The organism is Rhodococcus sp. DMF-1 (assembly GCF_021441945.1).
Lineage (GTDB): Bacteria > Actinomycetota > Actinomycetes > Mycobacteriales > Mycobacteriaceae > Rhodococcus > Rhodococcus ruber.
In genome coordinates this window covers 1-55,528 of sequence record NZ_CP090442.1, presented here as the reverse complement: position 1 = coordinate 55,528, position 55,528 = coordinate 1, and the positions used below count along the sequence as shown (strand labels likewise).

The following is a 55,528-nucleotide window of genomic DNA, read 5'->3' as shown; positions in this document are numbered from 1 at the left end:
CGTCCGGCGGCGGGGGCGCTGCGCCGATCGCCGGCGACAGGCACAGGGGGGCGACCGGGTGGCAGAGTGGTCTGACGGACGCCGCCGACGCGCGCGGAGAACACCAGGGAACCTGCCGGAACAGGAGTCGGACGCATGACCATGCCGCCCAGGATCGACACGGTCGAGGAATCGGAACGCAAGTACACGGTCGGGCACGGGCAGCAGCTGCCGGACCTGTCGGGCCTGCCCGGCGTCGACGCTCACCCCGAACCCGAACTGCAGCAGCTGTCCGCGCGGTACTACGACACCGACGACCTGCGGTTGCTGCGCGCCGGGATCACCCTGCGCCGCCGTGAGGGAGGGCACGACGCCGGCTGGCACACGAAGCTCCCCGCCGGCACCGACACCCGGACGGAGGTGCGCTTCCCGCTGGGCGACGACACCGACCGGCCCCCGGCCGAACTGCTCGCCCTGTTGCGCGGGGTGCGCCGTGCGCGTCCCGTCACGCTCGCGGCGGCGCTGAACACGCAGCGGTGGCGCCATCGCCTGATCGACGAGGAGGGCCGGGTCCTCGCGGAAGTCGTCGTCGACGACGTCTCGGCGACGCGGGAGGAGGGCAGCGAACCGCAGCAATGGCGCGAGATCGAGGTCGAGCTCGCGTCGGGCGGCACCGAGCTGCTCGACGCCGTCGAGGAGCGGCTGACCGAAGCCGGAATCACGCGGGCACCGAGTCCTTCCAAGTTGCATCGGGCGCTGGCCGATCTGCTGCCGGCCGAGGAGCAGGTGCCCGGTCCGGCCGGACACCTGCGCGATTACCTGCGCGGCGAGCTGCGCACCCTCGAACTCGCCGAGATCGGCGTGCGCCGGGACGCTCCGGACTCCGTCCACAGCATGCGCAAGGCCCTGCGCCGGATCCGCAGCGCGCTGCAGACGTATGCGGGAACGTTCGCGATCGACGACGGCCTGGTCGAAGAACTGCGTTGGACGGGAAGGAAACTCAGCCCCTCGCGGGACCTGGAGGTGCAGTGGGAACGCCTCGTGGGCCGCATCGCGGAGGTGCCCGTGGAGGCGCAGCGTGAGGCCATCCGCGCCCGCGTCGACGAGTACTTCTCCGCCCGGTCGGACGCGGCGCGACTCGAGGCCGTCGCCGCCCTCGACTCGGACCGTTACGCGGCTCTGCTCGAGGCGCTCGACACACTGATCGACGGGCTCGCGGCGGGGACGGTCGGGTCCGGCGCCGGCCGGGAGGCACGGCAGGTCCGCCCGAAGGATCTCGACCGCGCGCTCGCGCGTCTCGCGAAGAAGGTCTCGCGCCGGGTGCGTCACGCCGGGGAGGCCGCGACGCACGCCGAGCGGGACGAAATCGTCCATCGGGCCCGCAAGGGCGCCAAGCGGATGCGCTACGCCATCGAGGTGCTGCGGCCGCTGCACCGCAAGCGCGCCGAACGCGCCCTCGATCACTTCGACGACTTCCAGGATCTGCTCGGCGAGTTCCAGGACTCGGTGGTCGCGCGCGAGCACCTGCTCGAGATGGTGTCCGAGCAGGAGCACACCGCCGAGTCGAGCTTCGGTCTCGGGATCGTCTACCAGCGCGAACTCGAGGTCGGCGAGGAGCAGGTCGCGCACCTCGAACGTGCCTGGAAACGGGCGCGGCGAGCATCGAAACCCCTGTGGAGGTGAACCACCCGCGTCCGGGTCCTTCTCCCCTGGCCGACCACCGCCGCGAGGGGGCATGCTGAGCCCGGACGACGGAAGGAGACGCCCGTGAGCACCCACGGAGAGATGCGGGCATGGCGGGTCGACCGGCCGCGGCCCGCGGCGGAACACCCGCTGCGGCCGGTTCGGGAACCGATCCCCGAACCCGCTTCCGGGGAACTGCTGGTGCGAGTCCTCGCGTGCGGGGTGTGCCGGACCGACCTGCACGTGAGCGAGGGTGACCTGCCGGTGCACCGGCCGCACGTCGTCCCCGGCCACGAGATCGTCGGCGAGGTGGTCGGCGGCGACGTCGGCACACACCGGGTCGGCGACCGGGTGGGCATCCCGTGGCTGCGCAGTACGTGCGGCCGGTGCCGGTACTGCCTGCGCGGGGACGAGAACCTGTGTCCGAACTCCACCTACACGGGCTGGGACGCGGACGGCGGATACGCCGAATATGCCACCGTTCCTGCCGCTTTCGCCCTCCCCCTACCGTCCGGGTACTCGGACGCCGAACTCGCCCCGCTGCTGTGCGCCGGCATCATCGGCTATCGGGCTCTGGAGCGTGCCGACGTTCCGGAAGGCGGCGTGCTCGGTCTGTACGGCTTCGGCGGCAGCGCCCACCTCGCCGCGCAGGTCGCTCTGGCCCGGGGTGCGCGCGTGCACGTCATGACCCGCGGCGAGACCGCCCGGCGGCTCGCTCTGGACCTCGGTGCGGCCTCGGCTCAGGGCGCATACGACGCGCCGCCCGAGCCGTTGAACTCGGCGATCCTGTTCGCCCCCGCCGGGGAACTGGTGCCCACCGCGCTCGCCGCACTGGACGCCGGCGGCACCCTCGCGGTCGCCGGCATCCACCTCAGCGACGTGCCGCCGCTGAACTATCAGCAGCATCTGTTCCGCGAACGGCAGGTGCGCAGCGTCACGGCCAACACCCGCTCCGACGCACGCGAATTCCTCGGCTTCGCGAACGAACACCACCTGCACGTCACCACCACCGCGTACGGGCTCGACCGGGCCGACCGCGCGCTCGAGGACCTGTCCGCGGGCCGTTTCGGCGGCGCGGCGGTCCTGGTTCCGTGAAACACTCGTCCTGCGCCCCGAGCGCGGAAGAACGCACCGAGAAGGAGAACGAATGAGCACACTTGCCAACCGGAATGCCGTCGTAGCGGGCGTGGACGGTTCCGCCGTCGCCACGAGTGCGGCCCGGTGGGCGGCCGCCCTCGCCGCGCGGCTGGGAGCGCCCCTGCACCTGGTGCACTCGCTGCCCAGTGAAGGGATCTTCTACAGCGAGGCCGCGGTGCTCATCCAGTCGCAGATGGTCGACCAGCTCCGGGAGGACGGCGAAGCGATCCTGGCGAGCGTCACCGACGTGATCCGCTCCGACCATCCGGATCTCGAGGTGCAGGGCTTCATGGGGCCGGGCCCCGCCGCCAACTCCCTGCTCGAGGCCGCCGAGGACGCCCGGCTCGTGGTGATGGGCGCCACCGGCGCCAACGCCGTGGAGAACTTCCTGCTCGGCTCGACCGTGCTGCGCGTGGCCAACCACGCCCCGTGCCCGGTGGTGGTGTGGCGCGGCGACACCGAACGTCCGCTGCCGGACACCCGTCCCATCGTCGTCGGCGTCGACGGCAGTGAGCTGTCGACGGCGGCGGTCGGGCACGCCTTCGAGTACGCAGCCCTGTTCGGTGTACCGCTGGTCGCGGTGCACTCGTGGATCGGCGACGCGGCACTCGGCGTCGGCACGGTCGCGACGCTCGTGGACTGGGAGGCGGTGGGCGAGTCCGAATCCGCGGTCCTGGCCGAGACTCTCGCCGGCTGGCACGAGAAGTTCCCCGACGTGGAGGTCCGCCGCGTCGTGGACCGGGGTCCCGTCGCCAAGGTGATCCTGCGGCAGCTCGAGGACGCGCAGCTCGTCGTGGTGGGCAGTCACGGTCGCAGCCAGTTCACCGGGGCGCTGCTCGGGTCGGTGAGCCAGAATCTTCTGCACAACGCGCCCTGCCCGATCATGATCAGCCGCAAGAAGTGACGACCGTCCGGTGCCGCCCGTCCCGGGGCGGCGCCGGGCTCAGGCCGTCGCGGTCCCGAATGCCAGACCCACCGCGTACGTCACGATCATCGCGAGCGCACCGCCGATCACGACGCGGGACATCGCCCGCCCGCGCCGCGCCCCACCGAGCCACGCGCTGACCGAGCCCGTCAGGGCCAGCGCCACGAGCACCGACACGAAGGTGACGGGAACCCGCAGGTCCGCCGGCGGCAGCACGATCACGAGCAGCGGCACGAGTGCGCCGACGGTGAACGCGACCGCCGACGAGAGCGCCGCGGCCCACGGATTCGCCAGCGCCCCGGGGTCGATACCGAGTTCGACCTCGGCGTGTGCAGACAGCGCGTCGCGCTCGGTCATCTCCTTCGCCGCGGTGCGCGCCGTCACCCTCGACATCCCCTTGCCTTCGAGCAGCGCGGTCAGCTCCTCGAGCTCGGCGTCCGGCATCTCCTCGAGCTCGCGGCGTTCCTTGTGCAGCAGCGCCCGCTCGGTGTCCCGCTGCGCGCTGACCGACACGTACTCCCCCAGGGCCATCGACACCGCACCCGCCGCGAGGCCGGCGAAACCCGCTGTGAGAATGGTCGATTCGTCGGTGGTGGCGGCAGCGACACCGACGACGAGACCGGCCGTGGAGACGATGCCGTCGTTCGCGCCCATGACGCCGGCGCGCAGCCAGTTCAGTTTCGCCGAGATGCCGCCGGAATGCGGTTCGACGTCGGCGTGGCTGAGCGAGGGATCGGTCGACATGCCCTCAGGCTAGGGCGATTCCACCCGTCGCGGTAGCAATGCGAGCCTGTCCTTACCACGGCCGGGGGCCGAGTTCCCGTTCGAGCCACGCGCCGTCGGGAAGGCTGTCGCCGCTCGTGTCCACGACGCGCGCCGTGGGCCATTCGTCGCGCACGTGGAGCTGGTCGTCCAGGACCGCGGGCGTGGCATCCGACGCGTCGCCGCCCCGCTCACGCCGGGCCACGATGCGGCGGACCAGCACTGCCGGGTCCGCCCGGCACTCGATCTCGACGAGGTCGGCGGTCGCGGCGGCGGCGACCGCCCGCGCCGCCTCCCGCCGGGGCTCGGTGAGCCACGTCGCGTCCAGGACGACCGACTCGCCGTGACCGAGGGCGACGGCGGCGCGGCGCAGCAGCTCGTCGTAGGTCTCGTCGGTGTGGGCGGCGCTGTAGAGCCCGGCACCGACGGCGGCGGTGGCATCGGCGGTCGGGGCGAGACCGGCCAGTTCCTTTCGGACCACATCGCTGCGCAGCACGGTCGCGCCCAGGTGCTGCCCCGCCAGGTGCGCCACGGTCGTCTTGCCGGTGGCGGACAGACCCCCGACGACGACGAGCCGGACGCGGCCCCGATCGAGGTTGCGCCGGGTCTGGTCCAGCAGCGCGAGCGCGCTGCCCCGGGAGTGCTCGTCGCCCTGCTCGTGCCGCAGCGCGGCGACCTTCGCCCGGACCACGGCCCGGTACGCGATGTAGTGGTGCATCAGCGACGACGGGAACGCGTCGGCAGAGAACTCGGCGTAGGCGGGCAGCAGTTGCCGCGCCGCCGCCTCACCGCCGAGCCGTTCGAGGTCCATCGCGAGGAAGGCGATGTCGAGAGCGGCGTCGCCGTAGCGCAACCGGTCGTCGAACTCGAGACAGTCGATGATCCGGGGGCCGTCGTCGAGGCAGAAGATGTCGTCGGCGAGCAGATCCCCGTGCCCGTCGACGGCGCGCCCCGCGGCGATCCGCTCGTCGAGCAACCGCTCGCGGCCCGCGAGATAGCGGCCGGCCATGTCCCGGATCGCGGTGAGCAGGTCCGTCGCCTCCGCCCCGACGGGCAGCCGGTCGAGGTGATCCAGGCTCTCCCGCCACAGTCCGCCGAGGAACTGCGCCGTGGCACACTGGTCGATCGCCGGCTCGTGCGGCGACGCGGCGTGCAGGGCGGCGACCTGCCGCGCGACGGCGGTGACGACCGCGGCGACGGGCTCGCCGCGCTGCACCAGGGCGGCGAGGCGACGGTCGTCGGGCAACCGGCGCATCTCGACGAGGTGCTCGCACACCAGACCGTCGGGCCCGTGCACGTCGGCGACGCCGAGGTAGACGTCGGGGGCGAGACGCCGGTTGAGTTCGACCTCACGGTGGCAGGCCCGCTCCCGCGCCTGCCGGGTCCGGTTGTCGAGGAACCCGAGGTCGAGCGGCTTCTTGAGCTTGTGCACGCGGCCCCCGACGAAGAACACCACGGAGGTGTGGGTCTCCCGGATCGCCGCGTACGCCGGTTCGGATCGGTCGGTGCCGGTCACGGAGTTCCTCCCCGATGAAGCCTGTCGAACTTCGGTACGTTGCCCACCTTGCCTCAGCGTGGACCGGATCGCGCGCCGGCAGAAGTGCCGAAGGTCTCTCGTGTGGTTGCGCCGGAGCGGGCGGCCGATCCGCGGTACGTTTCATTCGGACTATCCGGGAATGGGGAGACATGAGCACGAACGGGCGGGACTCGGACATCGGCGGGCACCCGACGGTGGTTCTCACCGAGACGACGACACCGATCGAGCGCAGGTTGATCTCGCACTGGCTGCGGTCGGACGAGGTGCCGGCAGAGTACCGCGCGGACGGGCCGGTCGAGGAGATGGACCTCGACCCACGTCGTCTCGCGCAGGATCTCGTCGGCCGGGACGACGATCCCCTGGTGCTGCCCGTGGGAGTGGTGTGGTTGCCGGAGGCCCGCGACGGCGAGCGGCGGGTCCGGTTCTCCGACATCGTGGCGCTGACCAACCCGCGCAATCCGAACCGGTTCCTGCAGAAGTGGCTGGTCGGGCGTTCCCCCGACCGATTCCGGATCGTCCTCGCCGAGCCGGCACGGCTGAGCGAGTTGCGGTCCCGGCACCTCGCCGAGGACGGCGATCCGGCACCCGAGTCGTTCGCCCGGTTCGTGACCCACCGCGCGGTGGTGGGTCTCGATCGCGCCGAGCGGGCCGTCATCGGCGACCGGTACAAGGTGCCGAAGCTGGTGGCGGAGCAGATCATGGATTCGGCGTCGTTCCGGCGCCGGCTCGACGCGATCGGCACCGAGCACAACATCGCGCCCGAGGAGGTGCGGGCACGCGCGACCTCCGCGCTCGGGGAACTCGTCGCCGTCCAGTCCCGGCTGGTGACGGACCTGTTCACCGAGATGATGCGGCCGCTGCACTCCGCGGCGTGGACCGTGCACGCCGATGAAACGGGGCTGCGGAGTCTGCGCGACCTCAACCGCCGCTACCCGCTGGTGTTCCTGCCGTCGCACCGGTCCTACGCGGACGCCTTCGTGCTCGGCGACGTGCTGGCCCGGAACGACTTCCCGCGGAACCACCTCATGGGTGGCGCCAATCTGACGTTCTGGCCGATCGGTCCGATCGCCCGGCGCACCGGCACCGTGTTCATCCGTCGCAGCTTCGGTGACGACGCCGTGTACAAGGCGGCGCTGGAGGAGTACTTCGCATATCTGCTGACGAAGCGGTTCAACCTGGAGTGGTACTTCGAGGGGGGCCGCACCCGCACCGGCAAACTCCGCTCGCCCCGCTACGGCCTGCTCAACTACGTCGCGAACGCGATCCGGGGCGGCCGGGTGGAGGACGCGATGCTCGTGCCGGTCTCCATCACCTACGAGGGGCTCGCCGAGGTCGCGGCCGTCGCGGCCGAACAGACCGGCGCCCAGAAGAAGCCCGAGGGTCTGGCCTGGCTGGCGAGGTACGCGCGCAACCAGCGACGCCGCGCAGGCAACGTGTACGTGCGGTTCGGGGAACCGCTGTCGATGCGCTCGCAGCTCGCCGCGAGCGGGGACCCGGAGCTGTCCGGCGAACCCGCCGCGGACGAGACCGAATACACCGAGCGCAGCCGCAAGGCGCTGCAGAAGGTCGCGTTCGAGGTGGCCGTGGGCATCAACTGCCACACCCCGGTCACCGTGAACTGCCTGGTCACGCTCGCCCTGCTCGGTGTCCGGGACCGGGCGCTGACCCTCGACGAGGTGCGGGCGGTCATCGCACCGGTCCGCCGGTACATCGACGCCCGCGGGATACCGCAGGGCGAACTCGACGTCCTCGACGTCGAGGGCGGCCTGGAGAACGTCCTGTCCGCGCTGAGCGATGCCGGCGTCGTCACCACCTACGCCGGTGGGGACGAGCCGGTCTACTCGATCCAGCCCGGGCAGCACCTGGTCGCCGCGTTCTATCGCAACAGCGGCGTGCACTGGTTCGTCAACCGCGCCCTGATGGAGCTGGCGGTCCTCCACGCGCACGCCAATCCCGACCTCGACCCGGTGCGGGCGGCGTGGGAGGAGGCCAAGGCGGTGCGCGACCTGCTCAAGTTCGAGTTCTTCTTCCCCGACCGGGACCGGTTCGAGGCCGACATGCGCGACGAGATCGCCCTGCTGATGCCGTCCTGGCGTGACGCCCTGCCGGATGTGGAGCTGGCGCTGACCGCGCTGCTCGAAACCGGGTTCTTCATGGCGCACCGCGCGCTGCGGTCCTTCTTGGACGCGCAGCTCGTCGTCGCCGAACGCCTTGCCCGGCGTGACCCGGCCCTGCAGGTCGACCGCAAGACGTTCCTGGACGAGTGCGTCGCCGTCGGCCGGCAGATGCTGCTGCAGGGCCGGCTGTTCGGGCCCGAGTCGGTCTCGTCGGAACTGTTCGCGACGGCGCTGCAGCTTGCCGCCAACCGCGGGCTGCTGGAACGTGGAGGCGACGAGATCCGGCAGCGACGGGAGGAGTTCGCGGCGCAGCTGCTCGCGGTGGGTGAGCGGGTCCGGCTCGCCGAATCTCTCGACGTATCCAACAGAAAGGCGGAGCGGTGATCCTCGAGGAAGCGCTCGAGCGGGTGCGAACCGGGCCGAAGGGTCCGGAGATCGCGGCGTTCTTCGATTTCGACGGCACGATCGTCCACGGCTTCTCCGGCCTGCACTTCTTCCGCGACCGGTTGCTCGCCGGGAAGGTCGGCGCCGCCGAACTCGCCGCCACCATGCTCAACGGTTTGCGTGGCCACGACACCGAGGCGGACTTCGAGCGGTTCGTCGCGGTGGCGTTCAAGGCGTGGGGCGGGCACACCGAGGACGAGCTGTACGAGATCGGGCGCCGGTTGTTCGCGTCCACGATCGCCGGCCACATCTATCCCGAGGCGTGGCAGCTCATCCGGGCGCACCAGGCGGCGGGGCACACGGTGGTGATCGCGTCCTCGGCGTCGCGCTACCAGATCCAGGCGACGGCGGATGCGCTCGGCGTCGAGCACGTCCTGTTCAGCCCGCTCGAGGTGCGCGACGGGGTGCTCACGGGTCGGGTGGACGGAAAGTCGTTGTGGCGCAGCGGCAAAGCGCAGGCCGTGGCGGCGTTCGCCGAGGCGAACAACATCGATCGCGAGCAGAGCTACACGTATTCCAACGGGGGCGAGGACGCCGACTTCCTCGCCACGATGGGCAATCCGACGCCGACCAACCCGGACCGGAACCTCGAGCGCACCGCCGCCGCGCAAGGCTGGCCGATCCTGCGATTCAGGCCGCGCGGAACGCCGGGCACCAAAGAGGTGGTCCGCACCCTCGCCGCGTACGGCGGCCTGTTCGGCTCGGTGTGGACCGGTGTCGGCCTCGGCCTGCTCAACCGCAACAAGAAGGTGGCGCTGGACTCGATCGCCACCCTGGCGGGCGAGGTCCCGCTGGCCCTCGCCGGCATCGATGTCGACATCCGGAACGAGGCCAACGCCTGGTCACAGCGTCCCGCGGTCTTCATCTTCAACCACCAGAGCCAGCTCGATCCGGTGATCATGGCGCGGGTGCTGCGGCACAGCTTCACCGGGGTCACGAAGAAGGAGATGGCGAGCGACCCGCTGTTCGGGCTGGTGCTCCGCTTCGTCGGGGCCGCGTTCGTGGACCGGGCCAACACCGAGCAGGCGAAGGCGGCACTCGGTCCCGTGGTCGACACACTGCGCGAGGGCACCTCGGTGATCATCGCGCCGGAGGGCACCCGCTCCCTGACCCCGGAGATCGGCCGGTTCAAGAAGGGCGCGTTCCACATCGCCATGCAGGCGGGCGTCCCGATCGTGCCGGTGGTGATCCGCAACGCCGGGGAGGTGCTGTGGAAGCACTCCACGGTACTGCGGCCGGGAACCGTCGACGTGGTGGTTCTCGACCCCATCGACGTGAGCGACTGGACGCTCGACGAGCTCGGCGCGCGGGTCGCGGAGGTGGAGGACCTGTACCGGAAGACGCTCGCGAATTGGCCCGCATGACCGATGCGGGTGAGAACGGGGACGCGGCCGTGGGAGAACACGACCGCACCCCGGGCAACGGCAACGGCAACGGCAACGGCAACGGCGGAATGTCGCCGACCCGGCGCCGGCGCCTCAAGTGGCTGCTCGGACTCGTGCTCGTCGTCGTCCTCACCGTCGAGGTCGTCCTCGTCTGGCCGGAGCTGAAGACCAGCGTCAGCAACCTCTCCGACCTGCGCTGGTGGTGGGTGGGCGCGGCAATCCTGGCCGCACTGACCGAGATGTCGAGCTTCGCGCGCGTGCAGCGCACCCTGCTGTCCGCGGCCGGGGTCACGGTGACGCAGCGCCAGTCCCTGTCGGTGGCGTACGCCGCGAACTCGATGAGCGTGACCCTGCCGGGCGGCCCGGTGGTGGCCACCACCTTCACGTACCGGCAGATGCGCAAGTGGGGGGCGAGCCCCGTCGTCTCCACCTGGCAGCTCGTGATGGCCGGTCTGCTGCAGGCGGCAGGACTGGCACTGCTCGGCATCGTGGGCGCGCTGCTCGTGGGCGCCACCACCAACCCGTTCTCGCTCATCTTCTCCCTCGGCGGGTTCGCGGCGTTCGTCGTGCTCGTGCAGTACGCGGCCAGCCGGCCCGATGCATTCGAATCGATCGGCATCATCGCGCTGCGCGGCGTCAACCGCCTGCGCAAGAAGCCGGCACAGGCCGGTGCCCGGGCCTGGAAACGCATCGTGGCTCAGCTGCGGGCGGTCCAACTCGACCGCACCCACGCCGCCCGGGCGTTCGGCTGGTCGCTGTTCAACTGGCTGTGCGACGGCGCGTGCCTCGCCTTCGCCGCGTACGCGATCGGCGGCAAGCCCAGCCTGGCCGGCATCGCCGTCGCATACGCCGCGGGGACCGCCGCCAGCCGCGCGATCCCCCTCCTGCCGGCCGGGCTCGGCGTGATGGACGCCGTGCTCGTGCCCGCGCTGACGGCCAGCGGAATGACCGGCGCGCAGGCCCTGTCCGCGGTCGTCGTGTACCGGCTGGTGAGCTTCCTGATGATCGCGGCCATCGGCTGGGTGATCTTCGCCCTGCGCTACCGCGGGGCCCCGCCGGACGAGGAACCGGGCCCCGAACTCGACAAGCTGTGGCAGGACTGAGCCCCGCTCCGACACGCCGTGCCCGTCCGCCCGGATCACCCACGGAGCAGGCCCGCGGGCGCTAGCGTCGACAGTCTGAAACCGAGGAAAGGTACGTCAGTGACTGAGGACGCAGCGGTGCGCACGAGAGAGGTCTGGTCCGGCCGGTCGGTGTTCATTCTCGCCGCCATCGGCTCGGCGGTCGGACTGGGCAACATCTGGCGCTTCCCGTACATCGCGTACGAGAACGGCGGCGGCGCATTCATCGTGCCGTATCTGGTGGCCCTGCTGACCGCGGGCATTCCCTTGCTGTTCGTCGACTACGCGATCGGGCACAAGTTCCGCGGGTCGCCGCCGCTGGCGTTCCACCGCCTCAAGCGCGCGACCGAGAGCCTCGGCTGGTGGCAGGTGGGCATCTGCTTCGTCATCGGCGTCTACTACGCGGTGATCATCGCGTGGGCGCTGCGCTACACGTTCTTCTCGGCGACCCGGGCGTGGGGTGACGACGCGGAAGCCTTCTTCCTGCAGGACTTCCTGCAGATGGATGCCGACGCCACGTTCGGCCTCGACTTCGTGCCGGGTGTGGCGTGGCCGCTGCTCGGGATCTGGGTCGTGGTGCTCGTCATCCTGGCGCTGGGGGTGCAGCGCGGCATCGGGGCCGCGAACCGGTTCTTCGTGCCGCTGCTGCTGCTGTTGTTCGCCGGCATGGTGGTGCGGGCGCTGACCCTCGACGGCGCCGCGACCGGTCTCGACGCGTTCTTCCGGCCCAACTGGTCGGCGCTCACGGACACCGGCGTGTGGATCGCCGCCTACGGCCAGATCTTCTTCTCGCTGTCCGTCGCCTTCGGCATCATGGTCACCTACTCGTCGTACCTCAAGCACCGGACCAACCTCACGGGCTCCGGTCTCGTCGTCGGCTTCTCCAACTCGAGCTTCGAGATCCTCGCCGGCATCGGGGTGTTCTCGGCGCTGGGCTTCATGGCGCAGGCGCAGGGCGTGGGTGTGGACGAGGTGGTGAGCGGCGGGATCGGCCTTGCGTTCATCGCGTTCCCGACGATCGTCTCGCAGATGCCCGGCGGTGCATTGTTCGGCCTGCTGTTCTTCGGCTCGCTCGTCTTCGCGGGTTTCACGTCGCTGATCAGCATCATCCAGGTGTGCGTATCGGCGGTCGAGGACAAGACCGGCCTCACCCGCGTGCCGGCGGTCCTGCTCGTCGGCAGCGTCGCGACGATCACGTCCGTTCTGCTGTTCCCGACCACCACCGGTCTGAACACCCTCGACGTCGTCGACCGCTTCGCCAACCAGTTCGGCATCGTCGGGGTCGCTCTCGTCACGCTCGTCGTGCTCGCATGGGGCTTGCGCCGGCTGCCCGAGCTGCAGGATCACCTGAACTCGGTGTCGTCGTTCAAGGTCGGCCTCCTCTGGCGGATCTTCGCCGGCGTCCTCACCCCGGTCGTGCTCGGGTACATGCTGATCAGCGAGATCGTGGACCGGATCGACGAAGGTTACGGCGACCTGCCCGACGCGCTCGTCGCCACCTTCGGATGGGGTGTGCAGGTGGCGGTGATCGTGATCGCGGTGGCGCTGTCGTTCGCCCCGTGGGGGTTGACGGACGCCGAGTTGGCGCACACCGAATCGACGGAAGCGGGAGAGAGACTGTGAGCGGATCTGCGATCGCGATGATGGTCGTCGCACTGGGGTTGGTGTGGGGCGGTCTCGCCGCCAGCCTGATGCATCTACGCCGGAATCCGGACGACACCTCGGGCCTGGAGTCGGCCGAACGCCCTCACGAGTGAAATGTCCGGTCTCGAACCGGACACGACTCGTTTCGTTTGCATAACACCACGCCGCGCCGGACTGGCCGGTCTGTTCTCGCTGTGTTCTGCTTGATCCCACCAACACCACGAGTCACACAGGTAACACGTGACTCGCAGGTCTCCGCCCCGGAGCCGTGCAGGACTCCGGGGCGGACGGTGTTCCGGTTCCGACCACGTACAGGAGCGAAGCATGACCACCAGGACCACCCGGCGCGGGCTGCGCCGGCTCACCGCCGCAGCCTCCCTCACCGTGGCCGCTGCCCTGGCGCTGCCCGCCGTCGCGGCCGCCGAACCCCCCGCGGACCCCATCGTCGCTGCCGCGCCGGCACCCGATCCGCTCGTCGGCGCCCTCGAGACGCTCCGGGCCCAGCCGGGCGCCGATGCCCTCGCGGTCGCCGCCGCCGAGGCCATCGGCTCCGCGCGCGGGGGCGCCACCGACGTCGCCGAGGACTCGCCGCTCTCAGCCTACGAGGACGCCGTGGAGTTCCTGCGCGGCCTCGGCATCGAACCGTTCCTCTACCCCACCGGCGCGCCCTTCTGCACCGAGGGCGGCAGCCTGCCGCTCGGCATCGCCCCCGCCGTCGCCGGGGCCGCCCCCGGCCCGTGGCCGAACCTGAACATCCCGATGGTCGGGCCCGTCAACGCCGTCGATCCCGGGGAGACCCTGTTCGCCTTCGTGCCGATGGGCGTGGAGAAGGACGGCGCGAACACCACCGGGATGCAGGTCGCGTGGTTCAACGTCAACACCTTCCAGGGCGGGTTCGTGCCCATGGGCACCATCGCCGAGGCCGCGGCGCTCGCCGTCCCCGGGGGCGTGCCCGAGTTCGCCCGGCCGCTCGTCGCCACCGCGGTGCAGAACTTCTTCGCCGGTGCGGTCCCGCTCGGCGGAGTCCGCGCAGCACCGGTCGCCACCGGCTCGGGAACCGTCCTCGCCGCCGTGTTCGGCACGGTGCAGAACGGCGAGACGTCGTGCTTCTTCCTGCCGACCGTGGGCATCGTGGAGGTCCCGGCCTGATCGTCCGCGTCCGGGGTGTGTGTGCACGCCCCGGACGCGGACGATCGCGTCAGCCGATCGCCTGGAGCTTCTCCAGCCGGTCGAACACGAGCCGGACCACACTGTCCATGTGCGCCATCACCTGGTCCGCGGTGGCCCGGCCGGCCGCCCAGCTCACCAGGTTCGACATCCACACGTCGGCGATCACGTGCACCGCGTTGAGCAGTTGCTCACTGACCACCTCGACGCCCGCCGCGCGGGCGTACATCCCGGTCATGATCGCTCCGAGCCGGTCGAGTTCGGCCGAGGACGACGCGTCCGCGAACATCGCTGCACGCACGAGCGCGTCGTAGAGGTTGTGGTCGCTCTCGAGCCGGCCGATGTAGCCGTGCAGCACCGACATGATCCGCTCGTGCGCCGAGTCACCGGGGATCTCGGTCTCGCCGAACCGGTTGCTCAGATCTTCGAACAGCAGCACCATCGCCACCACCAGCAGGTGGTTCTTGGACGGGAAGTAGCGGTACACGGTGCCCAGGGCCACGCCCGAGCGCTCGGCGACGGCGCGCATCTGGACCGCGTCGTAGCCGCCTTCCGAGGCCAGCTCCTTCGCGGTCTCGATGATCCTCAGGTAGCGGGCGCGCTGGGCCGGCTTCAGGTCCGCGCCCAGAAACGACGCGGGCCGCACCTTCGATCGCGATGCTGCGCTCGCCTCCGCCATCGTCCTCACCTTTCGTACGTCTGTCCGCCAGCGTAGTGCGCTCCCCGTCCCGTGGCGCCCGGACCCGTGCGGATTGAATGGACAGCTGTCTGGAACGAGTTCCACCGCACACTAGAACGCGTTACAGTTGCCTGGACTCGACCAGTAGGGAGGCAGCGTCCGTGCGTCACGGCATCACCCTGTTCACCAGCGATCGCGGCATCCGGCCGGAGCGGGCCGCCCGGGCAGCTGAGGAACGCGGCTTCGACGCGTTCTACGTCCCCGAGCACACCCACATCCCCGTGCGCCGCGAATCCGCACATCCCGGCACCGGCAACGAGACGCTGCCCGACGACCGGTACCGCCGGACCCTGGATCCGTGGGTCGCGCTCGGGCTCGCCGCGGCCGTCACCTCGACCATCCGGCTCGGCACCTCGGTCGCCCTGCCCCTCGAGCACGACCCCATCACGCTGGCCAAGACCGTCGCGACCCTCGATCACCTCTCCGGCGGGCGGGTCGTCCTCGGCGCCGGATTCGGCTGGAACGCCGAGGAACTCGCCGACCACGGCGTACCGCCCGGAAAACGGCGCACCGCGCTGCGCGAGTACCTCGAGGCGATGCAGGCCCTGTGGAACGAGGACGAGGCGGCCTACGCCGGGCAGTTCGTCTCGTTCGGCCCGAGCTGGGCCTGGCCCAAACCGATCCAGCAGCCCCGCCCACCGGTGCTGATCGGCGCGGGCGGCACCGACCGCACCTTCGCGTGGATCGCCCGCTCCGCCGACGGCTGGATCACCACCCCGATCGAACGCGACATCGACGACCGCGTCGAACGGCTGCGGACCACCTGGACCGAAGCCGGCCGCGACGGCGCCCCGGAGATCGTGGTCCTCGCCGGCCGGCCCGACCCCGCCCGGCTCCAGCGGTGGCGCGACCTCGGCGTGACCGAAGTGATGTTCGGCCTGCCCGACCGCCCCGAGGACGAGATCCTCGCCTACCTCGACAAGCTCGCCGCCACGCTGGACTCGACCCGCTGACGGTCCACGACAGAGAAGGAACACCTCCATGACCACTGCCGCCTTCCGCCCACTGCGCGCCGCCGAGATCACCGCCTGGGACCACGAGGCCGACGTCGTCGTCGCCGGCTACGGCATCGCCGGGGTCTCGGCCGCCATCGAGGCCGCCCGCGCCGGCGCCGACGTGCTGATCCTCGAACGCACCGGCGGCTGGGGCGGTGCCGCGGCCCTGTCCGGCGGCATCGTCTACCTGGGCGGCGGCACACCGCTCCAGCGCGAACTCGGATTCGAGGACACCCCCGAGAACATGAAGACGTTCATGCTCGCCGCCCTCGGCCCCGGCGCCGACGAGGCCAAGATCGCGGACTACTGCGACGGCAGCGTCGAGCACTACCGGTGGCTCACCGAGAACGGAGTGGTGTTCAGATCGGCGTTCTGGGGCGAGCCCGGCTGGGAGATCCCCGGCGACGAGGGCCTGATGTACTCGGGCGGCGAGAACTCCGCACCCTTCAACGAGATCGCCACGCCCGCTCCGCGCGGCCACGTGCCGCAGATGAGCAACAAGCGCACCGGCGAGCAGGGCGGCGGGTACATGCTGATGAAGCCGCTGGCCGAGACGGCCGAATCCCTCGGGGTGACACCGGTGTTCGACATCCGGGTGCAGCGGTTGATCGTCGACGACGCGGATCGGGTCGTCGGGATCGCCGCGAAGAAGTTCGGCGACGAGGTCTTCGTGCGGGCACGTCGCGGCGTCGTGCTCACCACCGGTAGCTTCGCGTACAACGACGCCATGGTCACCGCGTTCGCCCCGCAGCTCATCGGCCGGCCGGCCGCCGCGATCGAGGAGCACGACGGCTGCTCCATCCGGATGGCTCAGGCCCTCGGCGCCGACCTCGCGCACATGGGCGCCACCGAGGTGGCGTTCTTCGCCGATCCGCAACTGATGGCACGCGGCATTCTCGTCAACGCCCGCGGCCAGCGGTACGTCCCCGAGGACACCTACCCCGGACGCGTCGGACAGCTCACCCTTCTGCGCAACGACAACCAGGCGTACCTCGTCATCGACGAGGCTTCCTACGAAGAAGGCTGTGCCACCACCAGTTCCACTCCGTACTTCCGGTTCCCGCCGAAATGGGCGGCGGAGACGGTCGCCGAACTCGAATCCGACATGGGCCTGCCGGAGGGCACTCTGCAGGCCACCGTCGAGGTGTACAACCGGCACGCCGCGGCCGGCACCGACCCCGTCCTCGGGAAGAAGCCCGAGTGGGTCAGACCGATCGGGACCCCCGTCGCAGCGCTCGACCTGCGCAACTGCACCGCGGGCTTCACCCTCGGCGGCCTGCACACCACCGTGAACTCGGAGGTCCTGCACGTCTCCGGCGAGCCGATCCCGGGCCTGTACGCCGCGGGCCGCTGCACCTCCGGTGTGTGCGCAGGCGGCTACGCGAGCGGCACGTCGCTCGGGCAGCAGCTTCTTCGGCCGCCGCGCGGCATCGCCGCCGCCGCGACCTGAACGTTCCCCCACCCCGTCGGTGTGGCCGAATGTCACATCGGTTCGATCGAATCGAACCGATGTGACATTCGGCCGGTACGGGCCGGACGGATGGGGGCGGGGCGTTCAGACGACGGTGAGCGGCAGGGGGATTCCCCGGTCGGCGAACGCGAAGGTCGCGCCGGTGCTGAAGCGGGTGATCGCGACCTCGCCGCACTCGCTCGCGGGTTCGGCCTCGCGGATCACCTCGACGGTGAGCGCGTGGGCGTCCTCGGACACCACGCGCGCGGTGAAGTGCGGGTCGACGCCGCGCACCAGCGCCTGCAACGGCCCGAGGTGGTCCCCGTCGATCAGGGTGGGCCACGATCCGTCCGCGTCGGCACCCCCGGACCGCCCGAGGCGCAGGTGCAGCCTGCCGGGCTCCCAACTGATCTCGCAATCGACGTACTGCCTCGGCGCGAACACAGGGTGGACCGAGAGCACCGTCGCCAGTCCTTCGACGTCGCGCGGCAGGCCGAGGGCGTCGCGTAGCCGCTCGGACGCCAGCCCCGCAATGCCGGTCAGCTGCTTGCGGGCGAGGGACAGCGCGGTGTCCTCGTCGGTGCGTTTGCGCACGCCGAGAAGGAAGCCCAGCGTGAGCAGATGCTGTTGCAGGCACACCTCCTCCGCGATCCGTACGAGGGCCGAGTGCGAGAAGTCCGCGAACCGCAGGTCGGAGAGCAAGGGGCCGGAGTAGTCGCCGCGTCCCTCGTCCGCCGGGTCGATCGGACCGAGTTCCACCGCGACGGCCGCGGTAAGGCCGATCGCCTCGGTGTGCGGGGCGGTCTCCGGCGGCACGTGCGACGGGTCGATCGTCACCGTCCACGCGCAGTGCGGGTGGCGGTCGGCCGGCCGGCGCGGGGGCCGGTGGATCGGCCGCACCTGCGCGTGCGGGTTGGTGGCGAGGGCGGTCGCGTCGAAGGTGGGGTCCTCGATGTCGTGGCACATGGCCGTCACATACGCCTCGCCCAGCGGCTCGACGTCCATGAGCGCACCGCAGTGGTCGAGCCGGAACTCGCCGTGGTCGTGGTCGTCGACGCGGAACCGGAAGTCCATGAACTGTGGCGGCGCACCGATGTCGAGCTGCAGCCCCTTGAAGATCGTCTCGACGCCGTCGCCCTCGTACCGCAGGGCGCGCTGCATGCGCCGGGTGTACCACGGGCTCGACGCCTGCCACTCCTCGACGGCCACCTCGGCCATCCCCTGCCGTCCGAACGCCGAGATCAGGTGGGCCATCCCGGACCGGTCGACGAGCTGGCCGCACAGAAGCAGTTCGGGGACGAGGACGGCGAGGTCCGACCGGGTGAGCGCGGCGAACGAGTCGCGGACGTTCACCGGGCTCACCACAGCGGCACCGGTGCCTGTCCGGCCGGGTACCAGCCGGGCAGGCGTTTCGTCGACGTCGACCGTTCGATCCGCCTGTTCATGCCGTCGGACAGGGTGCCGGCCGTGATCATCTCCAGGAACAGGTGGGAGACGTTGCCGAAGTCGAAGAAGTCGCGCTGCCAGGACCACTGGAAGTCCCCGCCGTAGCGGAACCAGCTGCCGCCGAAGCCGTACACCTCGTAGTGTGATCCGTCGTCGCGGGTCGCGTCGGCGACCTGCTTCCAGAAGCCGATGACGTCGCCGGTCCGCTCGTCCACGACGAACCGCTGGTAGGGGTACTGCCATCCCTCGAGACCGGCCATCTCCTGGCCGAGGGCGAGTTCGCGGATCTCCGCCCTTCCGACGGCCATGAAGTCGTCCTTCGGGCCGTAGTTCCAACCGTAGGTCGCGTCCTCGGTGTACATCTCGGCCAAGGGCTTCCAGTCGCCGGCTGCCTCGGCCTTCATGTTCGCTCCGATCCAGCGTTCGATCATCTCGTCGAGTTCGGCTCGGTCGAACGGTGCCATGACGTGTCTCCTCGGGATCAGTCCTCGACGATGCGGAGGGCTCGGGTGGGGCAGTACCGGACGGCGGATTCGACGTCGCCGCGCAGGTTTTCGGGTATGTCGTCCATCAGGATCCGGACCGTGCCGTGCTTTGGAACGTCGAAGACGTCCGGTGCTTCCAGCGCGCACATCGCATGCCCCTGACACAGGTCGAGGTCTGCTTCCACTTTCACGGGGGGTGTCCTCACATCCGACGGCGGTAGCGCACCGCACACGGCTGCGCGAGCTGAACCACCATCTTGGAATGGTCGTTGCGGTAGGTTCCGGACGGCTGGGACATCTCGAATTCGTAGTCCCGCAGCAGGACCGAGAAGATCGCCTTGAGCTGCATGAGGGCGAACGCCGCGCCCACGCACCGGTGCCGGCCCGCCCCGAACGGAATCCAGGTCCAGCGATTGACGATGTCCTCCTGCCGCGGATCGATGTAGCGGCCCGGATCGAAGGAATCGGGCTCCGGGAAGTCCTCCGGGATGCGGTTGGAGATCGCCGGGGTGGCGCCGACGAGATCGCCCTCCCCGATCCGGTAACCCTCGACCTCGAACTCGCCGCGCGCGACGCGCAGCAGCAGGATCAGCGGCGGGTGCAGCCGCAGCGTCTCCTTCAGTACCGCCTCGAGCAGCGGGATCTGCCGCAGCGCATGGTAACTCACGCCCTCACCGTCGGCGTAGAGGACGTCGAGCTCGTCGGTGACCCCGCGCAGGTACTCCGGATTGCGCAGCAGCTCGATCAGCGCCCAGGCCGCCGTTCCCGACGTGGTGTGGTGGCCGGCGAACATCATCGAGATGAAGATGCCGGTGATCTCGTCCGCGCTGAACCGCTTGGCGCCGTCCTCGTCCTCGATCGAGACGAGGACGTCGAGCATGTCGCGGTCCTCCCTGCCTCGGGGCGGGTTCGCGATGCGATCGACCATGATCTCCTCGACGAGGGCGACCAGCCCGCGACGAGCCTCGTCGCGGCGACGGAAGCTCTCGATGGGCGCGTAGGGGTCGACGAAGGCGAGCGCGTCGGTGCCCTTTTCCAGGTCGTGGTACAGGCGCGCGAACCGGCTGTCGAGCTGGCCGCGGAACTTCTTGCCGATCAGGCAGGCCGAGGACGTGTAGATCGTCAGCTCCGCGAAGAACTCCAGCAGGTCGATCTCGCCCTCGTCGCCCCAGCCCGCGACGATGTCCCGGACCTCGCGCTCGATCGTGGCCGCGTGACCCTTCATCTGCTCGCCGCGCAACGCCGAGTTGTGCAGCATCTCCTTGCGGCGCTCGGGGCTGGCGTCGAAGACCACACCCTCCCCGAAGACCGGCTTCATGAACGGGTACGCGGCCTGCTGGTCGAGGTCCTCGTCGGCGGAGCGGAAGAAGAACTCGTTGGCCCGCGCGCCGGAGAGCAGCACGACGTTGCGGTCGGCGAGCTGGAAGACCCCCACGTCGCCGCACTCGTCGCGGACGCGCTGCATCAGTCCGATGGGGTCGGTGCGCAGCTCCTCGAGGTGGCCGTGTTCGTGCTCGCCCCCCGAGACACGCGTGGGAGTGACGATCGTGGTCATTCAGGGTCCTTTCCCCGAGAGTCCTTCAGCAGCGGCGCTTCCGGTTGCACTTCGGTCAGTACCAGGTGGGTTCCGCGCGGGGCCGACACGACGGCGACGACGGCGTTCGCGATCTCGGAGGCGCGGAGGAAGTAGGAGTGCCGGGCGAAGCCCCATCTGGTCCAGTCGGCGAGCAGCGGCTCGATGACCTCCGCGGGGGCGTCGAGCCCCATCCCGGTCTGTGTCGGGCCGGGACGCACCACCGACGCGCGAACCCCCGTGCCCTCGAGTTCCATCCGCATCTGGCGCACGAGCGCCTCGAGACCGGTCTTGGCGGCGACGTAGGCGCCCATGCGGGGCCGCGCGACGTCGGCGCAGTCCGAACCGATGACGACGAAGTCGCCGCGGCGCCGTTCGATCATCCCGGGGAGCACGCGATGGGCGAGACGCTGCGTGCCGACGAGGTGGACGTTCACCTGGAACTCGAACCGGTCCGGATCCATCTCGTGCACGAGCCGGAAATCCATGTCGCCGGCGCCGGACAGGACGATCTCGGTGGGGCCCAGGGCGTTCTCGGCGGCGGTGACGAACTCGTCGACCGAGTCGGTGGACGACACGTCGAGGAAGTGCGCGACGGCCTCGCCGCCTTCGCCGCGGATCTTCTCCGCGAGGGCCTCGCACTGTTCGACGCGCCGGGCGCCGAGGGCGACCGGGTGACCGAGGGCGGCGAGTGCGAACGCGGTGGCCGTACCGATGCCGGAGGAGGCGCCGCCGACGATCGCGGGCCGGCGCGGCGGATTGGGCTCGAATCTAGGCATGGCGCCGGGTCACCTCTACGGGCAGGGCCGCGAGGCCTCGGACATTGGTCGAGTGCACGCGCTCGCAACGGTCGAAGTCGACGTCGTAGTCGGCGACGCGCGCGGCGAACTGTTCGAGCGCGATGTTCGCCTCGAGGCGCGCGAGGTGGGCACCGAGGCAGAAGTGCACGCCGCCACCGAAGCTGGCGATCCTGGACGCGCTGTCGCGGCCGATGCGGAAGGTGTCGGGATCGGCGAACACCTCGGCGTCGCGGTTTGCCGAACCGATGAGCAGCAGTACCTTGTCGCCCGCGCGGATGGTGCCGTCGTGCCGTTCGATGTCGGTGGCGGCGGTGCGCGCGACGATCTGGCTGGAGGTGTCGTAGCGCAGTGTCTCCTCCACCCAACCGGAGACGGCGTCCGGGTTGCCGAGGACGCCGGCCAGCTCGGTCTTGTTCTTCGCACCCCAGTACAGCGCGTTGCCGAGAAGTTTGGTGGTGGTCTCGTTGCCCGCGACGACCATCAGGAACATGAAGCCGATGATCTCGTCGTCGTCGAGGCGGTCTCCGTCGACCTCGGCGTCGAGCAGGGCCGAGGTGAGGTCCTCGGTCCGGTGTGTGCGGCGCTGCGCCAGCATGTCCGCGTAGTAGCCGACGAGGTTCAGCGACGCCTCCATCGCCGCGACGGGCACGTCGAGCACGCCCTGCTCCCGGTGGACCACGAGATCCGCCAGCCGGCGCAGTTCGGCGCGGTCGGCCTCGGGCACACCCAGCAGTTCGGAGACGACGTCCATCGGGAGCTTGCCCGCGAACTCCGCGATCCAGTCGAATTCGCCCGTGCCCAAGGCGGTGTCGAGGTATCGGAGGGTCAGCTCGAGGATGCGGCCGCGCAGGTCGGCGACCCGGCGCGGGGTGAAGCCCTTCGAGACGAGCCGGCGCATGCGCATGTGGCGGGGGTCGTCCATCGCGAGAAACGACATGACCTTGTGGGCGTGGGGTCCGTAGGCCGACGGGTCGAGGGAGACCCCGTTGGCGCTGGAGAGCCGGGTGTGGTCGCGGAAGCCCGCGACGACGTCGGCGTGCCGGGACAGGGCCCAGAAGCCGAGGTCGTCGTTGCGATAGAGCGGCGCCTCCTCGCGCAGACGCCGGTAGACCGGGTACGGATCCTCGTGGAAGCCGTAGTCGTAGGGATCGAACAGGAGCGGTTCGAGCGAAGCCTGGGTCATGCGCTACTCCAATAGAAGTGCGGCGGAGGTCTCCAGCCGATCGGCGATCTTCTCGTAGGTCTCGTATCCCATGCCCGCGCGGACGAGGGCGCCGGCGTAGAGCATTTCCAGCGCCTCGATCTCGTCGGGATCGGCGTCGGGGCCGAGCGCGGTGGCGAGCCGCGCCCGGATGTCGAGGCCGATGCGGGCGCGCAGGTGTTCGACGTCGGGGTCGCGGCCGAGCAGTGCGCTGGTGACCGCGCCGGCGAGTTCGGGCTCGTCGGCCATCATCAGCGCGACGTTGCGCAACACCGCGACCACCCGGCCGACGCGGTCGGTCGTGGCCGCCTCGGGTTCGGGCGAGGCGGCAAGCCGGCGCCAGAACACTTCGGCGACAAGGTGTTCCTTGGACGAGAAGTAGGTGTAGGCGGTCGCCGGTGCGACACCGGCCCGGGCGGCGACGTTGCGTACGGTCAGTCCTGCGAACCCCTCTTCCCGCAGGACCTCCACGGCAGCGCGCGTCAGGCGATCCACGGTGTCGGCCTGCTTCTCGGTGAGACGGCGGCGGGTGGATTCGAGATTCACATTTCTGGACACGTGTCTGGACATTACTACGGTCGCCTGTCCGGGGCAACGGCCTCCGTACACCGGTCACCCCTTCGGGTACACGCGTACGGGCATGGATTTGATGCCGTTGACGAAGTTCGAGCGCAACCGCCGGACCGGGCCCGCGGGCTCGACGCGCTCGATCCGGCGTGCGAGCGTCTCGAACAGGATCCGCAACTCCAGCCGCGCCAGGTGCGCACCCAGGCAGAAGTGCACCCCGGTGCCGCCGAACGCCACATGCGGATTGTGGGTGCGCCCGATGTCGAAGACGTGCGGATCCTCGAAAACGTCCTCGTCCCGGTTCGCGCTCGGGTAGTAGACCACCACCTTGTCCCCCGCCTCGACGGGCTGGCCCCCTATCGTCGCCGGGCACGTCGGAGTGCGGCGGAACCCGATCACCGGGGTGACCCACCGGAGGATCTCCTCGACCGCACCGGCGGCGAGTTCCGGCTCGGCCTGCAGGCGACGCCACTGCTCCGGATGGTCGACGAAGGCCTGCATGCCGCCGGCGGCGGCGTTGCGCGTCGTCTCGTTCCCGGCCACCACCAGCAGCACGAAGAACATGTCGAACTCCATCTCGGTCAGCGTGTCACCGTTCTCGTCCGGCCGGACGAGCCGGGAGACGATGTCGTCGCGCGGCTCCGCCCTGCGCGCCGCGGCGATCTCGTTGGCGTACAAGAAGATCTCCGCGGCGGCGAGTTCTCCGTCGGCGCGGGTGTTGCCGTATTCCGGGTCGTCGAACCCGATCATCCGGTCGGACCAGTCGCAGAGCCTGTCGACGTCCTCCCCGGGTGCGCCGAGCAGGGCGGCGATCACCTCGAGCGGAAGCGGAGCGGCGGCCACCGGTACGAAGTCGACGACCGCGCCGTCGCGGCCCCGCTCGACGAGATCGTCGACGACGCGGTTGCAGATGCCGCGGATGTGTCCCTCGAGCGTCCGGACCGCCCGGGGCGTGAATCCGCGGCTGACGAGCTGGCGCAACCGGGTGTGCTCGGGCGGATCGAGGTTGACGAGCATCGCCGCCTGTTTGCGGCGGGTCTCCTCGTCGAACTCGTCGATCTGCGTCGTGCCGAGCGCCGACGAGAACGTGGTGCTGTCGCGCGAGACCGCGGTGACGTCCGCATGCCGCGTCACCGCCCAGTAGCCGGGTCCGTCCTCCTCGTCCTGCCGGTAGACCGGGCAATTGCGCCGCAGCTCGGCGAAGACGTCGTGAGGGACGCCCTCGGTGTAGAGGTCGGGGTTCTTCAGGTCGATACGGGATGCCGTCACGGGACCACCTCGCACATGTCTACGAATGACCGTCGTTTACAAGCTACACACATTCGTTTGAAATGGAAGATCCGTAGGATGGCTGCATGGGGACCGGAGAGCACAGGCCGATACGCCGTCGGAATCTCAGCCGCGAGAAGGTGATCGACGCGGCCTCGGCGGTGGTGGACGAGTCCGGCTGGGAGCAGCTGACGATGAGCACCCTCGCCGGCCGTCTCGGCATCGTCACCGCCTCGCTCTACAACCACGTCCGCGGACTCGACGACGTCCGCGGTGAGATCCAGGTGCGGACGATGACCGAGCTCGGCGCCCGGCTCCGCGAGGTGGCAATGGGCCGCAGCGGGCCCGAAGGCCTGCGCGCTCTCATCGATGCGCACCGGGCGTGGGCCTCCGAGCATCCGCACCGCTACCAGGCGCTGACGGTGGCGCCGGGCGACCGCAGCGCCCTGCTCGCGGCGGCCCTCGACGCGAATTCGGCCCTCCGCTCGATGCTCGCCTCGTGCGGGGTGCCGGAGGAGGACACGCTCGAGGCCGCGGTGAGCCTGTTCACCGCGATGCACGGGTTCGCCGTGATCGTGCGCAGCGGCTTCCTCGGCGACGAGCTCGACCTCGACCGCATCTACGAGAACGTGGTCGCGGGCGCCCTGGCCGCCGCTCGCGCGGCCTCCGCGCGATCCTGAGTCCGTCCCACGCCGTCGCCGGAGGAAAAACTGCCGGCCGTCCCGAGTGCCCGCCGGCGCGTCCCTGCCGCCGCGCGGACCGGTCCGGCGGCATTGCGCCACCCCCCTAGCCGAACTATAGTCCAGACAGCTGTCCAGAAAATGAGGGGCCTCACATCGTGCCGCCCGGCACTCGACGCCCCGCCGGACCCGTTCCGATACCGCCCGCCACGCCGCCCCGACGAACGGAAGCACCGATGTCCCTGATTCCGACCGGCAGCTCGGCACTGCTCATCGACGGCAAACTCGTTCCCGGTTCGGGAGGCACGTTCGAGGTCGTGAACCCGGCGACGGAGGAAGTCCTCGGCACCGCCGCCGACGGCACCGCCGCCGACGCGGACGCCGCGATCGAGGCGGCCCGTCGCGCCTTCGACACCACCGGCTGGTCCCGCAACCATTCCTTCCGGGCCCGCTGCCTGCGTCAGCTCCGCGATGCGCTGCGCGGTCACCTCGAGGAACTGCGGGCGATCACCATCGCCGAGGCCGGCGCCCCCCGATTCCTCACCACCGGAGCCCATCTCGAGGGCCCCGTCGGCGACCTCGGGTACTTCGCCGATCTGGCCGAGAACTACGCGTGGCGCCAGGATCTCGGCAACGCCGCGCCGATGGGCATCCCCACCCACCGCTACGTGCTCCGCGAGGGGGTCGGTGTCGTCGGGGCGATCACCCCGTGGAACTTCCCGCACCAGATCAACTTCGCCAAGCTGGGCCCCGCGCTCGCCGCCGGCAATGCGATGGTGCTCAAGCCCGCGCCCGACACGCCGTGGTGCGCCGCGGTCGTGGGCCGGATCCTCGCCGAGGAGACCGACATCCCGCCGGGCGTGGTGAACATCGTGACCTCGAGCGACCATGCCCTCGGCGCCCTGCTCGCGACCGACCCGCGGGTGGATCTCGTGTCGTTCACCGGATCCACCCCCACCGGCCGGTCGGTGATGCGCGCCGCCTCGGACACCGTGAAGAAGGTGTTCCTCGAACTCGGCGGCAAGTCGGCGTTCATCGTGCTCGACGACGCCGATCTCGGCGCCGCCTGCTCGATGGCCGCCTTCACCGTGTGCACCCACGCCGGGCAGGGGTGCGCCATCACGACCCGCCTGCTCGTCCCCCGCGGCCGCTACGAGGAGGCGGTCCGCGTCACCGCCGACGCGCTGCGCGGCATCCGGCCCGGCGACCCGGACGACCCCGGCACGGTGTGCGGTCCGCTGATCTCCGAGCGCCAGCGCGCCCGGGTCGAGGGCTATCTGCGGCTCGCCGTCGAGGAGGGCGGGACGATCGTCGTCGGCGGTGGCCGCCCCGCCGAGCACGAGCGCGGCTTCTTCGTCGAACCGACACTGATCGCCGGGGTCGGCAACGACGCGCGGGTCGCCCGGGAGGAGATCTTCGGGCCGGTCCTCGTGATCCTCCCCTACGACGGCGACGACGAGGCGATCCGCATTGCGATCGACTCCCCTACGGCCTGTCCGGAGCCGTCTGGGGTACCGACGAGGACCGGATCCGCCGGGTCGTCGAGGGGGTCCGCACCGGCACCCTGAGCGTCAACGGCGGGATCTGGTACGCCGCCGACGCTCCGTTCGGCGGCTACAAGCAGTCCGGGATCGGCCGCGAGATGGGTGTGGCCGGCTTCGAGGAGTACCTGGAGACCAAACTCGTCGCCGAACCCGCGGCGAAGCAGAGAGGCTGACGAACATGATCCGCAGCACAACGCGTTTCGCCGACCGTACCGCCATCGTCACCGGGTCGGCCCAGGGCATCGGCGAGGCGTACGCCAAGGCCCTTGCCGCCGAGGGCGCCTCGGTCGTCGTGGCGGACATCGACACCGAGCGCGGCGAGCACGTGGCCGAGCAGATCGTCGCCGACGGCGGGACCGCCGTCTTCAAGACCGTCGACGTGTCCGATCCCGGTTCGGCCGGCGAACTCGCGGCATTCACGGTCGAGACGTTCGGCGGCATCGACCACGTGGTCAACAACGCCGCGATCTACGGTGGCATGAAACTCGATCTGCTGCTGACGGTTCCGTGGGACTACTACAGGAAATTCATGAGCGTGAACATGGACGGCGCGCTGAACGTCACCCGCGCGGTGTGGCCGCACATGACGGCGAACGGCGGCTCGCTCGTCAACCAGTCGTCGACCGCCGCATGGGTGTACTCCGGCTTCTACGGCCTGGCCAAGGTCGGCGTCAACGGACTCACCCAGCAGCTGGCCACCGAACTCGGCGGCTCGAACATCCGCATCAACGCGATCGCCCCGGGCCCGATCGACACCGAGGCCACCCGCACCGTCACACCGGGAAACATGGTGGCGGACATGGTTTCCAGACTGCCACTGAAACGGATGGGCACCCCCGGGGATCTGGTGGGCATGTGCCTGTTCCTGCTCTCCGACGAGGCGGACTGGATCACCGGGCAGATCTTCAACGTCGACGGCGGCCAGGTGATCCGCTCGTGACCCGGCTCGGCTGCATCGGCCTCGGCAACATGGGGGCCCCGATGGCGAAGCGACTGCTGGACCGGCCGGGTGGGCTCACCGTGCTCGACACCCGGCCCGAGGCCGTCGCGCCGTTCACCGCGGCCGCGCGCGAGCCGCCGACGACCCCGCAGACCTCGCGCGCGAATGCGACGTCGTCTGCGTCACCGTCGTCGACGATGCCCAGGTCCGCACAGTCGTCGCGGGACTGCTCGGCGGCGCGCGGCCCGGCACGGTCATCGCGGTCCACTCGACCGTCGCCGACACCACCGCCGTGGAACTCGCCGCCGCATGCGCCGAGCGCGGGCTCGAGCTCGTCGACGCTCCCGTCAGCGGCGGGGCCCCGGCGCCGAGCAGGGCCGGCTCGCGGTGATGGTCGGCGCCTCCGACGCGGCGTTCGACATGGTGCGCGAACCGTTCTCGTGGTTCTCCGACCTCGTCGTGCACGCCGGTCCGGTCGGCGCGGGCACCCGGATGAAGCTGGCCCGGAATCTGCTGCACTTCGTGTCGTTCACCGCTGCCGCGGAGGCGCAGCGGCTCGCCGAGGCGGCCGGGCTGGACATCACCGCGCTCGGGAAGGTGGTCCGCCACACCGACGCGATCAGCGGGGGCGCCGGGGCGATCATGCTCCGGGACACCACCGCACCGATCCCACCGGACGACTTCTGGTTCCCGATCCTCGACCACGTACGTGCGCTGGGCGAGAAGGACCTGTCGCTGGCCCTCGGTCTCGGCGCTCGGCTCGGCGTCGACCTGCCCCTCGCAGCGCGCGCGCTCGGCGACCTCGGTCCGGGTCTCGGGGTGGGCCGGGGAGAGAACGCACGACAGGAGGAGCCCGCATGACCGACGACCGTCGCCGCCGCGGCCTGGACATGATGTCGCAGGTGTACGGCTGGGAGATGCAGGACGGGCCCGGCGACCATTTCGCCGTCACCGCAGACCACCTCTTCGCCGACATCTGGTCCCGGCCCGGGCTGAGCATCCGCGACCGGCGGCTGCTGCTGCTCGGCGCGCTCACCGCACAGGGGCTGATCGACGTGGCCGAGATCCAGGTCGGGGCCGCACTCCACAACGAGGAACTCGACGAACCGCAACTGAAGGAGATCGCCCTGTTCCTGTGCCACTATGTCGGATGGCCGCTCGGCACCGAACTCGACTCGATGATCGGCGGCGTGCTCGCCCGGCGCCGCAAGGCGTGAGCCCACCGAGGGAGTTCCCCGAGCCCGCTCTAGGCGGCCACGTGGCGCGAGAACCGAAGGAGTGAGCAGTGCAGGACTTCGCGGACCGCCCGGGCGCGGCCCTCGTGGCCGGCGGCACCGGCGGGATCGGCCGGGTGGTGTGCCGGATACTGGCCGAGCGCGGCAGCGACGTCGCCTTCACGTTCCACCGCAACGACGGGGCCGCCGCCGCACTGGCGGCGGACCTGCGCACCCTCGGGGCGAAGGTGCTGCCGCTGCAGGCGGAGCTGAGCGACAGCGCCGCGGCCGCCAGGGTCGTGGACGCAGCCGTCGCGACCTTCGGTGCACTGCACACCCTCGTCCACGCGGCGGGACCGCACGTGCCGATGGTGCACCTGAGCCGGGTGACGCCCGCGCAGTTCCGCAACCAGCTCGTGGGCGACGCGGGGGCGTTCTTCAATCTCGTCCACCCGGTACTGCCCCGGCTGCGGGAGTCGCGGGGCAACATCGTCGCGGTGACGACGGCGGCGACCCGCCGGTTCCCGGTCCGGGACGGCCTGTCGGCCGGACCGAAGGGTGCGATCGAAGCCCTCGTGCGGGCGCTGGCGGCCGAGGAAGGGCGATTCGGGGTGCGGGTCAACGCGGTGGGGCCGGGCATGCTCACCGACGGCACCGCCGCCCGGCTGATCGGGTCCGGCGAACTCGACGAGCGCGCACTGTCCGTCGCGCGCAACAACATTCCCCTGCGACGCTTCGGCGACGCCCACGACGTCGCCGAGGCCGTCGCCTTCCTCGCCTCGGACCGGGCGGACTTCGTGTCCGGGCAGATCCTCGACGTCGACGGCGGCTACGGCGCCTGACCTGCATCCGGCGGCTTGCCGGGTGGCCCGCCGGAACCGGTGGGTACTGTGGTTCCGATACGTACCGCTTCCGAGCACACCGTGGACCGCAACGAACGGAGACCGATCATCATGACCCGCACCACCCTGCCCCGGGAGACGATCGAGCTGGCCGAGGCGACACCGGGTTTCATGCCGATCGACGAGGGCACGGCCCTGCACGACGCCGCGGTCCGGTATCTCGGCGACGGGGTCGGCGTCGAGATCGGCACCTACTGCGGGCGCTCGACCGTCTATCTCGGAGCCGCCGCGAAGGCCACCGGGGGAACCATCGTCACGATCGACCATCATCACGGGTCCGAGGAGCACCAACCCGGATGGGAGTACCACGATCCGGCCCTCGTCGACCCGCACACCGGGCATCTGGACACGGTGGGACGGTTCCGCCACACCCTGGCCGACGCGGATCTCGAATCTCATGTCGTGGCGGTGCTGGGACGATCCGGCCAGGTCGCGGAGTTCTGGCGGACCCCGGTGTCGTTCGTGTTCGTCGACGGTGGTCACAGCAGTGAGGCGGCGCAGGCGGACTACGCGGGCTGGGCGCCGTGGGTGCGTGTCGGCGGCGCCCTGATCATCCACGACGTGTTCCCCGATCCGAAGGACGGCGGCCGTCCCCCGTACGAGGTCTACCTGCGCGCGCTCGGGAGCGGCGAGTTCACCGAGGTGTCGGTGACCGGTTCGCTGCGCGTGCTCGAACGCACTTCCGGCACCGCCGGAATGCTGCCGGGCTGACGGCTCAGACCGTCACCCGGCAGTCCTCGTGACAGCTCTCGGCGGCGACCCATCCGGCGGGTGCGGTGGCGTCGCGGAACACTCCGTTGCCGGCGGTGCTGCGCGAGAGCGCGTCGGCGGCGAGGATGACCGCAGCGCTGGTCCAGGAGCTCTTCTCCACGGGCCAGCGCTTTCCGTCCGTGAACACCATTCCGGTCCAGTAGGACCCGTCCGGGTCGCGAAGATGCTGCATGGCGGCCAGCAGGATCCGGGCCGTCGTGGCCTCACCGATCGCGTCCAGGGCGAGGACGAGCTCGCACGTCTCGGCACCCGTCACCCACGGCCGGTGGTCGACGCAGCGGATGCCGATGTCGCCGACCACGAAATCGTCCCAGCGCTCCCGGATCCGTTGCCGGGCCGGCGCACCGCGCACCGCCCCGCCGAGGATCGGGTAGTACCAGTCCATCGAGTACTCCGGCTTGGGGGTGAATGCCTCCGGATGCCGTCGCAGCACGTGGCCGAGCCGGTACCACGCGACCTCCCAGTCCGGATGGGGGTCGCCGACCACCTCCGACAGGCGCAGCCCGCACTGCAGACTGTGGTGGATGCTCGAACACCCCGTCAGCAGAGCCTCGTCGGCCGTGCCGTGTTCGCCTCGAGCCCAGTAGATCTCGCCTCCGGGTGCCTGCAGCTCGAGCACATGGTCGAGGGCCGCCCGCACCGTCGGCCACAAGCGCACCACATGGTCGGTGTCGCCCGTGACGAGGTAGTGGTGCCACACCCCCACCGCGATGTACGCGGTGAAGTTCGAGTCGGCGTCGTGGTTCTCGACGGCGTCCCCGCGGAACTGCATGGGCCACGAGCCGTCCGGCCGCTGGGTCCGACGGGACCAGTCGAAGGCCGCCTCGGCCTCCTCGAACAACCCCGCGGCGGTGAGCGCCATCGCGGACTCGATGTGGTCCCACGGGTCGGTGTGACCACCGGGGAACCACGGGATCGCTCCGGAGGACTCCTGCATGTCGGCGATCGCGCGGGCGGTTCGCAGGCACTGATCCTCGGACAGCACTCCCGGCACGGCCGGAACCGCGTGCCGTGCCCCGCCGGGGCGGAAGTCAGCGGCCGACAACGGGAACCGTCGGCTTCTCGAGGTAGAACACGACGCTCTTGCCGAGCACCGGATTCAGCAACGATTCCGCCGTGCGCGTCAGCCACGGCCCCTGCATCAGGTCCCATACGAGGAGACGGTGATACGCCTTCGTCAGGGGGTTGTCGTCGTTGTCGACGCCCACGGCGCATTTGAGCCACCAGTACGGCGAATGCAGGGCATGGGCGTGGTCCCGGCCGCGCACCGTCAGGCCTGCGGCCGTCAGCTTCGCTGCCAGTTCGTCGGCCTTGTAGATCCGCACGTGGCCGCCCTCGACCTCGTGATACGCGTCGGACAGCGCCCAGCAGATCTGCTCCGGCAGCCACCGCGGGACGGTGACGGCCGCGACGCCGCCGGGTTTGAGCACCCGCACGAATTCGGCGATGGCGCGGTCGTCTTCGGGCACGTGCTCGAGCACCTCGGAGATCAGCACCACGTCGAAGGTCTCGTCGTCGTAGGGCAGGGCGAGGGCGTCGCCCACCTCGGCCCGGGCCAGTGCTCCCTCGGGTACCTGGCCCTCGAGTTCCATCGCCGCGAACATGTCGCCGACGGCCTTCATGTCCTCCGCGCTGCGGTCGAACGCCACCACGTCGGCGCCCCGGCGGTAGAGCTCGAACGAGTGCCGTCCGGCGCCCGCGCCGATGTCGATGGCACGGTCACCGGGTTCGACCCCCAGCCGGTCGAAATCGACTGTCAGCATCAGACTTCGGTCCTTCCTGCCTGGGCCGCAACGGTATCCCGGTAGGCCTGGGCGGTCCGGGCGGCCACGGCCGCCCAGCTGAATCGCTCGAGCACCCGGGCCCGCGCCACCGACCCCAGCCGGGCCTGTTCGGCGGGATCGTCGAGAACCCGTGCCAGCGCCGCGGCCAGCTGTTCGCTGTCACCCGGGGGCACGAGGATGCCCGCATCGCCGACCACCTCGGGAATCGCACCGGCGCGACTTGCCACCAGCGGCGTGGCGCAGGCCATGGCCTCGACCGCGGGCAGCGAGAACCCCTCGTAGAGTGACGGGACCGCGGCCACCTGCGCCGAACCGAGCAGTCCGGCCAGCTCGCCGTCGTCGATCCCGGAGACGGTGCGTACCGAGTCCCCGATGGCGAGCTGCTCGATCAGCTTCTCGGTGACGCCGCCCGCGGCCAGCTTGGTGACGAGCACCAGCTCGACCTGCCGCTCGGTGCGGAGCTTCGCCACCGCCTCGAGCAGATTGGCGACGCCCTTGAGCGGTGCGTCCGCGCTGGCCACGCACACGATGCGGCCGGACACGCGTTCGGTCGACGGCGGGGCGAAGATCTCGGTGTCCACTCCCAGCGGGATCGTGCGCAAGCGCCCGTCGGGGATGTCGAACGCGGTACGGATGTCGTCCTCGGAGGATTTCGAGACGGTGAGCAGGGTCGGGATGCGCCGCGCCACCCGGGCCTGCATGCGCAGGAATCCGTACCATCGGCGCAACGTGATCCTGCGGCGCAGCGTCGGGGCGCTCGCGAGGTCCAGCTCCCGGTCGCGGGTGATCGGATGGTGGATGGTCGCGACGAGCGGCAGGCCCGCATCCGCGATCCGGAGCAAGCCGTAGCCGAGGCACTGGTTGTCGTGCACGACGTCGAACTCCCCGGCCCGGTCGCGCAGCAGCCGGGCCACGCGCAGACTGAAGGTCAACGGCTCCGGGAACCCCGCCGTCCACATCGTGCCCAGCTCGAGCAGGTCGATCGCGTCGCGGATCTCCCGCGGGTGCGGAAAGCGGAACGGGTCGTCGTCGCGATAGAGGTCGAGGCTCGGGACCTTCACCAGGGTGACCCCGTCGTCGAGCTCGGGATACGGCTGCCCGGAGAACACCTCGACGTCGTGGCCGAGTGCCGCGAGTTCGCGGCTGAGATGTCGAACGTACACGCCCTGACCACCGCAGTGCGGCTTGCTGCGGTACGACAGCAGAGCTACTCGCACAGATCACCTCGTTCGTCGTGTCACCGGAGTGCGTCCGTCCGGAAGATCGAACTCACTCTAGAACATGTTCTCATCCGACGCTCGACCCGGCTCCGCCCTGCGGATCAGCGCCGGAACCGCACCGGGTCCGGTGCAAACTGAACGTACAGGGTGGCGACCCGTTCCGCCGTCGAAGACCCGCCGAGACGACACCGGCCCAGGCTCTGCGGTGCGCATCACGAGCGGGCGGCGCGCCCTCGTCCTCCGCGGGTTGACACCTCGAGATGTGACCTACACCATAAGCGAACGCTTACCGTACGAACGCTCGGTGAGCGGCAACTGCACCTCGACCCCCGAAACAGGAGACGGTATGTCCGACGCCCCGTCCATGCGCGAACTGCTCGGCGACGACGCCCCCAGCAACTGGGGACGCTGGGGCGCCGGCGACGAGATCGGAGCTCTGAACTTCCTCGGCACCAAGGAGGTTCTCGGCGGAATAGCCGAGGTCGAGTCCGGCGACGTGTTCACCCTGCAGATCCACATGGGCCGCAAGGAGGCCCCCGGCGATCCCCTGTGGCCCAGCCGCAGCGGCATCGATCGCCGCAACACCCTCGACGAATCGTCGTGGGACGGCGAGGACGCCCCGCAGTTCCCCGGCGGACTGCACTACGCCGACGACACCGCCACCCTCTTCCTGCAGGGCTCCACCCAGTACGACGCCCTCGGCCACGTCTGGTACGACGGCAAACTCTGGAACGGATACGACGCGCGCAGCACCGTCGGCAGCATGGACAAGGCCTCGGTGCTGCCGATCGCCGAGAAGGGCGTCGTGGGCAGGGGGATCCTGATCGATATGGCCCGCCACCGGGGCAAGGAGTGGCTCGACGCCGGCGAGACCTTCGACCACAACGACCTCGAGGCGGCCGCCGCCGCCCAGGGCGTGACCATCGAGCCGCGCGACATCCTCGTGATCCGTACCGGCTGGCTGAAGTACTGGTACAGCCTCGAAGACACCACCGAGTTCTACGCCGATTTCTGCGAACCCGGCCTGACGTACAGCCGCGGACTCGTCGAATGGTTCCGGAACCGGGAGATCCCCAACCTGGTCACGGACACCATCGCCAACGAGGTGACCACCGACCCGGCCAGTGGCGTGGCGCTGCCCCTGCACTGCGCGCTCATGCGCAATCTCGGCGTCGCCCTCACCGAGATCGCCTGGCTCGAGGACCTCGCCGACGCGTGCGCCGCCGACAACCGCTGGACCTTCCTGTACACCGCGGCCCCGCTGAAGGTCGTGGGCGGCACGGGCGCCCCGGTCAATCCGGTCGTCATCCGATGAGCGCAGCCGGACCCCGCGACGCGCACACGGGCGTCTACGACAGCAAGCCGTGGCTCGCGCGCTACGCGCCGGGCCTGCCGACCCACATCGAGCCGGAGTACACCGACGCGCTGGAGATGTTCCGCGCCACCGTCGCTCGCGACCCGGACGCGGACATCATCCGCTACTTCGACGGGCGTCTGACCCGCCGTGAACTCGACGAGCAGTCCGACGCGTTCGCGGCCGCACTGACGGCCCACGGCTTCTGCCCGGGTGAGCGGGCGGCGCTGTTCCTGCAGAACGTCCCGCAGTTCGTCGTGGCGCAGCTCGGTGTCTGGAAGGCCGGCGGTATCCCGGTCTCCGTCAACCCCATGAACAAGGAACGCGAGCTCGGCGAAATCCTCCTGGACTCAGGGGCTACCGTGCTCGTTGCACTCCAGGGGCTGTACCGGGACGTCGCACAGCACGTCGTCGCCGGCACCGCCGTCCGGATCGTGATCACCACGTCCGAACTGGAATACCAGACGCGTGGAGACGAGCGGATCTTCTCCGGCATCGAACGCCTCGATCTGCCCGGCACTCTCGACCTGCAGGCGCTCCTGGCCGAGTTCTGGGGACGGCCCGTCCCGGTGCACGCCCTCGGCCCGGACGACATCGCGTTCCTCACCTACACATCCGGTACGACCGGACCACCGAAGGGTGCGATGACCACTCACCGCAACGTGGTGTTCAATGCCCGCACCTACCGGGAATGGGTGGGACTCGGCGCGGACGACGTCGTGCTGGGCATCGCCCCGCTGTTCCACATCACCGGGCTCGTCGGGCACATCGCTGTCGCCCTGCTGACAGGCGCGCCCCTGGTGTTGATGTACCGGCTCGACCCAGGCGTGACCCTCGAAACGGTGGCGGTGGAACAGGCGACGTTCACGGTCGGCTCGATCACCGTGTTCATCGCGCTGATGAACGTTCCCGGCGCCCGCGGTGAGTCGCTGAAGACGCTGACCAAGATCTTCTCCGGCGGAGCGCCGATACCGCCGAGCACCGTCGCGGCGTTCGAGACGTTCTCGGGGACGTACATCCACAACATCTACGGCCTCACCGAGACCACCTCTCCCTCGCATGCAGTTCCGTTCGGCACCCGGGCTCCGGTGGACGAGGCCTCCGGCGCCCTGTCGGTCGGAGTCCCGACCTTCGACACCGTCGTGCGGGTCGTCGACGAGGACGGCAACGACCTTCCCGTCGGGGAGGTGGGCGAGCTCGTCACGTCGGGGCCGCAGGTGGTCGCCGGCTACTGGAACAAGCCCGAGGAGACCGCGACCGCGCTGCCCGGGGGTGCCCTCCACACCGGGGACGTCGGGTACATGGACGCCGACGGCTGGTTCTACATCGTCGACCGCAAGAAGGACCAGATCAACGCCGGTGGGTACAAGGTCTGGCCGAGAGAGGTCGAGGACGTGCTCTACGAGCACGATGCGGTGCGCGAGGCCGCGGTCGTGGGGGTGGTGGACAGCTACCGCGGCGAGACGGTCAAGGCGTTCGTCAGCCTCCGTCCGGGGCACTCGGTCACCGAGGAGGAACTGATCGCCTTCGCCAGGGAGAGGATGGCGGCGTACAAGTACCCGCGGCTGGTGGAGATCATCGACGAGATCCCGAAGACCGTGTCCGGCAAGCTTCTTCGCAGGGAACTCCGGGCCCGCGGCTGAACCGGGCAGGACGGCGAAGGCCCGGTCCGTGTCGGGACCGGGCCTTCGCCGTGAAGCGACCCTGGGACGGGACTCGAACCCGCGACCTCCGCCGTGACAGGGCGGCGCGCTAACCAACTGCGCCACAGGGCCGTGTGCATCCCCGAAGGGGATTTCCACAGAAAACCCACCGCCGGGCGGTGGGCCTACCGTATGAAGTTGTGTGGTGGCCAGGGCCGGGATCGAACCGGCGACCTTCCGCTTTTCAGGCGGACGCTCGTACCAACTGAGCTACCTGGCCGGACGGCACCCGAACCGAATGCCAATTGCCAACTCTGCGACCCTGACGGGACTCGAACCCGCGACCTCCGCCGTGACAGGGCGGCGCGCTAACCAACTGCGCCACAGGGCCATGCTCTTCACTTGTGGTCAAACCGTACTGCATGCGGCGATACTGCTTCCGCAAGCGTACCCCCTACGGGATTCGAACCCGCGCTACCGCCTTGAAAGGGCGGCGTCCTAGGCCGCTAGACGAAGGGGGCCCGCCGGATTACTCCGACCCGCACCCTCAACGGGTTCGCGTTCCGTTGGGAGCTTGGATAGCTTAGGACACCGGTTTCCGGATTCACAAATCAGCAGGTCACGCCGATTGTTCGCCCTCCATGGGCGACTCCGGCGCCCCGCGCCGCCGCTCGAGCCACTCCGGCGCGGCCGTCGCCTCGAGGCACACGTCCAGGCATTCCGCGAAGCGGGCCCGCACGTCGACGTCGGTCGCGGTGAGATCGTGGAAGTAGCGCTGGCCGGCCAGGCACGCCCCGAGCACACCCAGGAACCGTTCGAGGTCGACGCCGGCACGGAACAGCCCCGCGTCCCGCGCCTCGACGGCCAGCCGGCGGCCGGCGGCTCCCCACACCGAGCTGCCGCGCAGCTTCGCCTCGGCGTCGAACTCGGGTTCGGTCACGAGCTTGAACTCGGCCCGGATGATGACGTCGCCCTGCAGGGCGTCGGCGAGATCTCCGACGAGGCCGTGCAACCGCTCGAAGGGATCCAGCCCCGGCGCGTGCAGCCACCGCTCGGTGATCACCCGATAACGGTCGAGGCCCTCCGCGAGCACCGCCCGGGCGAGCTCCTCCTTCGAATCGAAGTGGAAGTACATCGCGCCCTTGGTCGCCCCGGAGTGCTCGAGAATCGCGTTGACCGAGGCTGCGCCGTATCCGCGCCGGGCGAATTCGATCGCCGCGGATTCGACGATGGACGCGCGGGTGCGCCGCGCCCGCTCTTGCTGACGTGACATGGGGGGTTCGTGCCTCCGAACGTGACCTGCGGTCCCCCCGATCGCCACTGTAGCCGCCGGGCGACCGGCACGCGCACAGCCAGGCATTTCCCGTCTTCGCACAGAACACACCAAGTGGTATGCTTTTATCCGGCTCGGGTGCGCCGCAGGGGGTGCGCACCCGAGCCTTCGAGCGGCACGGCCGTCCGATACTGTTGACCGGCGCGATGCAGTTAGACTGTGCGCCCACGCCCCTATAGCTCAGTTGGTAGAGCTACGGACTTTTAATCCGCAGGTCCCAGGTTCGAGCCCTGGTGGGGGCACCACGCTTCACCAGCCGGAACACGACGACAGGAGCAGAGCCCCACCCGAACGTGCAGCAGAAATGCAGCAGAACGGTCAGGCCCCGGTCGCCTGCTCCCACGGCGGCGGCGTCACCCCGTGCGCAAGCAGCTCCTGCTCGAGGCGCCGCACCCGCGCCTCGAGCAGAGCCTCACGCCGCTCCCACGTCTGACGGTTGTCCACCAATCCCCGGATCTCCGCACGCGCCGCATCCAGATCCCGCCGCGCCGTCTCCAGATCCGCAGACAACCGCTGCACGTCCTTCGTCAACTGAGCCACGCTCGTCTCCCAGATCGTCAACGCCTTCGTGTAGGCGTCCGCCTGCACGGTGTGCTGCGCCGCCTTCTCCGACGAACGGGACGAGAACCGCACCCCCAGGTAGGTCAGCAACGCTGCGACGATGACACCGACGCTCCCCCACATCGTCGAGGCCGCGGTCACCGTTCACCACCCGAGGGCGGAGGAGGCGGTGGCGTCGGGATCACCTCGACGTCGATCGGGTTCGGCCACGACGCCACCACCATCACGATCAGCGCATACCCGATGTAGGTCACCGCGCTGATCCACGCCGTCGGCGAGAACCCGGCCACCCACGCGAACCCGAACAGCATCCCCCACAGCAGCGGCACCGAGGTGATCGCGACGAACCCGGCCCGGTCCGAGCGGGGCGGATCGTACGACGCCGCCGACACCACCGCGACCACCGCAGCGATCAGCCACGGCCAGCCCAGCACCTGCAGCGGCAGCGCGTCGAGCAGCCACGCGAAGGCGCCCTTCCTCGTCGAGGTCGCCGGGGCGATCAGGTAGCTGTACCCGATCGCCGCGAACACCACCGCATGCACGAGCAGGAACCGGCCCCGCCGCCCGTTGAGCCGCCGCGCGACGACGCGCACGATCCGATACGGCATCGCCGGGGCTACCCGCGCCCCGAAATGCGGCGCTCCAACTCCGCGCGCAACTGCCCGACACTGGGGGCGAGCTGCTGTGCCCGCTCCGTGGCGACACGGAGCGTCTCGGTGACGACGGCACCAGGCCCCGGGTGTGCCACTGACGCGGTCCGGTAGTCGACCGGCGTGTCGGTGCCGTCACGGATCGTCGGGGGCTGTGCGCCCTTCGGGTTCGGGGTGTAGAGACCGGCGAGGATGTATACCAGGGTGCCGATGCCGGTGAGCACGGTGGCGGTGTGCCCGAGGTAGGTCGTCACGTCGGCGTCGGTGAACACCCCGAGCAGCGTCAGCCCGCCGAAGATCGCGGCGGCGACGGAGTAGATGACCTGCCGGATCGTCGGCCAGGACGTGTGGATCTTCTGCAGCATCACTTGCCTCCGTTCGCCAGGCGCTGCTCGAGCTGGGCGATCCGCTCGGTCAGCTTCTCGACCAGGCCCGCGGCCCGTTCGGCCTGCCGGGCGGCGTGGAACGCCTGGTAGTCCGCGGTGCGCGCGAAGGTGGCGGAGTCGAGTTCGGCCGGCGGCTGGCCGCCGAGGAACTCCGGCTCGACCAGCGACGGCCGCGGCTTACACACAGCCTCGAACAGCTGCCGCTGCTCGGCATCGGACAGTGCCATGAGGAAACCCCCTGTGTCGCCCGCGAACAGTGCGCGGAGTTCGGTGATCGTGCCGCGGAACGCGTTCACGTCGATCAGCTGCCCGGTTACCCGGGCGGTCTCGGAGAACTGCAGGATCTGCACCGGCGGACCGCCGGGATGGAAGCCGGCCCACCCGGCGGTGATGGTGCCGGGCGCGGTCTCGTACAGCGTCGAGGCGTAGCCCTTGCCGCTCACGTAGTGCGAGTTCCACAGCGCCGGGATCCCGGCCAGGTTCGGTGAGCCCATGCGGTCGCGCCAGAACCAGCGCGGCAGGTACACCGAGAACACCCGCATACCGCGGACCTGGATCGCGTGGATCCGCGCCCACATGTCCTCGAGCGAGCCGCCGCCGATCGTGTCCTCGTAGTCCAGCTGGATCGGGATCGACGAATCGCCGAGATGCTGCAGCAGCGTGTCGGCCTCCCGTTCGGGGTGGCTGCCGCGCCGACAGAACACGTACCCGCCGAACAGACCCGCGAAGTGCTCGCGCATCTGCTCGCGGGCACGCGGCCAGAACGGGTCGCGATAGCCGCCACCCTCGGTGACCTTGTGGGTGGCGAACACGAACCCTTCCCGCTTGGCCGCAGCGAAGTCGAACTCACGCTGGTGGTTCGACACGTCGATGCCATACAGCACGCGGGACACAGGAACCTCCGGTGTGGGTGCGGACGCCTCGGCCGGGTAGGCCGCGCCCTGCAGGAACGGCATCGGGTCCATTCGACCGGGGCCGAACGGCTGGCGGACGCGGTTGTGGACCTCGACGTGGCAGTGCGGGTCGACACCTCCGTTCGTGGACCGGTCACCGTTGACGTGGGCGATGCGCTGCCCCGCCGTAACCTGCTGCCCGCGCTGCACCTCGGGAACGATGTGGCCGTATACCCACAGGTTCGCGCCTTGCGAGTCGTCGGAGTCGATGTCGAGGTAGTGGCCGAACCCGCCCGGCGACGGGTCCCATCCGACCGAGACGACGGTGCCGGCCTGCACTGCGTACACCGGCTGGCCGGCCGATCCGCCGGGCCAACCGAAGTCCACACCGCGGTGCCAGGTGCCCCAGCGCGGTCCATAGCCCGACGTGATGATGTGGCCCCGGGCCAGTGGCCAGTACCGTGGCGCCATCGGTGTTCCCTCCCCTGATGTCCCGAGTCATTCGCGACCGTACGAGGCCGGGGTGCCGGAGATGGCCGTACGATCCAGCCGTGATCAGACGCGCGCTGGGAACCGTCGCGCTCGCCGCCATGCTCGCAGCCTGCAGCGGCACCGCGGGGACACCCACTTCGGAACCCGACCCGTCCCTGCACTCGTGGGTGGACGAACTCGCCGACGAGATGTGCTTCGACCGCGACGCCCTTCGTGAACTCAGGAACATGATGATCGACGATCCGGAGTGGTCATCGTTGTCTCCGCAGGAGCAGTGGGCGTTCATCGCGTCGATCGACGAGTACCCCGAGGACTGCTGAATCGGACCGAACTTCGTGTGCACTCAGCTGTCTGTGAACAAGGGTCACGCTGTAACAATCCGGGCAGTCCGTTCGACCCTCTCCCAAACAGATGCGTGAGAACGGACAGGAATGAACCCACCGGCCGGCTGGTACTCGGACCCCCAGAATCCCCACATGGAGAGGTGGTGGGATGGCACCCAGTGGGGACCACAGTCCCGACCGAGAGGCGTCTTGGCGCCTCCGCCTCCACCTCCGCCTTCCCGCCCGTCGAAGAAGTCCTATATCCCACTGTGGATCGTCCTCGGGCTCGCCGGCCTCGGCATCCTCGTCACCCTCATCCAGAACGCCGGCGACGACGAGTCATCCTCGTCATCACGAACGACCACGAGAACGGCAGCCGCCCCCAGGACCACGACCGCGGCCCCCGCCCCGCTCCAGGCGACCCCGCCGGCATCTGCCCCCAGCCCGACTGCCGCTGCAACTGCACGGACTCCGGCAGCACCGGCAGGGATCGGGCGGCCGTACCGCGACGGAAAGTTCGAGTTCGTCGTGAACTCCTGGGACGGAACCACGGCGCACATCACGGTCCGGAACATCGGTGACGAACCGCAGTTCATGAATACTTCGGCGCAGTACCTATACGACACTCAGGGCCGAAAATTCGAGCCGGAGGGCAACCTCGGGTCGGAGCTCTTCCTGGCGACATTGAACCCCGGGCAGTCCGCTTCCGGGACATTCACCTACGTCCTCAGCGGCGCCGTTCCCTCCCACCTGGAACTGCACGACTCGATGTTCTCCGGTGGGGTCGAAGTGCCGCTTCGGTGACCGCTTACGGATGAGCCTTCGGCTAGGGCGGCAGAGTCGCCCACTGCACGCCGGGCCGCGGAGGACCGACGTGCGGTGGGCGTCCGATGGTGACGTCGCACGAGCGGCAGGTGTAGACCCGGTGGCCGCCCGCGCCGGGGGTGCAGTCGCACGGCACCCATCCCACGAGGACGGTGCGAGGGCCGAGCCAGTGCCCGTTCGGGCAGCGCGTCGGGGCACGCTCGATTGACGGTCCCATGCTCAATACTCTCGCACATGTGTTCGATTGGAGGTAGGGTTCGCGGCGGCGCGGGCGGTGGAGCCACGCGGCCCGGGAAGCACCGCCCGCGCGTCCCTCTCAGTTGAGCAGAAATACGCTGGTCCGAAAGGTCCGATTCGGAGGACACTGAGCGCATGTCGCGATGGAAGTGGAGTGAGCACGAGCCGCTGTTCGGGGATACCGGATCGACCCGCAGTGCGGCCGTTCTACTGACGGTGACCACGATCGTGCTCCTGCTCGGCACTCTGTTGCTCTACACCGGCCGCTGACCTCAGACGAGCGTCGCGGTCAGCACGGTACTCGTGATGTCCCGCGTGAAGCTGTTGGCGTGCATCGCCTCCACGCGCACCAGATCCCCACGTTCGACCGGCACGGTGATCGACCCGGACACACCGGTGTGGAACGTCCCGGATATCGACCACGTCTGCAGCACCGAATAGCTGCCGCCGACAGGCTTGCGCAGCAACCGCACCCCGGTCCCGGAGGAAGTGGTGCTGTGGGTGATCGCCACGTCCAGCTGCCACGAGCCGCTGCCATTGGCCTCGAACTCGTCGTCGACGAGCACCGTCTCCGGATGCGTACCGGTGACCGCGGCCAGACCGACGATCTTCTCGTACACGCTCGCGGCGGCGAGGTTCTGTGTGGTGATGCGCTGCGCCTTCATCGCCGACAGTGCGGAGCCGCCGCGGACGAACAGGTGCGGCATCAGGCCAGTCCTTCGAAGTCCGCGACCAGGCCCTTGCCCGGTGTGGTGCCGACACCGGTGACGTGCACGGTCAGGACGTCACCGTCGGCGAAGGACCACGGCCCGGTGACGGTGACGCCGGCGACCTGGCTGGCCGCGGCGATCGTCGCGGCGGGCATGCCGGTGGCGGAGCCGTTCTTGCGGACCTCGACCACGAGGTTGCCGGAAGCATCCGCGGTCTCGCAGCGGAACGTCACCTCCGAGAACACCACCCCGGTCGGCCGTTTGATCTTGAGCCCGAGTGGGACGTCGCCGGCGCCGGTCTTGCGGGTGCCGGACTGCGCCACGAATGTCACGTCGTACGGCTGGCTGCCGGGCTGGATCGCGGTGTCGGCCTTGCCGAGGGAGGTCTGCACCGCCGCCGCCAAGTCAGCAGCCGGGATGCCGCCGGCGGGTTTGGTGTACTTCGCGGCGATCGCCGCCGCGGTCGCCGCCTGGGCGCGCGCATCGGTGAAGTACAGGTTGGCCGAGCCCTCGGGCACCGCATCGGTCGAGCCCGGGGAGGCACTGATCTCGACGTACGCGGAGCCGGACCACCGGTAGATGCGGCCGGTGTCCAACGCGACGTAGATCTTTCCCACACTGCCCGTCGCCGGAAACCCGGCGAGGTTGGCGTGCTCGAGCACATCGTCGACGTACGACGGCAGCAGCACCGCCGGCACCAGGCCGGATCCGTCGAGGCCGGCGTATCCGTTCGGCTGATTGCGTTCGGACGTGGACTGCTTCCCGGTCAGACCGGGGACGGTGGGGGCATCCCACGTGCCGCCGAGGTCCCCGGTCAGGCGGAGACCGCCCTTCGTCGACGCCGAGGCGTTGGGGATCTGGTCGATGACGACGGCTTCGGCTGCCGCCGCCCACGTTTGCGCCTCACCCGCCGCGGTCTGCGCGGTCCCGGCGTGCCCGAGTGCCGCGTCGCGCGCGTCCTCCGCATCGGCGACGGCATCGGCGAGAGCTGTCTGGTCGACGACGACTTGATCCCGAGCCGCTACCGCCTCGTCGCGGGCCTGCTCGGCCGCGACGACGGCAGCCTGCAACTGTGCGACCGTCGGGGCCGGCTCCCCCGGATCGACGGGAAGGACTTCGAGGATCTCCAGGTAGCCGGCGTTGACCAGCTCGACAGCCGTGGCGTCCCACACGATGGTGGTCGTGTCGCCACGCTGCAACCATGCCAGCGAGATCAGACCCCGCACCTTCACCGGGGTGCCACCGATAGGTGCACTCACGTCGTCTCCTCCGGGGCGGGGAACGCCAGGAGGGACAGGGTGTTGCCGCGCACCCACACCTCGTTGATGTCGGCTTCGGCGTTGTCTGCAACGTAGTGTCGGAACCATGCTGCGATGCGGAGCCGCAGAGAGATCGACCGATCCTGCGGCACCGTGACAAACGGCAGCAGATGCACCGTCTCCGGGTCGAGCAGCCACGAATACGTCCGCGGCACCGCCGAGCCGGTCGCCGCCGACCCGACGGTGTCACCGCCACCCCACTCCGAGTCGAACACCGCCGTCGGATCCGGATCAGCAGCCTGCACCCGTTGCTCTCGGTCCTGGCCGACGAACCATGTCACACGCTCACGGACCACAAGCAGCACCGATCCTGTGGTGTGCAGCAACCTGGACCGTCGCTTGATGACCGGCAGCACCCGCACCGGGCACGGATAGGTGTTGGCCCAGTGCAGCTCCTGGTCTACCAGGACCCGGCCCTGATCGTCGGGGTACTTCAGCTCACCGTCGCCACCGGAATCGGACTGAACCACCGCCACCTGCCGCGGCAACGCATGCATCGACAGACCCATCACCCCCGCCGCACTGTGAGTGAACTGACGGCTACTGCAGATCATCGCCACGACTGCCTCCCATTCTCACTACAGGGCAGTGGGGTATGCCACGAACTCGATGCTCGTCCCGAGCACCGCGATGCTGTTGACGTCGTTCGCGTCGGTCGACGGATGGAAGGTGCCGGCAGCCCCGGCACCATAGGGCATGTACATCCGGGCCTTGAAGCGAACCGAGATCGACTCGCCCGCCCCGACAGACACCATCTGCAGCAACACGGTTTGCTGCGGCGCGAACCTGTTGACTTCCACCCGTGGTGTCGCATCACCGGTCGCGGCTGCGCCGACGATGTTGCCGCCACCCCACTCCGAGTCGAACACCGCCGTCGGATCCGGGTCCACCGCGGTGATCGGGACTCCGGGCGCGTCGGTCCCGACCAGCGTGGTCGCCCGGTCCCGCACCACGAGAATATTCGAGGCTGTCGCCGACAGTGCCCGCCGCTGCTTCCGGAGGATCGGCTGCACCCGCACGGGGCACGGATAGGTGTTGGCCCAGTGCAGCGACGCGTCGATCAGGGCGCGGCCGCCGGCGCCGGGGTGGGCGGTGATCGTGCCGTCTCCGGTCGACGTCGCGGTCGTCTGCGCGACCGGCGCTGCGAACGCGAACGGTGACAGCCCGAGGATGCCGCCGTCCTCGGTGAACTGTTCTGAGGTACACACATTCACCATGGCTGCGCACCGTACGCACCCCCGGTGCCGCACCGCCTACGAGCAGCAACTCCGTACGTCCCGCTCGACGCCGCGGACATCCGACTCCACATCGTTGATGTCCGACTCGGCCGTCGACATCCTCGATTCGAGGGACGACACGCGTGACGCCAACGACGACAGCGACGACGACAATGCGGCGTACTTCTGTTCGATCAGCGCCTCGATATAGGCGATCCACTCCTGGGTGGCCGCCGGGGGCACCAGGATCTCCCCTTCCCCGGTGGTCACGTTGGTGGCTTTGAGTACGACCTGCGGCTGCGGATCAGATCCTGCGGTGAGCCCGTTGAGCGGAACCGTCTCGTACTCCTGGGTCAGCGCCCACTCGTTGATTCGCACCACGGTGGACCGCTCCAGCTTGCCGAGGCGGTTCGCCATGTCCTCGAGGGTCTTCGCGTCCTGATCGGTCACACCCGAGCCCGCGGCGGGTGCCGGGGCGGTCAGTGCCGCATCGATCGGCGCCGCATCGATCGGTTCGGTCACGATTCCACCTTCCGCAGTTCCCAGTTGATGTAGAAGTCGGGTCTGGTTCCGACCGAGACGTACAGGGTGTACGAATAGCGTTTCGTTGCCGGCAGCGTATCGACCTCCTCCTTGCCGCTTCGGGTGACGGGTTTGCCGTCCTTCGTGCACTTTTCGACCCACTTTCCCCACCCGAGCAGCGCACCGATGAACCCACCGGTCGGCTCCCACACCTGCTGGCACACGATGGGGCCGCCGGAGGTGACGATGGTGTAGGGCGACGACGAGGTCGGCGCGATCTCGGCGATCTCCGTCTCGCTGCGCGGCGGCGGCGCGTCCTCGACGGTGATCATGATCGACTCGGTACCGGACTGGGCGATCGACCGCACCGTCTGCAGCCGCATCACACTCCCCAGGTCGATGCCGGTGGATGTGGTCGCGATCGGGATCCGCACTCCCGGCATCAGGTCACCGAGCTGCACCGGCGCGCTCGACGACAACCTCGCTGCGTCCGACACAGTGACCGACCGCGGGGTGACCTTCGACCGGTTCAACTCGTCCAACGCCGCAACCGTGCACGCCTGCACCGAATCGGCGGTGTCCGCCTTGACGATCCGCTCAATCCGACCGAACCCCGGATCCTCCGAGGGGTCTACCCCCACCGTCGCCGACGACGAGGTGCCGAGCACGGTCACCGACGTCGCCGTCTTGGACCCATCCTTGATCACCGTGACCGGCTCGGAGAAGTGCTCATCCCCCAACGGGGACGCGAGCTCGATCTGCTCGACAGCCGGACCCACGATGAGCACCCCGGCCACGAACTGCCACACCAACCCGAGGTCGGCGAGGTCAGCGAGCTGCTCGGAGACATATCGGGTATTCGGGGTGATGGTCACCGAGCTGAAGACACCGGTCGGGGCGACGATCATACGGTCGACGATGCGGTCCGGGTCGTCGCCTTCGAAAGCGTCCTCGATGATCTGCGCCGCGATGATCGACAGATCGGTATTCGAGAACAGTCGGCCCCGCTTGATCTTGCGGCGCTCGAACCACACCCCCGGGTCGGCTGCCGCCACAGTCAACTTCGTACCGACTGCCGCGGTGCGGATCACCGGACCTGTCCACGCGAGCTGCTCACCGCGCCAGACGTTGAGCCGATGCACCCACGGCTCTACATCCCGCGCCACCTGGTCGGTGGCGACGACCGCAGTCGACGCCACCGACACCGACCGCGATTCGCGAGTCCACTCCACCCGGGCGGTGTCCGATGCCGGGATCTCGGCGAGCAACACCCCCGCGTAGTCGGTCAACGTGACGCGCTGCGACACAGCCCCGAGCAACCCCGACATCGTCTACGACTCCCTCGCGATCGTCCACACATCCACCGTCAACTCGGTCAGCGACGCCGGTGTATCGAGCAACACCCCGTAGCTGCCGATGTCGTCGAGCAGCGGGAAGCGCCACGGCGCGCCACCACTTCCCCGCACCACCGCGGCCGCGTCCATACGGCCATCGGCGGTGTCGCACCATGCGGTGCCGGTCGCACCGTCGAGGGTCAGGGTCGACCCTGCGGGGATGTAGGAGATGCCGATCTCGGTGAGCGCGCCGCATCGCTCCGCCAGTTCCCACGCCTCGATGCCTGTGCCCGGGACGATCTGCAGCCGCAGTCCCCGCGCCACCTGCGCACCAGTCGTCACCGCCACCCGCACCACATCCGGACGCGCCGCGCGGCCCGTGTCCGCCGGCAACGCCTGCGCGATCCGTTTCGATTCGAGCGGGACGCACACCCCCGCCGAACCGACGGTCGTCAGCTCCCGCACCACCCTCGCCGCCGGTGCAGCGTCCGGATCGAACAGCACTGCTGCACCGGTATCCGTGCAGTCGCCGTCGCATTCTCCGTCCACCGCGACCGTCCAGGTCGGAGTCGACGTCAAGATCCCGGTCAACGACGAGCCGGCGATCGCGACGACGGGGTCGTGGAAGACGTACGGGATCAGCGCAGTCATCGTCCACGACACCGCGAACACCGATGCCTGGGTGTCCTGCCCCCGGGTGAATCCGAACCGGCCTGTCACCGTCGGCGGCGCCGTGGTCACCACCTGGTACAGCGTCCGCCACCGCCCGGCCATCGCTGCCCGTGTCGCCACACCTGTCAGATTCGGATCGAGTTCGGGGGCGGCGGACAGAAACCGCAACGACGTCCCGGTCCCGACTTCCGAGGCGTCGGCGAGCCGTTCTGTCAGCCACCGCAACCCGAACTCCGCACCGGCCGCGGACGACGCCACCAGCAGCGCGGTGATCGTGATCTGTTTCGACCCGAAACGGGTCACACCCGTGGTGGCTCCGTCGCCGAGCCCTTCGACGATCTCCCGCGACAAGGTGGAGGTGTCGAGGCCGTCGACGGACATCGGCCACACCCCGGCGAACTCGAGCGAGTCGGGATTGCCAGGGGTGTGCCATGGTGCTTCGTCGGGCATCACGTACGGCGCGTGCGAAAGCAGCCGCGCCGTGTGGGGCCACGAGTCGTCGTGCCGCACCTCCAACGACAGCGGTCTCACGCCGTTGAGGATGTGCGCGACGGTGCGGCGGGAGTTGATCAGCTCCGTGTCGCCGTAGAACAACAGGCCTCGGTACGCCATCTCCCTCTACCCTCTCAGCCGGGAGGTCAGCGCGGACTGCACCGCCCACCCCGTGGTCGCCGGCTGCGCCGCCGCCTGGATCGTGATCGGCGCGTGCACCTCGGTCCGGTTCGTTCCGACTCCTCCTGCGTTGCCCAGACCGGCCGCCGCCATCGCGTAGGGTGCCAGCGACGGCGCCCCCGCCGCGCGCGCCGCCATCGACGCATACACCTGATCCCACGCCCCGAGCATCTGACCGGTCTGCTCCCAGATGTCGAGCGACCTGGCGCGCTTGGACCGGGCCAGCGGGATGAACGCCTCCCCCTTCGTCGAGGGTTCGGCCCACTGGATCAGCCGACGCCGTGGCCGCATGATCGTCGCCGCCGACGGCAGCTTGCCGTTCGCGTACTTCTCCAGCGCCGTGATTCCCCCGGCCGCGTAGGAGCGGAAGTTGAACCCGCCGTCCTCCATCCGCTTACCACTGCCGGTCTCGACGACCCGGATGGTGTGCGTCGAGCTCGTGTTGCGGCCGTTGAGCGAGGAGATCTGCGCCGCCACCGCCCCCACGTTCGACGACACCGAATGGAACGAGCTGGTGCCGGACTGCATCGACGCGATCTGCCCGATCACCGCGCCGACGTTCGACGTCACCGTGTGCGCGGTGACCTTCGACCCTGGGATGCTGTTGATCTTCCCGGTGACCTCGTCCGCGTTAGTGTGGACCTGGACCTGCACCGGCGGTGGCGAGGGGATCGCCGGCATCGGCGGCACCTGGAACTGCAGCGGAACCGGCACCGTCGGCGGAGTCGGAATCTGCGGCGCGGCGGGCAGCGGACCGTAGGCGATCGGGATCGTCACGGTCTTCATGACCTTGGTCTTCGAATCGATATCCGCGGAGAACCCGGCCGTGTCGGCGAGGACCTTGACCTTCACCGGCGGCGGCTGCGGCGGCGCGAAGTTGAAGAACCCCGAGCCGTCCGGCTCGACCATCACCTTCACCTTCGGCGGCACGTCGAGCTTGAACCCGGCGGTCTGCTCGACGTCGACCATGACCTTCGTCTTCGGCGGGATGTCGAGTTTGAAGGGGTGGACTCGACGTCGACCATCACCTTGGCCTTGGGCGGGATATCCAGTTTGAACGGCTTGACGTCGACCTCGACCGGGATCTTGTGACTGTCGGTCTCGATGTCCACCTTGACCTTCGGCGGCTTGTTCGTCGTCAGACCATGCCACTGCGGCTCGACGTCCACCTTGATCTTCGGACCCGGCATGGATTCGAGCTTCTCGACGCCGACCTTGTCGATCTCCGGGGTGGCCTTGAACTTCACCGGCCCGAGCTTCTGCAGCGCCCCGTCGATGGCCTTGGAGATGTCGTCCCCGATGAACGGCAGATTCCCGAAAGTGTCCTTGAGCATGCCCAGGATGGCGTGCGCCATCTCACGCATCTCGCCCATGACGTTTTTCGGGGAGATGACGTCCCAGATCCCGTCCAGGGTGTTCTTCACGGCCATGCCCGCGTTGAGGACAGCGTCGAACGCGGTCGCGACCGCGGTGATGCCGTCGGCGACCGACTGCCCGTCGATGCTGGACATGAACTCGCCCCACGTGTTGGCGAGGTTGGCAATCGAATCGATGGTGCCGGACCAGTCCGCCGAGGACAGCTCCGCCCACAGGTCCTTGAACCCTTGGATGAACGGGTCGAGGTTGCCGGCGTCGATCCAGCCCATCAGGTCCGAGAAGCCCTGCGCGACGGCGGGGATGGCGTCGCCGACGCTCTCGAGGATGCCGGGCAGCTTCTGCCAGACCCGGTTCGCAGCCTCGACCACGGCCGGGTCGCCGAACTTCGACATGAAGTTGCCGAACGCCTCGGTCAGCCGCGGCAGGTTGTCGATCAGGTTCTTGATGTGCGGCACACCGGCCTGGAAGGCCTTCTCCAGCGCGGGGCCGAGCTGATCCGCGATCTCCGGGAGCTTGCCGGTCAAGTGGTCGATCAGGCCGGAGACACCGTCGGTGATCCGCTCCAACGAGGGGGCGATTCGGTCGAACACTCCCGGCAGCGAATCGAACATCCTGGTCAGGGCTGGTCCGAGCCGCTCAGCGATCTCGGAGAATCGCTGCTTGACCTTGTCGAGGTTGGCGATCATGTTGTCGTACACGCGGTCGTCGGCGAGTACGCCTTGCCACGCCATGAACCCCGCGATGCCGCCGGTGATCGCTGCAGACATCGCACCGGCGGCGGCAGTGACCGCACCCATGGCTCCGGCCAGGGCGATGGGGATCGCGCCGGCGGCGACCGCCGCCGCCGAGGCCGCGGTCGTGACCATCGCGATCGCCCCGACTGCCGAGGTCGCAGCCGAAGCGATGCCACCGAGCATCGACCCGACCGACGACAGCGCGCCGCCGCCGAGAGACCCGCCGAGGTTGGTCAGCGACTGCAGCATCTGGGTGAGCATCTGCAGCTGAGAGTGGTTGACGTCGATACCGATGTTCACCGACCGCGGCCGAGTCAGGTACGCGAGTTGGGCCTCGACCTGCCCGGCGTTGGTCAGGTTGGCGCGGATGTCGACCGTGCGATTCTGCACCGCGGCCAACGCCCCGAGCTGCGACTGGTCGACGTTCATGCTGACGTCGACCTGCCGTGGCCGGGTGAGGGTGGCCATCTGCGCGTTGAACGCCCCCGCGTTCTGGATGTCGAGCCGCACCCCGATGCTCTGATCGGAGAACCGGTCCCCGACGTCGGTGTCGCCGAGCAACGCGACGCGCACGACGAATTCCTTGTCGGCGCGGTCCATGTCGCGCAGGAACCGGTCGAACGCGGTGCGGTCGACATCGACATCGACGTCGACCTCGCGGGGCCGCAGCACCGTCGCCATCTTCGACTCGAAGCGGGAAACGTCCGCGTCGACCTCGACCTTGAGGGTCTCGTTGATGTTGCGCAGCGCGGCGGCGACCGCGGCCCGCACCTCGGCGGGCAGGGACGAACCGTCAGCAGAGAGTTTGAGTTTCGCTTCGCCGACGGTCGTCATGGCCGCGGACGGTACGAGGTGAGGGTGCCGCGTTCACCCGTCGGTGAACGCGGCCATCTCGTCCTCCCGGCTCCACCCCGGCGGCGGAGTATCGGTGTCCGGATCCGGCATCGGTGGCGGCGGATACATCTGCCGCATGTACTTCTGCCGCTCCTCCGGCGCCATCGTCTCGAGGATGAGTTGTTCGACGACGTCGAGGAGCTGGTGGAAGCCGAGCATGCGCAGCGGGTCGTGGATCCCGGCGAGCACCATGCGGGCACGCAGCGGGGGCCACTGCTCCGTCGTGGCCTGGGCGAGGGCTACGACGGCTGGGTAGGGCGCGAGGTCTCCCCGGTGAACAGCGTGGTGAGCAGCTGGTCGAGCTTGTCGAATCCGAAGTCCGCATCGTCCGGGTCGGCGAGCCGCTCGAGCATCCGGGCCAGGGACTTCTCGGACATGTGCTTGGACAGGAACACCATCGGTGCGTCGTTGCGGACCGAGGCCGGGGCGTGCTTGGACACCTGCATGTTCCACACCAGGGCGGCGTCGGTGGTCGGGTAGCGCACTTCCCAGGTCTCGCCGGCGAACTCGACAGTGTCGTGCGGCCACGGCGGCGCCTCCTCGTCGTCGCCGTCGTCCGCGCTGTCGGTGTCCGGATGGGTGTCGGCCGACGGGGTGTCGCCGCCGGTGCGGGCCGCGAGCTCGGCCTCGCGCTTCTCCAGGGCCTCACGCTCGGCCGAGATCTTCGCGAGCTCACGTTCCAGTTCGATGCCGTTCTCAGGGGTGGTGGTCATGGCGCGCATCATGCGACCCCGAGGTGACGACCCCGCGTCAGGATTCGGTGACCGAGAACCCCTCGGCTCCAGCCGCAACCCGCGCCGCGTTGAGCAGCCACGGCCGCGCCGTCGTGCCGGGGTGCATCACCGAGCGGGCGAACACCCGACCACCGGGGCCCTTCCACGACAGCACCTTCTTGGTGCGCGGCCGGATCGGGTGCGGGCCGGTGCCCTCGTGCACCCACAGCGCGTGCCGCGCCGTCGCCGCCACCGCGGAGTCGATGATCCAGCCCGCGATCCGCACCGGGTCCTGCCGGTGCGAGTTGCGCAGGGTGCCGACGTCGACGGGGGCGTTGGTCTTGGCCTGGTTCATGGTGTTGCGGGTGGCGCGCTGGGTCTTGGCCCCGACCTCCCGCACGAACCACTGGCGCAGCGCGGCGTCGTCCTGGTTGTAGTCGCCGTCGTAGTCGAGATGGATCCTCATGCCGGTACCGCCTGTTCGATCGGTGTGCGGGGGACGCGGGAGAGCAGGGTGTCGAGACGGTCGTCGAGGAGCTTCACGGCGTCGGCGACCTCCGTGATCCGATTCTTGCCGGCGCCCCGGGCGAGCATGCGGGCGTGTTCGGTGCGGGCGCGGCGGAGCCGGAGCAGGCAGTCGGTGATCTGCTCCTCGAGCGTCACGACTGATCCTGCAGGTGGGTGCCCCACAGGTCGACGAGGTCGTCGCGGGTCGCGTCGGCCGGGTAGGTGATGTCCCGATGGTCGAGGAATCGCTGCCAGGCGGTCAGGCGGGAGCCGCGGCCCGACCGCGGAGGCACCTCGCCGTCCGCCGCGAGACTCTCGGTGGCGGATGCTTCGACCTCGGGGTCGACCGGGTCCTTGTCGTCGGCCGCCGCCTGCACTGCGGGGGCCAGGGACGCCGGTGGTGGTGTGTGGGTGCCGGCGATGGACCCGACGATGCGGATGTAGCCGAGTTCGGCAAGCTGCTCGATGCGGGCGGTGTGCTCGACCACCGTCTCCTCCCCCACACCGAGCTCGACGGTGGCGATCCTTCCCTTGATCAACACCTGCGCCATGGGTATGCCTCCTATGCGAGTTGGAACCGGGCGGGTTGCGGCCACCGACCAGTCCGCCGTCCGGCCCCTCCGGTTCGAATGCGTCCCAGCCGGGCCGCGTCGTCGAGCAGGACCAGTGCTTCGTTCTGGATGTCTGCGGGGTCGCCGACGTTGCCGCGTTCGTCCATGACGGAGGTGCAGCGGACGATGCCGATCTGCAGGATCGCCGCCCACACCGTGCCGCACGGCACGCTGGTGGCGGTTTCGTCGAGCGGTCCGCCGCCGCGGCCGGTGGTCGGGTAGATCCGCACCACGTTCACCACCGGTTGTCCTCGCGCAGCCGTCGTAGTCGTAGGTGTCGGCCGCGTAGAACGCACCCGGGGCGAACATCGGCTCGTTCGTCTTTCCGCCGAGCGGGGTCGTCGACGAACTGGCGCGCAGCTCTCCGAGGGTGATCGCGACCAGCCGCAGCAGCCGCTGGTGGGAGTTCATCGCGGCCGCATCCGGAGAGATGACCCGCGGCGGGGCGGCGAGCTTGTTCGGGTTCAGGGCGTACACCCACAGGTCGACCTCGGGGATGCCGGTCTGTCCGGCGGAGATCAGGTCGGTGGGGTCAGGGCCGACCTTCTGCACGGTCACGCCTTGCCGGCCGGGGATGGAGGTGACGCGCCGCGGCAGTTGGCACTTACCGCCGGAGCAGGCGTTCCAGAACTCGACCGCGAGCTGCCCGACGGCGTGCGCAGCCCCGGCAGGGGGCAGGGGTGCCGCGCAGGTACTCCACCGACCACGTCCTTGCGGCGCCGGGTGGCAGCGACAGATCCTGTCCCGGCCACGACTGACCGCCGGCGCGGTACAACCGGTCACCGTGCAGCTCGTACGAGTCCGGGCGAGGACGACACCGTCGACGGTGACGGTGGTGACTCGTCCTGGACGGGGCCGGGGAGGTCGATGACGTTCGGCCCGGCCGGTCGCAGGTGCCGGCGGCGAGGGCGACGTTGCGCCATACCCGGCGTCGAGGATGGCATGAACCCGATGCCGGGCGTCCAGCACCCGGTGATCGGATCCGGGCGGCGTGGACAGGGGCGGGCGACGACGGGGCAGGCGCCGAATCGGCGGCCGGTGAGCGCCCACAGCACGGTGACGGCGGAGTCGACCGCGGCCTGCATCCGAAGGTGGTCGGCTTCGAATTGGGCGACCTGCTCCGGGGTCGGCGTGTCGGGTAGTGCCGCGATGGTCGGGAGGCAGGTGCGATCGACGGGCCAGTCACACGTCATGGGGCACCCCCAGGCATCCCGACCTGCCATCATGCGCGCGACGGTAGGTGCCCGGGGTGACCCCACTACGCCTACGCGGCGCCGCCGAGGTATGCGGCGAGCACGTAGTTCCCGTGTCGGGCGAGGTTGTGTCGGGCCCGGTCATAGCGGCTGGTCATGAGGGTCGGAGTGCCGGGCCATGATCTGCACGTCCCGCAACGGATCCCCGCGTCGGGGCGGTAAGGCCCTGGCCTGGTATTCCAGCACCGCCCGGTCCTGCACTCGTTTTCGAGGCGCCGACCGCGATGGTACCGACGGCCGAGAACACCGCGCCACCAGCATGGTTCGCAACACACACCGGCCTTCTGGAAAACGCCCGGAGCGGACTCCTTCTGACTATCTGCTGGGCTTGCTGCGGCCGTTCGGTATCGGGTGACCCGACCAACTCGCGAGTCCGAACGATGCAGCGAGCGCGCGATCGACCTCGCGCATCTGCTCGGGGGTCAGTTCCCCTCCGTAGTCCTCGAGGCGTTCGCGCGCGAGGGTGGTGATCTGGAATGCGAGCACCGCGCTTCCTTCTCCATCGGCTGCCCCGTCGGCAGGTACACCGACACCGGCGCGCCCTTCCTGTACGGGAGTCCTTCACCTTCGACGTCATCGCGGCGGTGACAACTGTGCGCATGTGTTTGTTGAACGCGTCCGGGAGCTGATCACCGCACAGGCCGATGGCCCGCCTGTTCAGACCCGCGAGCTGGATCGAGGTCGGCCCAGTAGATCTCGCCCCGGCGCGGCGGGTTCGTGTCGGTCCTCCAAGGATGCCAGTCACCAATCCCAGATCGGTCAGTCGTCGCGGAATACCTCCGCGAGGTCGTGGGACTCGTCCACCCACTCGGCAA

56 protein-coding genes, 5 tRNA genes and 5 pseudogenes are annotated in these 55,528 nt (G+C 69.7%); 26 read left to right on the top strand and 40 right to left on the bottom strand.

Annotation, left to right across the window (positions count from 1 at the left end):
* Positions 1-135 precede the first annotated feature (135 nt).
* From LZP97_RS00310 to LZP97_RS00300, 3 genes are all read left to right on the top strand, one after another.
* The gene (locus LZP97_RS00310) at positions 136-1,662 is read left to right on the top strand and encodes a CYTH and CHAD domain-containing protein (protein WP_010593922.1); all 1,527 of its coding nucleotides are present in this window, start codon (positions 136-138) and stop codon (positions 1,660-1,662) included.
* Positions 1,663-1,764: 102 nt separating this feature from the next.
* On the top strand, positions 1,765-2,757 hold the full coding sequence (locus tag LZP97_RS00305; RefSeq protein ID WP_026137802.1) for a zinc-binding alcohol dehydrogenase family protein: 993 nt from the start codon (positions 1,765-1,767) through the stop codon (positions 2,755-2,757).
* Between the two features lie 52 nt (positions 2,758-2,809).
* Positions 2,810-3,703, top strand: a complete 894-nt coding sequence (locus LZP97_RS00300; RefSeq protein ID WP_010593920.1) for a universal stress protein — start codon at positions 2,810-2,812, stop codon at positions 3,701-3,703.
* 39 nt (positions 3,704-3,742) lie between these two features.
* On the opposite strand, the gene LZP97_RS00295 is transcribed toward LZP97_RS00300, so the two are convergent.
* Together LZP97_RS00295 and LZP97_RS00290 are read right to left on the bottom strand one after the other, a co-directional pair.
* Complete coding sequence (locus LZP97_RS00295; RefSeq protein ID WP_010593919.1) at positions 3,743-4,468, bottom strand: VIT1/CCC1 transporter family protein; 726 nt, start codon at positions 4,466-4,468, stop codon at positions 3,743-3,745.
* Between the two features lie 52 nt (positions 4,469-4,520).
* Entirely contained in the window at positions 4,521-6,002 is a 1,482-nt protein-coding gene (locus tag LZP97_RS00290) for a bifunctional aminoglycoside phosphotransferase/ATP-binding protein (protein WP_040274103.1), read from the bottom strand.
* Between the two features lie 170 nt (positions 6,003-6,172).
* Between LZP97_RS00290 and LZP97_RS00285 the strand changes: the two genes are divergently transcribed.
* The 6 genes from LZP97_RS00285 (at position 6,173) to LZP97_RS00260 (ending at position 13,883) form a co-directional block, all read left to right on the top strand.
* Positions 6,173-8,524, top strand: a complete 2,352-nt coding sequence (locus tag LZP97_RS00285) for a glycerol-3-phosphate 1-O-acyltransferase (protein ID WP_010593916.1) — start codon at positions 6,173-6,175, stop codon at positions 8,522-8,524.
* The gene (locus LZP97_RS00280; RefSeq protein ID WP_010593915.1) at positions 8,521-9,948 is read left to right on the top strand and encodes an HAD-IB family hydrolase; all 1,428 of its coding nucleotides are present in this window, start codon (positions 8,521-8,523) and stop codon (positions 9,946-9,948) included. Before LZP97_RS00285 ends, LZP97_RS00280 begins: the two co-directional genes overlap by 4 nt.
* Positions 9,945-11,072 carry a lysylphosphatidylglycerol synthase transmembrane domain-containing protein gene (locus LZP97_RS00275; RefSeq protein ID WP_200903449.1) on the top strand — a complete coding sequence of 376 codons (1,128 nt, stop codon included), beginning with the start codon at positions 9,945-9,947 and terminating at the stop codon, positions 11,070-11,072. The genes LZP97_RS00280 and LZP97_RS00275 overlap by 4 nt, the downstream gene beginning before the upstream one ends.
* Before the next feature lie 99 nt (positions 11,073-11,171).
* Entirely contained in the window at positions 11,172-12,713 is a 1,542-nt protein-coding gene (locus tag LZP97_RS00270; protein WP_026137803.1) for a sodium-dependent transporter, read from the top strand.
* Positions 12,710-12,847, top strand: a complete 138-nt coding sequence (locus LZP97_RS00265; RefSeq protein ID WP_017680887.1) for a methionine/alanine import family NSS transporter small subunit — start codon at positions 12,710-12,712, stop codon at positions 12,845-12,847. Before LZP97_RS00270 ends, LZP97_RS00265 begins: the two co-directional genes overlap by 4 nt.
* A gap of 211 nt (positions 12,848-13,058) precedes the next feature.
* On the top strand, positions 13,059-13,883 hold the full coding sequence (locus LZP97_RS00260; RefSeq protein WP_010593911.1) for a hypothetical protein: 825 nt from the start codon (positions 13,059-13,061) through the stop codon (positions 13,881-13,883).
* 49 nt (positions 13,884-13,932) lie between these two features.
* On the opposite strand, the gene LZP97_RS00255 is transcribed toward LZP97_RS00260, so the two are convergent.
* On the bottom strand, positions 13,933-14,580 hold the full coding sequence (locus tag LZP97_RS00255; protein ID WP_010593910.1) for a TetR family transcriptional regulator: 648 nt from the start codon (positions 14,578-14,580) through the stop codon (positions 13,933-13,935).
* Between the two features lie 161 nt (positions 14,581-14,741).
* Here LZP97_RS00255 and LZP97_RS00250 point away from each other — a divergent pair, with 161 nt between their 5' ends.
* Both LZP97_RS00250 and LZP97_RS00245 read left to right on the top strand, forming a co-directional pair.
* Entirely contained in the window at positions 14,742-15,593 is an 852-nt protein-coding gene (locus LZP97_RS00250; protein ID WP_010593909.1) for an LLM class F420-dependent oxidoreductase, read from the top strand.
* A 28-nt stretch (positions 15,594-15,621) separates the two neighbouring features.
* Positions 15,622-17,062, top strand: a pseudogene (locus LZP97_RS00245) (FAD-dependent oxidoreductase); the annotation flags it as partial.
* Between the two features lie 128 nt (positions 17,063-17,190).
* Here LZP97_RS00245 and LZP97_RS00240 read toward each other — a convergent pair.
* The 8 genes from LZP97_RS00240 to LZP97_RS00205 form a co-directional block, all read right to left on the bottom strand.
* Positions 17,191-18,450, bottom strand: coding sequence for a hypothetical protein (locus LZP97_RS00240; RefSeq protein ID WP_010593907.1), 1,260 nt, complete (start codon positions 18,448-18,450; stop codon positions 17,191-17,193).
* Positions 18,444-18,995, bottom strand: a complete 552-nt coding sequence (locus LZP97_RS00235; RefSeq protein WP_017680889.1) for a hypothetical protein — start codon at positions 18,993-18,995, stop codon at positions 18,444-18,446. The genes LZP97_RS00240 and LZP97_RS00235 overlap by 7 nt, the downstream gene beginning before the upstream one ends.
* A gap of 17 nt (positions 18,996-19,012) precedes the next feature.
* Entirely contained in the window at positions 19,013-19,207 is a 195-nt protein-coding gene (locus LZP97_RS00230; RefSeq protein ID WP_010593905.1) for a ferredoxin, read from the bottom strand.
* Positions 19,208-19,218: 11 nt separating this feature from the next.
* On the bottom strand, positions 19,219-20,571 hold the full coding sequence (locus LZP97_RS00225; RefSeq protein WP_040274098.1) for a cytochrome P450: 1,353 nt from the start codon (positions 20,569-20,571) through the stop codon (positions 19,219-19,221).
* Positions 20,568-21,368 carry an SDR family oxidoreductase gene (locus LZP97_RS00220; RefSeq protein ID WP_010593902.1) on the bottom strand — a complete coding sequence of 267 codons (801 nt, stop codon included), beginning with the start codon at positions 21,366-21,368 and terminating at the stop codon, positions 20,568-20,570. The genes LZP97_RS00225 and LZP97_RS00220 overlap by 4 nt, the downstream gene beginning before the upstream one ends.
* Positions 21,361-22,572: a cytochrome P450 gene (locus LZP97_RS00215; protein ID WP_040274097.1), complete on the bottom strand. Its 1,212-nt coding sequence runs from the start codon at positions 22,570-22,572 to the stop codon at positions 21,361-21,363. The genes LZP97_RS00220 and LZP97_RS00215 overlap by 8 nt, the downstream gene beginning before the upstream one ends.
* 3 nt (positions 22,573-22,575) lie before the next feature.
* Positions 22,576-23,136 carry a TetR/AcrR family transcriptional regulator gene (locus tag LZP97_RS00210; RefSeq protein WP_017680893.1) on the bottom strand — a complete coding sequence of 187 codons (561 nt, stop codon included), beginning with the start codon at positions 23,134-23,136 and terminating at the stop codon, positions 22,576-22,578.
* Positions 23,137-23,202: 66 nt separating this feature from the next.
* Positions 23,203-24,426: a cytochrome P450 gene (locus LZP97_RS00205; RefSeq protein ID WP_040274096.1), complete on the bottom strand. Its 1,224-nt coding sequence runs from the start codon at positions 24,424-24,426 to the stop codon at positions 23,203-23,205.
* 86 nt (positions 24,427-24,512) lie between these two features.
* Here LZP97_RS00205 and LZP97_RS00200 point away from each other — a divergent pair, with 86 nt between their 5' ends.
* From LZP97_RS00200 to LZP97_RS00170, 8 genes and pseudogenes are all read left to right on the top strand, one after another.
* Positions 24,513-25,106 carry a TetR/AcrR family transcriptional regulator gene (locus tag LZP97_RS00200; RefSeq protein WP_040274095.1) on the top strand — a complete coding sequence of 198 codons (594 nt, stop codon included), beginning with the start codon at positions 24,513-24,515 and terminating at the stop codon, positions 25,104-25,106.
* A gap of 236 nt (positions 25,107-25,342) precedes the next feature.
* Positions 25,343-26,823, top strand: a pseudogene (locus LZP97_RS00195) (aldehyde dehydrogenase).
* A 5-nt stretch (positions 26,824-26,828) separates the two neighbouring features.
* On the top strand, positions 26,829-27,590 hold the full coding sequence (locus tag LZP97_RS00190; protein ID WP_040274090.1) for an SDR family oxidoreductase: 762 nt from the start codon (positions 26,829-26,831) through the stop codon (positions 27,588-27,590).
* Positions 27,591-27,619: 29 nt separating this feature from the next.
* Positions 27,620-27,981, top strand: a pseudogene (locus LZP97_RS27455) (NAD(P)-binding domain-containing protein).
* Complete coding sequence (locus tag LZP97_RS00185) at positions 27,900-28,451, top strand: NAD-binding protein (protein ID WP_442792837.1); 552 nt, start codon at positions 27,900-27,902, stop codon at positions 28,449-28,451. The pseudogene LZP97_RS27455 and the gene LZP97_RS00185 overlap by 82 nt, the downstream one beginning before the upstream one ends.
* Positions 28,448-28,807 carry a carboxymuconolactone decarboxylase family protein gene (locus tag LZP97_RS00180; RefSeq protein ID WP_040274086.1) on the top strand — a complete coding sequence of 120 codons (360 nt, stop codon included), beginning with the start codon at positions 28,448-28,450 and terminating at the stop codon, positions 28,805-28,807. The genes LZP97_RS00185 and LZP97_RS00180 overlap by 4 nt, the downstream gene beginning before the upstream one ends.
* Before the next feature lie 68 nt (positions 28,808-28,875).
* Positions 28,876-29,646, top strand: a complete 771-nt coding sequence (locus LZP97_RS00175; RefSeq protein WP_082061336.1) for an SDR family NAD(P)-dependent oxidoreductase — start codon at positions 28,876-28,878, stop codon at positions 29,644-29,646.
* A gap of 111 nt (positions 29,647-29,757) precedes the next feature.
* On the top strand, positions 29,758-30,417 hold the full coding sequence (locus LZP97_RS00170; protein ID WP_026137805.1) for a class I SAM-dependent methyltransferase: 660 nt from the start codon (positions 29,758-29,760) through the stop codon (positions 30,415-30,417).
* 4 nt (positions 30,418-30,421) lie between these two features.
* On the opposite strand, the gene LZP97_RS00165 is transcribed toward LZP97_RS00170, so the two are convergent.
* The 3 genes from LZP97_RS00165 to LZP97_RS00155 are packed head-to-tail and all read right to left on the bottom strand — an operon-like array spanning position 30,422 to position 33,478.
* On the bottom strand, positions 30,422-31,522 hold the full coding sequence (locus LZP97_RS00165) for a hypothetical protein (protein WP_017680901.1): 1,101 nt from the start codon (positions 31,520-31,522) through the stop codon (positions 30,422-30,424).
* Positions 31,509-32,240 (bottom strand): class I SAM-dependent methyltransferase, encoded by a 732-nt coding sequence (locus LZP97_RS00160; protein WP_017680902.1) that lies wholly within the window; start codon positions 32,238-32,240, stop codon positions 31,509-31,511. The genes LZP97_RS00165 and LZP97_RS00160 overlap by 14 nt, the downstream gene beginning before the upstream one ends.
* Complete coding sequence (locus LZP97_RS00155) at positions 32,240-33,478, bottom strand: glycosyltransferase family 4 protein (protein ID WP_026137807.1); 1,239 nt, start codon at positions 33,476-33,478, stop codon at positions 32,240-32,242. Before LZP97_RS00155 ends, LZP97_RS00160 begins: the two co-directional genes overlap by 1 nt.
* Positions 33,479-33,827: 349 nt before the next feature.
* Here LZP97_RS00155 and LZP97_RS00150 point away from each other — a divergent pair, with 349 nt between their 5' ends.
* Positions 33,828-34,796 (top strand): cyclase family protein, encoded by a 969-nt coding sequence (locus LZP97_RS00150; protein WP_048772392.1) that lies wholly within the window; start codon positions 33,828-33,830, stop codon positions 34,794-34,796.
* Positions 34,793-36,478 carry a class I adenylate-forming enzyme family protein gene (locus LZP97_RS00145; RefSeq protein WP_048772394.1) on the top strand — a complete coding sequence of 562 codons (1,686 nt, stop codon included), beginning with the start codon at positions 34,793-34,795 and terminating at the stop codon, positions 36,476-36,478. The genes LZP97_RS00150 and LZP97_RS00145 overlap by 4 nt, the downstream gene beginning before the upstream one ends.
* 56 nt (positions 36,479-36,534) lie before the next feature.
* Here LZP97_RS00145 and LZP97_RS00140 read toward each other — a convergent pair.
* The 5 genes from LZP97_RS00140 to LZP97_RS00120 all read right to left on the bottom strand — a co-directional run bounded on the left by LZP97_RS00140 (position 36,535) and on the right by LZP97_RS00120 (position 37,751).
* Positions 36,535-36,610 (bottom strand) — tRNA-Asp (locus LZP97_RS00140).
* A gap of 71 nt (positions 36,611-36,681) precedes the next feature.
* A tRNA-Phe gene (locus LZP97_RS00135) sits at positions 36,682-36,758 on the bottom strand.
* Between the two features lie 37 nt (positions 36,759-36,795).
* Positions 36,796-36,869 (bottom strand) — tRNA-Asp (locus LZP97_RS00130).
* A gap of 57 nt (positions 36,870-36,926) precedes the next feature.
* Positions 36,927-36,999, bottom strand: a tRNA-Glu gene (locus LZP97_RS00125).
* A gap of 98 nt (positions 37,000-37,097) precedes the next feature.
* A complete protein-coding gene (locus LZP97_RS00120; RefSeq protein ID WP_017680903.1) occupies positions 37,098-37,751 on the bottom strand; it encodes a TetR/AcrR family transcriptional regulator in 654 nt (217 codons plus the stop codon).
* Between the two features lie 229 nt (positions 37,752-37,980).
* Between LZP97_RS00120 and LZP97_RS00115 the strand changes: the two genes are divergently transcribed.
* A tRNA-Lys gene (locus tag LZP97_RS00115) sits at positions 37,981-38,056 on the top strand.
* A 73-nt stretch (positions 38,057-38,129) separates the two neighbouring features.
* Here the strand turns inward: LZP97_RS00115 and LZP97_RS00110 are convergent.
* Genes LZP97_RS00110 through LZP97_RS00095 form a run of 4 tightly spaced genes read right to left on the bottom strand, consistent with a single transcriptional unit; the run spans position 38,130 to position 40,772 of the window.
* Positions 38,130-38,513 carry a hypothetical protein gene (locus LZP97_RS00110; RefSeq protein ID WP_048772397.1) on the bottom strand — a complete coding sequence of 128 codons (384 nt, stop codon included), beginning with the start codon at positions 38,511-38,513 and terminating at the stop codon, positions 38,130-38,132.
* Entirely contained in the window at positions 38,510-38,980 is a 471-nt protein-coding gene (locus LZP97_RS00105) for a hypothetical protein (protein ID WP_048772400.1), read from the bottom strand. Before LZP97_RS00105 ends, LZP97_RS00110 begins: the two co-directional genes overlap by 4 nt.
* An 8-nt stretch (positions 38,981-38,988) precedes the next feature.
* Positions 38,989-39,387, bottom strand: a complete 399-nt coding sequence (locus LZP97_RS00100) for a hypothetical protein (protein ID WP_048772402.1) — start codon at positions 39,385-39,387, stop codon at positions 38,989-38,991.
* Positions 39,387-40,772 carry a peptidoglycan DD-metalloendopeptidase family protein gene (locus tag LZP97_RS00095; RefSeq protein ID WP_082170367.1) on the bottom strand — a complete coding sequence of 462 codons (1,386 nt, stop codon included), beginning with the start codon at positions 40,770-40,772 and terminating at the stop codon, positions 39,387-39,389. The genes LZP97_RS00100 and LZP97_RS00095 overlap by 1 nt, the downstream gene beginning before the upstream one ends.
* Before the next feature lie 80 nt (positions 40,773-40,852).
* Between LZP97_RS00095 and LZP97_RS00090 the strand changes: the two genes are divergently transcribed.
* The 4 genes and pseudogenes from LZP97_RS00090 (at position 40,853) to LZP97_RS27240 (ending at position 42,448) form a co-directional block, all read left to right on the top strand.
* Positions 40,853-41,113, top strand: a complete 261-nt coding sequence (locus LZP97_RS00090) for a hypothetical protein (RefSeq protein ID WP_048772405.1) — start codon at positions 40,853-40,855, stop codon at positions 41,111-41,113.
* A 111-nt stretch (positions 41,114-41,224) separates the two neighbouring features.
* A pseudogene (locus tag LZP97_RS27450) lies at positions 41,225-41,323 on the top strand (DUF2510 domain-containing protein); the annotation flags it as partial.
* A 321-nt stretch (positions 41,324-41,644) separates the two neighbouring features.
* Positions 41,645-41,920, top strand: coding sequence for a DUF4352 domain-containing protein (locus LZP97_RS00085; protein ID WP_234574934.1), 276 nt, complete (start codon positions 41,645-41,647; stop codon positions 41,918-41,920).
* 393 nt (positions 41,921-42,313) lie between these two features.
* Positions 42,314-42,448 carry a hypothetical protein gene (locus LZP97_RS27240; RefSeq protein ID WP_267966277.1) on the top strand — a complete coding sequence of 45 codons (135 nt, stop codon included), beginning with the start codon at positions 42,314-42,316 and terminating at the stop codon, positions 42,446-42,448.
* 2 nt (positions 42,449-42,450) lie between these two features.
* Here LZP97_RS27240 and LZP97_RS00080 read toward each other — a convergent pair whose 3' ends face one another.
* The 17 genes and pseudogenes from LZP97_RS00080 to LZP97_RS27440 form a co-directional block, all read right to left on the bottom strand.
* Positions 42,451-42,885 (bottom strand): hypothetical protein, encoded by a 435-nt coding sequence (locus tag LZP97_RS00080; protein WP_048772407.1) that lies wholly within the window; start codon positions 42,883-42,885, stop codon positions 42,451-42,453.
* Complete coding sequence (locus LZP97_RS00075; protein ID WP_152693004.1) at positions 42,885-44,147, bottom strand: hypothetical protein; 1,263 nt, start codon at positions 44,145-44,147, stop codon at positions 42,885-42,887. Before LZP97_RS00075 ends, LZP97_RS00080 begins: the two co-directional genes overlap by 1 nt.
* Complete coding sequence (locus LZP97_RS00070) at positions 44,144-44,761, bottom strand: DUF7172 family protein (RefSeq protein ID WP_152693005.1); 618 nt, start codon at positions 44,759-44,761, stop codon at positions 44,144-44,146. The genes LZP97_RS00075 and LZP97_RS00070 overlap by 4 nt, the downstream gene beginning before the upstream one ends.
* A gap of 24 nt (positions 44,762-44,785) precedes the next feature.
* Positions 44,786-45,424, bottom strand: a complete 639-nt coding sequence (locus tag LZP97_RS00065) for a DUF7172 family protein (RefSeq protein WP_048772412.1) — start codon at positions 45,422-45,424, stop codon at positions 44,786-44,788.
* Positions 45,425-45,460: 36 nt separating this feature from the next.
* Positions 45,461-45,946 (bottom strand): hypothetical protein, encoded by a 486-nt coding sequence (locus LZP97_RS00060; RefSeq protein WP_048772415.1) that lies wholly within the window; start codon positions 45,944-45,946, stop codon positions 45,461-45,463.
* Positions 45,943-47,274 carry a hypothetical protein gene (locus LZP97_RS00055; RefSeq protein WP_152693006.1) on the bottom strand — a complete coding sequence of 444 codons (1,332 nt, stop codon included), beginning with the start codon at positions 47,272-47,274 and terminating at the stop codon, positions 45,943-45,945. Before LZP97_RS00055 ends, LZP97_RS00060 begins: the two co-directional genes overlap by 4 nt.
* Before the next feature lie 3 nt (positions 47,275-47,277).
* Complete coding sequence (locus LZP97_RS00050) at positions 47,278-48,564, bottom strand: hypothetical protein (RefSeq protein WP_048772421.1); 1,287 nt, start codon at positions 48,562-48,564, stop codon at positions 47,278-47,280.
* A 6-nt stretch (positions 48,565-48,570) separates the two neighbouring features.
* Entirely contained in the window at positions 48,571-49,593 is a 1,023-nt protein-coding gene (locus tag LZP97_RS00045; protein ID WP_234574938.1) for a hypothetical protein, read from the bottom strand.
* On the bottom strand, positions 49,539-51,569 hold the full coding sequence (locus LZP97_RS00040; RefSeq protein ID WP_234574937.1) for a hypothetical protein: 2,031 nt from the start codon (positions 51,567-51,569) through the stop codon (positions 49,539-49,541). Before LZP97_RS00040 ends, LZP97_RS00045 begins: the two co-directional genes overlap by 55 nt.
* A 33-nt stretch (positions 51,570-51,602) precedes the next feature.
* Positions 51,603-51,941, bottom strand: coding sequence for a DUF7240 domain-containing protein (locus LZP97_RS27445; RefSeq protein WP_442792846.1), 339 nt, complete (start codon positions 51,939-51,941; stop codon positions 51,603-51,605).
* The gene (locus LZP97_RS00030) at positions 51,869-52,342 is read right to left on the bottom strand and encodes a hypothetical protein (RefSeq protein WP_152693007.1); all 474 of its coding nucleotides are present in this window, start codon (positions 52,340-52,342) and stop codon (positions 51,869-51,871) included. The genes LZP97_RS27445 and LZP97_RS00030 overlap by 73 nt, the downstream gene beginning before the upstream one ends.
* Before the next feature lie 37 nt (positions 52,343-52,379).
* Positions 52,380-52,808, bottom strand: a complete 429-nt coding sequence (locus tag LZP97_RS00025) for a hypothetical protein (RefSeq protein ID WP_234574936.1) — start codon at positions 52,806-52,808, stop codon at positions 52,380-52,382.
* A complete protein-coding gene (locus LZP97_RS00020) occupies positions 52,805-53,005 on the bottom strand; it encodes a hypothetical protein (protein ID WP_048772431.1) in 201 nt (66 codons plus the stop codon). The genes LZP97_RS00025 and LZP97_RS00020 overlap by 4 nt, the downstream gene beginning before the upstream one ends.
* Positions 53,002-53,400, bottom strand: coding sequence for a hypothetical protein (locus LZP97_RS00015; RefSeq protein WP_048772434.1), 399 nt, complete (start codon positions 53,398-53,400; stop codon positions 53,002-53,004). Before LZP97_RS00015 ends, LZP97_RS00020 begins: the two co-directional genes overlap by 4 nt.
* Positions 53,401-53,411: 11 nt before the next feature.
* On the bottom strand, positions 53,412-53,702 hold the full coding sequence (locus tag LZP97_RS00010; RefSeq protein ID WP_234574935.1) for a hypothetical protein: 291 nt from the start codon (positions 53,700-53,702) through the stop codon (positions 53,412-53,414).
* A 1,326-nt stretch (positions 53,703-55,028) separates the two neighbouring features.
* Positions 55,029-55,202: pseudogene (locus LZP97_RS27235) on the bottom strand (type II toxin-antitoxin system PemK/MazF family toxin); the annotation flags it as partial.
* A 140-nt stretch (positions 55,203-55,342) separates the two neighbouring features.
* Positions 55,343-55,528 carry a type II toxin-antitoxin system PemK/MazF family toxin gene (locus LZP97_RS27440; protein ID WP_442792847.1) on the bottom strand — a complete coding sequence of 62 codons (186 nt, stop codon included), beginning with the start codon at positions 55,526-55,528 and terminating at the stop codon, positions 55,343-55,345.

Coding starts and splice junctions, on each gene's coding strand:
- LZP97_RS00040 (WP_234574937.1), bottom strand. CDS start 51,569: ATGACGACCGTCGGCGAAGCGAAACTCAAACTCTCTGCTGACGGTTCG.
- LZP97_RS00050 (WP_048772421.1), bottom strand. CDS start 48,564: ATGGCGTACCGAGGCCTGTTGTTCTACGGCGACACGGAGCTGATCAAC.
- LZP97_RS00015 (WP_048772434.1), bottom strand. CDS start 53,400: ATGGCGCAGGTGTTGATCAAGGGAAGGATCGCCACCGTCGAGCTCGGT.
- LZP97_RS00255 (WP_010593910.1), bottom strand. CDS start 14,580: ATGGCGGAGGCGAGCGCAGCATCGCGATCGAAGGTGCGGCCCGCGTCG.
- LZP97_RS00065 (WP_048772412.1), bottom strand. CDS start 45,424: ATGGTGAATGTGTGTACCTCAGAACAGTTCACCGAGGACGGCGGCATC.
- LZP97_RS00030 (WP_152693007.1), bottom strand. CDS start 52,342: ATGACCACCACCCCTGAGAACGGCATCGAACTGGAACGTGAGCTCGCG.
- LZP97_RS00185 (WP_442792837.1), top strand. CDS start 27,900: ATGCGCCGAGCGCGGGCTCGAGCTCGTCGACGCTCCCGTCAGCGGCGG.
- LZP97_RS00215 (WP_040274097.1), bottom strand. CDS start 22,572: ATGACCCAGGCTTCGCTCGAACCGCTCCTGTTCGATCCCTACGACTAC.
- LZP97_RS00100 (WP_048772402.1), bottom strand. CDS start 39,387: ATGCTGCAGAAGATCCACACGTCCTGGCCGACGATCCGGCAGGTCATC.
- LZP97_RS00200 (WP_040274095.1), top strand. CDS start 24,513: ATGGGGACCGGAGAGCACAGGCCGATACGCCGTCGGAATCTCAGCCGC.
- LZP97_RS00300 (WP_010593920.1), top strand. CDS start 2,810: ATGAGCACACTTGCCAACCGGAATGCCGTCGTAGCGGGCGTGGACGGT.
- LZP97_RS00295 (WP_010593919.1), bottom strand. CDS start 4,468: ATGTCGACCGATCCCTCGCTCAGCCACGCCGACGTCGAACCGCATTCC.
- LZP97_RS00220 (WP_010593902.1), bottom strand. CDS start 21,368: ATGCCTAGATTCGAGCCCAATCCGCCGCGCCGGCCCGCGATCGTCGGC.
- LZP97_RS00055 (WP_152693006.1), bottom strand. CDS start 47,274: ATGTCGGGGTTGCTCGGGGCTGTGTCGCAGCGCGTCACGTTGACCGAC.
- LZP97_RS00170 (WP_026137805.1), top strand. CDS start 29,758: ATGACCCGCACCACCCTGCCCCGGGAGACGATCGAGCTGGCCGAGGCG.
- LZP97_RS00120 (WP_017680903.1), bottom strand. CDS start 37,751: ATGTCACGTCAGCAAGAGCGGGCGCGGCGCACCCGCGCGTCCATCGTC.
- LZP97_RS00285 (WP_010593916.1), top strand. CDS start 6,173: ATGAGCACGAACGGGCGGGACTCGGACATCGGCGGGCACCCGACGGTG.
- LZP97_RS00305 (WP_026137802.1), top strand. CDS start 1,765: ATGCGGGCATGGCGGGTCGACCGGCCGCGGCCCGCGGCGGAACACCCG.
- LZP97_RS00225 (WP_040274098.1), bottom strand. CDS start 20,571: ATGACCACGATCGTCACTCCCACGCGTGTCTCGGGGGGCGAGCACGAA.
- LZP97_RS00095 (WP_082170367.1), bottom strand. CDS start 40,772: ATGGCGCCACGGTACTGGCCACTGGCCCGGGGCCACATCATCACGTCG.
- LZP97_RS00310 (WP_010593922.1), top strand. CDS start 136: ATGACCATGCCGCCCAGGATCGACACGGTCGAGGAATCGGAACGCAAG.
- LZP97_RS00025 (WP_234574936.1), bottom strand. CDS start 52,808: ATGAGGATCCATCTCGACTACGACGGCGACTACAACCAGGACGACGCC.
- LZP97_RS00275 (WP_200903449.1), top strand. CDS start 9,945: ATGACCGATGCGGGTGAGAACGGGGACGCGGCCGTGGGAGAACACGAC.
- LZP97_RS00160 (WP_017680902.1), bottom strand. CDS start 32,240: ATGCTGACAGTCGATTTCGACCGGCTGGGGGTCGAACCCGGTGACCGT.
- LZP97_RS00045 (WP_234574938.1), bottom strand. CDS start 49,593: ATGGTCGACGTCGAGCAGACCGCCGGGTTCAAGCTCGACGTGCCGCCG.
- LZP97_RS00180 (WP_040274086.1), top strand. CDS start 28,448: ATGACCGACGACCGTCGCCGCCGCGGCCTGGACATGATGTCGCAGGTG.
- LZP97_RS00080 (WP_048772407.1), bottom strand. CDS start 42,885: ATGCCGCACCTGTTCGTCCGCGGCGGCTCCGCACTGTCGGCGATGAAG.
- LZP97_RS00070 (WP_152693005.1), bottom strand. CDS start 44,761: ATGATCTGCAGTAGCCGTCAGTTCACTCACAGTGCGGCGGGGGTGATG.
- LZP97_RS00235 (WP_017680889.1), bottom strand. CDS start 18,995: ATGGCACCGTTCGACCGAGCCGAACTCGACGAGATGATCGAACGCTGG.
- LZP97_RS27240 (WP_267966277.1), top strand. CDS start 42,314: ATGTCGCGATGGAAGTGGAGTGAGCACGAGCCGCTGTTCGGGGATACC.
- LZP97_RS00105 (WP_048772400.1), bottom strand. CDS start 38,980: ATGCCGTATCGGATCGTGCGCGTCGTCGCGCGGCGGCTCAACGGGCGG.
- LZP97_RS00260 (WP_010593911.1), top strand. CDS start 13,059: ATGACCACCAGGACCACCCGGCGCGGGCTGCGCCGGCTCACCGCCGCA.
- LZP97_RS00150 (WP_048772392.1), top strand. CDS start 33,828: ATGTCCGACGCCCCGTCCATGCGCGAACTGCTCGGCGACGACGCCCCC.
- LZP97_RS00190 (WP_040274090.1), top strand. CDS start 26,829: ATGATCCGCAGCACAACGCGTTTCGCCGACCGTACCGCCATCGTCACC.
- LZP97_RS00145 (WP_048772394.1), top strand. CDS start 34,793: ATGAGCGCAGCCGGACCCCGCGACGCGCACACGGGCGTCTACGACAGC.